Raw genomic sequence first — 55638 nt, 5'->3', positions numbered from 1 at the left:
ACGCAGCGCCTGGGTCTCGGTGCTGCTGCCCTACGCCTTCATGGTGGTGCTGGGCGCCGGGCTGATGGCACTCACCCTGCTGGTCAGCCTGCTCAGCTCCCTCAATACGCTCTGGCTGGCGCTCTTCGATCGGGAGCTGCCGCTGTCGGGCGCCTCGGAGCCGGTGCTCAACCTGGCCAGCTTTATCGGGGTCTTCCTTCTGTTCAGCGCCATCTACAAGGTGCTGCCGGTGGTGCGGGTGGCGCTGCGCCGGGCGGTGATCGGTGGGCTGGTGGCCGCCCTGCTGTGGGAGGGGGTGCGGCTGCTGCTGGTCTACTACTTCGCCAATATCTCCTTCGTCAACGCCGTCTACGGCTCCCTGGCGACCCTGATCGTGGTTCTGCTGAGCCTGGAGGTGGGCGCCATCATCCTGCTGCTGGGGGCCCAGGTGATCGCCGAGCTGGAGCACAACGCCCGCCAGGGGCTGCCCTGGCACATCGACCCGCGACGCCAGGCGATCACCCACATCGACTGAGCGCCGTCGCCCTCCGCGAAAGGGCTCGCCCCCTCCCGGGCGGCTGGCCCTCAGAAGGTGGAGAGCCCGGTGGCCTCCATGATGCGGTAGCGCAGGCCCTGCCAGACGGTGGCGTCATCAAAGGCCGCAAAGGGCTCGCTGGTGGTGCGCTCGGGAGAGCTCGCCCAGCGCCGCTCGAAGAAGGCAGTGGCCTGCTCGAGGGCAGGGGTGTCGGGAGGGCCCAGGAGCCGGACGCTGCTTTCCAGGTTGAGGTCATCCAGGTTGCGCCGGGTAAAGTTGGCCGAGCCGAGGATCAGCTCAGTCTCGCCGCCGTCTGCCGGGCGGCGCAGCAGCAGCTTGCTGTGGCACTGCTCCCCCCGGGTGGCGCACCAGCGCACCGCGATGCCAGCGGCGACGAGTTCGCGTCCCACCGGCCGGTTGGGAATGCCGCCCTTCTCCAGGCCGAAGGCATCCCGGTTGGGGTCGAGCAGGGCGCGTACCCGTACGCCGCGCCGGCTGGCCGCCTGAAGCGCCTCGATCACGCCACGATGGGCGAGGTAGAAGACCACCAGGTCCAGGCGATCCCCCTCCTGGCAGGCCTCGATCGCCGCCAGCAGCGCCTTGCGAATGGCCGCCTCGGTCAAGAGCTGCAGGCGCAGGTTGCCTGCTACCGGGGCCGGGGCGGGCGGCATCGGCCCGGGCAAGTTGATGCCCGACCAGCTCGCCACCGCCCGCTCCGAGGCCAGCAGGTCGAGGGCCGCCTCTCCGCTGAAGCGCAGCGCCACGTTGCCGTGCAGGCTGCTGGCGTCATGGGGGTTCGCCGAGGTCACCAGGCCGGCCCACCCCTCGCCCTCGTCCACCACCAGGGTCTTGCGATGGTTGGCATTGAAGTTGAGCATCGCCAGATAGCTGCGCAGCGTCACCCGGCCCGGTCCCAGGGCGTTGGGTAGCCAGCCCCGCCCGGGGCGATTGCCCAACCAGCGCGGGCCCAGGTGCCAGAGCCCCGACCAGAGCGGGTTGGAGGCGCGCAGGCGGTTGAGGTCGGTCAGCACCACGACGATCCCCGCCCGTCGCAGGGCCTCCAGATGGTCGAGCTCGAGCCCGCCGTAGAGGGTATTGAGGGGGTCGGTGATCACCACCGCCTCCAGTTCGGGGTAGCGGCGCTTCTGTGCCACCAGGGCGGCACTCAGCTCCGCCGATAGCGGACGCAGGCCGCCACCCCCGACGCCGGCGGTGAAGTCGTTGAAGAGAAACACGTCGAGTACCACCAGGCGCCGGGCCTGGTCGATCATCGCCAGCATCTCGTCGAAGATGGCCTGATCGAGATGGCGCCTCCCCCGTGCATCGAACCAGGTTTCGTCGCTCAGGAAGCGAACCTCGTCGACGGCCCTCACCGGCCAGGCCTCGCCCACGCGCCTCGGCAGCGGCTTGCAGCGCTGCCAGGCCCCCATGGCAACCCAGCCCGTCAGCAGCAGTGCCATCAGCCAAGGCCACATGCGTCACCCCTCCCCCTGTCCCTTGCCGGCACTCCGCTGCCTTCATGGTGCGGCGCCGACACCCGCGCCTGACGACATCCACCAGATATCGGCACGCCATTGGACCAAAGTTTACGTTTACGTAAAGACCGGCTGGCGACACCTCAGTGTCAACAACCTTGGCGTCATATCCCGCCCATTTCGCGACTCTTTGGCCTCTTTTCGCCACAAGAGCAAAATATTGTCGACAGTCACGCGATCGCCAGCCGGCCCGGGCTCGTTACAAGGTCGAATGTTCCTGGCCCGCTACGCCAAGTAAAAACGCCACAGCCAATAACAACAATAGATAAGCGAGGAATGTCCATGAACAACCAGAACCGCTAGAGGTTATCGACGTGCTACTGAAACGTAAGTATGGTGAGGAACAACCCTACTGGCCGGTGGGACCCTTCAAGGTTCGCCTCCCCTTCATCCACTTCCCCTGGGCCATCCCGGAAACCATCCAGGCCCTGGTGATGTTCGTCATCTCCCTGGGCATGATTCCGCTGCTGGAGCAGTACCTCGGCATACCCTACGAGGTAGCGCTGGCCTTTGTCGTGGTCTGTGGCATCGGCTTCATCCTCCCGCCGCTGCTCGGCATCCCCTTCATCGCCGGCTGGATCACGCCCGCGATCCCGGTGGTGCTGCTGTTTATCGGCGACTTCGAACCTGGCCCCGAGGCGCTCAAGGCGATGGTCGCCCTGCAGCTCATGGTCACCGCCATCTTCCTGTTCATGGCCGTCACTCGCCTCGGCACCAAGCTGGTCAACAACGTTCCCGACTCCATCAAGGCAGGGATCCTGCTGGGCGCCGGCATCGCCGCCATCAGCGGCGAGATCAGCGCCGGCGGCCGGCTCTACAACACCCCCATCTCGCTCGGCATCGGCGGCCTGATCACTCTCTACGTGCTCTTCTCGCTCTCCTTCCGGGACCTGGCCGAGAAGTATCGCTGGGCGCGTAACATCGTTGCCTACGGCATGGTGCCGGGCATGCTGATCACCATGGCCATCGGCTGGAGCGTGGGCGAGTACCCGCTGCCCGAGGTCGAGTGGGGCATCGCCATTCCCGACTTCGCCGGCATCTGGGCCTACCTGCCCTTCTCCATCGGCGCCCCGGGCATCGAGCTGATGATCGCCGCCATCCCCACCGCGATCATCGCCTACATCATCGCCTTCGGCGATATCATCGTGGGTCAGACCCTGCTCAAGCGCGTCGACCACCTGCGTCCCGACGAGAAGATCGAGGTCAACGTCGACCGCGTGCACCTGATCACCGGCCTGCGCAACCTGATGCACTCCCTGCTGGCGCCCTATCCGGGCCTGGCTGGCCCGCTCTTCACCGGCGCCATGGCCACCGTCACCGAGCGCTACCGCTATGGCCGCAAGGCCATGGAGAGCATCTACTCCGGCACCTCGGTGTTCTGGATCGTCGGCTTCTTCGCCCTCTTCCTGCTGCCGCTGGTCACCGCCTTCCGCCCGGTGCTGCCCATCGCCCTCTCCATCACCCTGCTGATCACCGGCTACCTCTGCATCGCGGTGGCCGTGGAGCAGATCCACAACGCCACCGCCATGGGCGTGGCAGGGATCATGGGTGTGGTACTCGCCACCCACGGCGCCGCCTGGGGCCTGGGCATCGGCCTGATCCTCTACTTCCTGATCGAGCATCGCGCCCGCAGCGTGCGCGACGCCGAGCATGAAGAGCCGATCCATGTGGAGGATGACATGGTGGTGGAGCAGGACGACGGCCGCGACGCCGAGCCCGCCACCCGCTGAGCCAGCGCCCCACGGGGCGGCACAAGGCCAAGGTCAGAAGGGCCGCCCGGTGGGCGGCCCTTCTGCGTGGGCGGCTGCTTACGCCTCGGGAGGCAGGTGGCCCAGGAAACGAGTGGGATCATCGCTGATCGCGCTGTTCACTCCCCAGCCCCACTGGTGGGCGAAGGCCGCCGGGTCGTTGGCCGTGTAGCAGAGCAGCGGGTAGCCGGCCGCCCGCACGGCACGCGCAGTGCGCTCGGTGAGGCGCGTCCAGTCGGCGTGGACGCTGAACGCCTCGAGGGCCTCGCAGCGGTGCTGCCAGTCGCTGGTCACCCCCTCGAACAGCACGCCCAGGGCCAGCCGCTTCGCCGGCGCCATATCACGGGCGGCGTCCAGCGCCCCGGCGTGGAAGGAGGAGACGATCAGCCGCTCCGGTGGCAGCGCCTCCATGGCAGCAGGGACCGCCTCCTCCACCAGCGCGGCGGCGCTGCGGCCGCGGTTGACCTTGAGCTCCAGGTTGAGCCCGAGCCCCAGGCCATCGACCAGCGCCAGCATCTCCGAGAGGGTCGCCATGCGCTCGCCTCGGTACTCGTCGCCGAACCAGGCGCCCACGTCAAGTCGACGGGCACCGGGCAGGTCCAGATCGGCGAGCCTCGCCCGCCCGTCGGAGCAGCGCTTGACCGTGGCGTCGTGCCAGATCACCGGCGTGCCGTCTCCCAGCAGCTGGACATCCAGCTCGACCCAAGTACAGCCCGCCGCCTGGGCGGCGCGCACCGCGGCCAGGGTGTTCTCGGGGGCCCTGGCGGATAGGCCGCGATGGGCAAGCAGGCGTGGCAGGGTAATCTCCGGATGGCGCATGGCGTCTCGACTCCTTGAGGATCATGGCCGCCAGCATAGCGGGATGCGGGGGACCGTGACAGGGCCCCGAGGCGCTGGAGTATGCTAGGCTTCGCGCCAGCCAATCTAGAGAGTGGAGAGCACGATGAAGGTGGTGAGTCTCGAGCCCGGCGCCCGGCAAGATGCCTGGCTGGCGCGGCTATGTGCGGCGGTCCATGGCACCCAGGCAGGGCTGGCGCCGCTGGTGGCCTTCAGCGGTATCCGCCACCTGCTGTTTCCCGTCGAGGCGGCGCGCCTCTGGGCGCTGGAGGATGACAAGGGGCGGCCCCTGGCGCTGGCGCTGCTGGTCATGGACGAGAGCGGCGAGGGCATGGCCGTGACCCTCGCCGCTACCCTCGGCGAGAGTCGCGAGCCCCTGCGCCGGCTGCTCCACGACCTGGCCCTGAAGGCGCCGCTCTGCATCCCCCCAAACGAGAACCTGGATGAGGCCTTCCTGGGGGAGTGCGGCATCACTCGCTGGGTGGAGAACGACCGGGGCGAGCGGGTCGGCCTCGCCTTCCAGCACCCCGCCGCGCTCTCCGGCCGGCTGACGCCACCGCTCGCCTTCGATGAGCAGGCGGTGCTGCGCCGCTTCAAGCAGGAGCGGGCCTTCTTCGAGGCGGAGCGGCAGGCCTTCGTCGACGGGCTCGGGACCGGCTGAACCCGCCGAGGGAGCCAGCGACTTGACCGGCCGGACGTTCGGCGTTTGGATGGCTCTCTGTCCCCACGGCTTTCCACTCCCATGACAAGGACCTGACACCATGGCCAAGCGTATCCAGTTTGCCCGCACCGGCGGCTCCGAGGTGCTCGAACTCGTCGATGTCTCCCCCGCCGAGCCCGGCCCCGGCGAGGTGCGAATCGCCAACCGCGCCATCGGCCTCAACTTCATCGACATCTACTTCCGCACCGGCCTCTACCCCGCCCCGTCGCTGCCCTCCGGGCTCGGCACCGAGGGCGCCGGCGTGATCGAGGCGGTGGGTGAAGGCATCAGCCACCTCGCCCCCGGCGACCGCGTCGCCTACGCCCAGGGGCCGCTGGGCGCCTATGCCGAGCTGCACACCCTGCCCGCCGACAAGGTGGTCAAGCTGCCCGAATCCATCGACTTCGAGACCGCCGCGGCCAGCATGCTCAAGGGGCTGACGGTGCAGTACCTGATGCGCCAGACCTTTGCGCTCAAGGGCGACGAGACCATCCTGTGGCACGCCGCCGCCGGCGGCGTGGGCTCCATCGCCTGCCAGTGGGCCCGGGCGCTCGGCGTCAGGCTGATCGGCACCGTCAGCTCCCCGGAGAAGGCGGCCCTTGCCGAGCAGAACGGCGCCTGGGCCACTATCGACTACACCAGGGAGAACGTGGTCGAGCGGGTGCGCGAACTCACCGACGGCGCCATGTGCGACGTGGTCTACGACTCGGTGGGCAAGGACACCTGGGAGACCTCCCTCGACTGCCTCAAGCCGCGCTCGCTGATGGTCAGCTTCGGCAACGCCTCCGGCGCGGTCGACGGGGTCAACCTGGGCATCCTCAACCAGAAGGGGTCGCAGTTCGTCACCCGTCCCAGCCTCAACGGCTATGCCGACACCCCCGAGCGGCTGCAGATGATGGCCGATGAGCTCTTTGCCATGCTCGAAAGCGGCAAGCTCAAGGTCGATATCTCCCACCGCTACCCGCTGGCCGAGGCCGGCCAGGCCCAGGACGCCCTGCAGGGCCGCCAGACCACCGGCTCCACCATCCTGCTGCCCTGATCCCCCCTGCCCCCCAAGCAGAACGCCCGGCCACTGGCCGGGCGTTCTGCTTGGGGCGACGCCGACATTCAGCGCTGACGCTGCAGCCGTCGCTGGCGAAGGACACGCCGCAGCAGCAGGGCCAGCCCGGTCACGCCCAGCACGGCGAAGGCGCCCGCCAGCAGCAGCAGCGGGCTGCCGGTATGGGCATGGACATCGGGGGCGCCGTGGCCCGGGTGAGCCAGTGCCGAGCCGGCCCCAAGCATCAGGCCGGTGGCCGCGGCAGCCGCAGCGGCGCGCTTCGAGAGAGACATCGAGAGTAAGGTCATGGTGGCGATCTCCTTGCCGGTGTGTCGAGTCGGTACGGGGGAGTGGGTCAGGCGATAGCGGCGGCCTGTGGCCGGCGCTCCGGCAGCATGCCGCGCTCGAGGATGAACTGGATGATGGTCTCGAGGCCCACGCCGTCATAGAGGTTGGTGAAGACGAAGGGGCGCTCGCCGCGCATCGTCTTCGAGTCGCGCTCCATCACCTCGAGGGACGCATGCACCTGCTCGGCGATATCGATCTTGTTGATGATCAAGAGGTCCGACTTGGTGATGCCGGGGCCGCCCTTGCGGGGGATCTTGTCGCCGGCGGAGACGTCGATCACGTAGAGGGTGAGGTCGGAGAGCTCGGGGCTGAAGGTGGCCGAGAGGTTGTCGCCGCCGGACTCCACTAGCACCAGCTCGAGGCCCGGGTGGCGCCCCTGGAGCTCGTCGATGGCGGCGAGGTTCATGGAGGCGTCCTCGCGGATGGCGGTGTGGGGGCAGCCGCCGGTCTCCACGCCGAGGATGCGATCCGCGGCGAGTGCCTCGTGGCGCAGCAGGAAGTCGGCGTCCTCTCGGGTGTAGATGTCGTTGGTGACCACGGCGATATCGTAGTGGTCGCGCAGGGCCAGGCAGAGCTGCTTGAGCAGCGCCGTCTTGCCGGAGCCCACCGGGCCACCGACGCCAACGCGTAAACAATGGGTCATGTCGTGTCTCCTCTTTTACTCTTTCGTCGTTATCCTGTCGGCTCGGGCGACTCACTGGACTCACCACGCCACGCGACCGAAACCCTGGCACCCCGGCCGGACTCCCGCGGTCGGAAAGACGGCACATCCCTGTACCGACTTTCCTAAATCTTCATCCCTGAAGATTTCCCGCGTCGCTTCGTCCGGTGTACCAGCGGCCGCGCGAGGTGGATTCGCCAGTAATCGCCCTGCCGTCCTGTCTTGGCGCTAACTTCTGAAAAGTCGCGAATACTGGGTCTCGTGCAGGGCGCTGGCCAGGGCCAGGCCGGGCAGCGCCGGGCCGAGTTCGTCATCGGGCAGGGCCAGGGCCTCGTCCACCGCGGCGACCAGGGCCGGACGCAGGCGCTCGACGATTCGCTGGGCGGCGGTGTGGCCCAGGGGCAGCGCCTTGCAGGCCACCGCCAGCTGGTTCTCCAGCCAGGCCCAGGCGAAGCCGAGCAGCGCCTGGCGCACCGCAATGCCGCGCACCCGGGCCGCCCAGGCAAACAGCGTCACATAGCCCGCCCCTTCCGGGAGCTCTGGCCCATGACTTGAAACATCAGGGGGCAGCAGCGCCAGGCTGCCCAGCAGGCGCTTGAGCGAGGCCCCGAGCCGCGCATCCTCGGCGGCGAGCTCCGCGGTCTCGCGGTTGGCGGCAAGCCAGGCGTCCCACTCGGCCACCGCCTCGCCGTCACCCTCCGACCAGGCGGCATGCAGGCGCGAAAGCGCCGGCAGGTCGCAGCGGGTCAGGCCATCCTCGAGTACTCCTTCGAGCCAGTCGCCGAGGCTCGCCTCGTCGCTTACCCAGCCCAGCTCGAAGGCGCTCTCCAGCCCCTGGGAGAAGGCGAAGGCGCCGATGGGCAGCGCCGGGCTGACCCACTGCAGCAGCCCGAGCAGGGCCAGATCGTCATCCGACGCCTTCTCCATCGGAGCCTCCGGCTCAGTGGGCATGGGGGTGGCCATGCTCGTGCCCATGGTCGTGGTCGTGCCCGTGCGAGTGGCTGTGTGAGTGGCCGTGCCCGCCCAGCTGCTGGTAGGCGCCGGGCTCCGGGTCGAAGGGGGCCCGGTGGTGCTCGAGCGTGGCGCCGAGCAGCGCTGCCAGCTCCTCCAGCACATGGTCCAGCGGAAAGCGTACGTATCCCCCCTTCTCGTCCTCGCCCAGCGCCAGCTGCACATGGCGGTTGCCCAGGTGGTAGGCGAGCCGCGCCAGGGGCAGGCCGGCGGCGATGCGGGCGGTGACCACCGGCTCGTCGGCGGCGCGGATGCGCACCACCTCGCCGCCCTCGGCGCGCAGCCCCTCGCCGTCGCGCAGCACCGGGCCGCGGTCGAGGAAGAGCCCGAGGTCGCGGCCGGCGTCGCTTTCCGCCTTGAGGCGGCCGCGAATACGCAGCTCATAGGGCAGCGTCAGGGTATCGGTGGCCTGGTCCGCCGCGATGGGGCCCAGGCGTTCGGTCAGTCTCAGCATCTCGGACTCCTAGAACAGGTGGTAGCGCTGGGCCAGCGGCAGCTCGGTGGCGGGCTCGCAGGTCAGAAGCTCCCCGTCGCAGCGCACCTCGTAGGTCTGGGGGTCTACCGTCAGCTCGGGGCAGGCGTCGTTGAGTTTCATATCCCCCTTGCGGACGCCGCGCACGTTACGGCACGCCACCAGCCGGCTCGCCAGGCCCAGCCACTCCTGGATCCCCGCGTCCAGGGCCGCCTGGCTGACGAAGCTGACCCGGGTCAGGCTTGCCGCCCGCCCCAGGGCGCCGAACATCGGCCGGTAGTGGACCGGCTGGGGCGTAGGGATTGAGGCGTTGGGGTCGCCCATGGGCGCCATGGCGATCATGCCGCCCTTGAGAATCAGTGCCGGCTTGACGCCGAAGAAGGCCGGGCTCCAGAGCACCAGGTCGGCCAGCTTGCCCACCTCGACGGAGCCCACCTCGTGGCTGATGCCGTGGGTGATCGCCGGGTTGATGGTGTACTTGGCGATATAGCGCCGGGCGCGGAAGTTGTCGGCACCAAGCGCCTCGTCCTCGGGCAAGAGGCCTCGCTGCACCTTCATCTTGTGAGCGGTCTGCCAGGTGCGGCACACCACCTCCCCCACCCGGCCCATGGCCTGGGAGTCGGAGGCGATCATCGAGATCACGCCGAGATCCTGAAGGATGTCCTCGGCGGCGATGGTCTCGCGGCGGATGCGCGAGTCGGCGAAGGCCACGTCCTCGGGGATGTTGGGGTCCAGGTGATGGCACACCATCAGCATGTCGAGGTGCTCGTCGATGGTATTGACCGTATAGGGCCGGGTCGGGTTGGTGGAGGACGGCAGCACGTAGGGCTTCGAGCAGGCGGTGAGAATGTCCGGCGCGTGGCCGCCCCCGGCCCCCTCGGTGTGGTAGGTGTGGATGCCGCGCTCCTTGAACGCCGCCAGGGTGTCCTCCACGAAGCCCGACTCGTTGAGGGTGTCGGTATGGATGGCGATCTGCACATCGTACTGCTCGGCTACCGACAGGCAGGTGTCGATGGATGCCGGCGTGGTACCCCAGTCCTCGTGGAGCTTGAGCCCCATGGCACCGGCCTCGATCTGCGCCGCCAGGGCCTCGGGCAGGCTGGCGTTGCCCTTGCCCAGAAGGCCAATATTCATGGGCAGCTCATCCACCGCCTGGAGCATGCGGGCGATATGCCACTCGCCGGGGGTGCAGGTGGTGGCCTTGGAGCCGGTGGCGGGTCCGGTGCCGCCGCCAAGCATGGTGGTGATGCCGCTGGCCAGCGCCTCCTCCACCTGCTGGGGGCAGATAAAGTGGATATGGGCGTCGATGCCGCCGGCGGTGAGGATCATGCCTTCGCCGGCAATCACCTCGGTGCCGGGGCCGATCACGATCTCCACGCCCGGCTGGGTATCGGGATTGCCCGCCTTGCCGATGGCGGCGATGCGGCCATTTTGCAGCCCCACATCCGCCTTGACGATGCCCCACCAGTCGAGGATCAGGGCGTTGGTGATCACGGTGTCCATCACGCTGTCGTCATGGCGCTGGCTCTGGCCCATGCCGTCGCGGATCACCTTGCCGCCGCCGAACTTCACCTCCTCGCCGTAGTGGGTGGCGTCGCGCTCCACCTCGATCCACAGCTCGGTGTCGCCAAGGCGCACCCGGTCGCCCACCGTGGGGCCGTACATATCGGCGTAGGCCTGTCTCGAGATCTTCATGATTTGCCTCCTTCCAGCGCACCCATGACCTCGCCGAGGAAGCCGTAGATATGGCGCGTGCCTGCAAAGGGAATCAGGGTCACCTCCCGGGTCTGGCCCGGCTCGAAGCGGATCGCGGTGCCGGCGGCCACGTCGAGGCGATGGCCGCGGGTCTTGTCGCGGTCGAAGACCAGCGCCGGGTTGGCCTCGGCGAAGTGGTAGTGGGAGCCGATCTGTATCGGCCGGTCGCCGGTGTTGGCCACCTCGACGGTGATCCGTTCGCGCCCCTCGCAGAGCGCGATCTCGCCGTCCTGCAATCGATATTCACCGGGAATCATGGGGAGCTCCTCAGACAATCGGACTATGAACGGTGACCAGCTTGGTGCCGTCCGGGAAGGTGGCCTCCACCTGCACCTCGTGGACCATCTCGGCCACGCCTTCCATGACGTCGTCGCGGCCGAGGATCTCGCGGCCGGCGCTCATCAGGTCGGCCACGCTGCGGCCATCCCGAGCGCCCTCCATGATCTCGAAGCTGATCAGCGCCACCGCCTCGGGATAGTTGAGCTTCAGGCCGCGGGCGCGGCGGCGCTCGGCCAGCTGAGCGGCCAGAAAGAGCATCAGCTTGTCCTTGTCGCGGGGTGTCAGTTCCATGGCGTCGTCTCGTCGGTGAAGGGAATCAGGTCAGCCAGATGCGCGGGATCTGGGCCTCGAGGCCCAGCAGCCGTGGGCGCAGTACTCGCCAGGCGGCCTCGCAGAGCGCCCAGGCCTCGCGGCGCTCATCGCCCAGGTAGCGCAGCAGCAGCACGCCGTGGCGCAGGGTCACCGCCCAGCGGGGCGAGGCGGGAAGCGCGTCGCGCAGCGCCTCGATGGCCTCGGGCGCCTCAACCAGGCCCACCGCCCAGAGGGTCGCCTGGACGCTGGCGCCCCCCTGCCCCCAGCGCCCCGTGAAGCGCGGGTGGGCGGGGTCCAGCGGCTGGCGCTCCAGCCACAGGGGCCTGCCGTCACGGGTGAGGCGAAAGCGCTGTTCGAGGCGCCCCGAGCGATAGGGCAGCGCACTTGCCGGGCGCCCCAGGGCCAGCACCTCCCAGCCCAGGCAGCGGGCGGTGCCCGAAAGGTCGATCCGGGTGCTCTGCTCCCCCCGGGAGCCGTCGAAGGCGATGGTCTCCTGGGGCAGCCACTCCAGGGTGCCGCCATCGTCGACCTCCAGGTGGGTGGCCTGACACCAGGCCACCCCGTGGCTGTCGGCGCGATAGAGCTTGTTGGCCGCCGGCGTGGTGAGCAGCGCCTGGGCGCCCGCCTCGACCCGCGCCGAGATGGTCAGGGCATCGCCGCTGACCAGCCCCCCCGGCGGATGGAGCAGGTAGAGGTGGCAGACGCCCGCAGGCCCCTCCGGATAGAAGGGGCGCTGCACCCGCAGCGGCCCGCAATGGCGCGCCCGGGTCAGCCGCGTCGCCCCGTCCCGCTCGGCGAAACGCAGCTCAAGCGTCGCCTCCCAGCGCCGCTCGGCATCGAAGCGGTGGCCGGATGCCGGCGGCGGGGGGGAAAGGGAGGGCTCGAAGGCGGTCATGGGCGGCTCGTGCGGTGGCATTTCTGACCAGTCTTCAGCAAGGCGCGTACCAGAATGGAGAGAGGGATATATTTCCCTTATCATTCATATGGTTGAAATGAATTCCGGGACCAGGAAGGCGGCCCCTCGCCCCCTCGCGGTGCATCAGGAGAGGCCGCCGCGCACCTTTCGGGTGCAGGCGCACGACCGGGCAGTCCATAAGGGTGCAGGACGCCCCCCCGTGAACCACGGGAGGCGCCTCGATGCTCGGCGTTTCACGCCTAGACCGTCAGGTGCTCCCTGATCAGCGCATCGGAGAGCTCGTCGATGGGCCCCTTGGCCACCGGCCGGCCGCGGTCCATGATCACGAAGCGGTCGGCGTACTTGCGGGCGAAGGGCAGCTTCTGCTCCACCAGCAGCACGGTGAGGCCGTCCTCCGCGATCAGCCGGCGGATCACCTCGCCGATCAGGGTGACGATATTGGGCTGGATGCCCTCCCCCGGCTCGTCGAGGATCAGCAGCCGCGGCTCGAGCACCAGCGCCCGGCCGATGGCCAGCTGCTGCTGCTGGCCCCCGGAGAGATCGCCGCCGCGGCGGTGCCTCATCTCCTGAAGCACCGGGAAGAGCTCATAGATGCGCTCGGGAATCGTCCTGCGGCCGTCGCCCCGGGCGGCGAGCCCGGTGCGCAGGTTCTCCTCCACGCTGAGCAGCGGGAAGATCTGGCGGCCTTGGGGCACATAGCCGATGCCGAGCCGCGAACGCTCCTCGACGCGCCGCCGGGTCAGCTCCACGTCGTCAGCGTAGCGGAGGCTGCCGGAGGCCACTGTTACCTCGCCCATGATCGCCTTCATCAGGGTGGTCTTGCCCACCCCGTTGCGGCCCATCACGCAGGTGCACTCCCCTGCGGGCACCTCGAGGTCGAGATCCCAGAGGGTATGGCTCTCGCCGTAGTACTGGTTGAGCTTGTCGATCCTGAGCATCACGCCATCTCCTCGTCGGCCTCGGCCCCCAGGTAGACCTCGATCACCCTGGGGTCGCTGGCCACCTGGTCCATGGTCCCCTCGGCCAGCACGCTGCCCTGGTGAAGCACCGTCACCTGGCGGGCGATGGAGCGCACGAAGCCCATGTCGTGCTCCACCACCACCACCGACTGCTTGCCGGCAAGGCCGGTCAAGAGCTCCGCGGTGCGCTCCATCTCCTGCTCGGTCATGCCGGCCACCGGCTCGTCCACCAGCAGCAGGCGCGGGCGCTGCATCAGCAGCATGCCGATCTCCAGCCACTGCTTCTGGCCGTGGGAGAGGATGCCCGCCGGCCGGTCGCGCAGCGCGGTGAGGCCGATGGTGGCCAGCCCCTCCTCGATGCGGTCGCGCACCTCGCCACTCATGCGGGCGGTGAGGGTCGGCAGGATGCGCTTATCGGCGGCCATGGCCAGCTCCAGGTTCTCGAACACGCTGAGCGCCTCGAAGACCGTGGGCTTCTGGAACTTGCGGCCGATGCCGAGACTGGCGATCTCCGGCTCGTTCATCGTCAGCAGGTCGTGGCGGCTGCCGAACCACACCGAGCCGGTGTCGGGGCGGGTCTTGCCGGTGATGATATCCATCATGGTGGTCTTGCCGGCGCCGTTGGGGCCAATGATGCAGCGCAGCTCGCCGTCGTCGATGGTCAGGTTGAGGTTGTCGATGGCCTTGAAGCCGTCGAAGCTCACCGTGACGTCCTCCAGGTAGAGGATCGGGCCGTGGCGCACGTCCACCGGCGAGGCGGTCGGCACCAGGAAGTCGAAGACGCGATCGCGGTCGGCCAGGGATCTCAGGAAGCTCATGGGGTCACCTCCGAGCCGGTGGCGCTGTTTTCATTGCCGGACGCGCCGGCGTCATCGCCCGTTCGGCGACGCTTCAGGCGATAGGCGAGGATCCCCGCCACGCCCTTGGGCAGGAAGACCGTGACCAGCACGAAGAGCCCGCCGAGGGCGAAGAGCCAGGCGTCGGGCATGGCGCCGGTGAAATAGGTCTTGGCGTAGTTGACCAGTATCGCCCCGATCACCGCCCCGTAGAGGGTCGCCCGGCCGCCCAGCGCCACCCAGAGCACGATCTCGATGGAGAAGAGCGGCGAGAACTCGCTGGGGTTGATGATCCCCACCTGGGGCACGTAGAGGGCGCCGGCAAGCCCCGCCAGCATCGCCGAGACCACGAAGACGAAGAGCTGGAAGCGCTCCACCCGGTAGCCGAGAAAGCGCGTGCGCGCCTCGGCGTCACGGGTGGCCACGCAGACCCGGCCGAGCTTGCTTCCCACGATGGCTCGGCACACGACGTAGCCCAGGGCCAGCGCCACGCCGCTGGCCAGGAAGAGCCCGAGGCGCGTCTCGTTGCTTCTCAGGTTGAAGCCCAGAATCTCTCGGAAATCGGTCAGGCCGTCGCTGCCGCCGAAGCCCATCTCGTTGCGGAAGAAGGCCAGCATCAGGGCGAAGGTGAGCGCCTGGGTGATGATCGAAAGATAGACCCCGGTGACTCGAGAGCGGAAGGCGAGGAAGCCGAACACCAGCGCCAGGGCGCCGGGCACCAGCAGCACCATCAGGAAGGCGAACCAGGCCATGTCGAAGCCGAGCCAGTACCAGGGCAGGTTCTCCCAGCTCAGGAACACCATGAAGTCCGGCAGCACGGGATCACCATACACCCCGCGGTCGCCGATCTGGCGCATCAGGTACATGCCCATGGCGTAGCCGCCCAGCGCGAAGAAGGCGCCGTGACCCAGGCTCAGGATGCCCAGATAGCCCCACACCAGGTCCACGGCGACGGCCAGCAGCGCATAGCTCAGGTACTTGCCAAAGAGGTTGACGGTATAGGCGTTGACGTAAAGCGGGTGGCCCTGGGGCACGGCCAGGTGCAGCAGCGTCACCAGGGTCATGGCCGCCAGCAGCACGGCCAGGAAGAGCTGCGTCGAGCGCTCGGCGAAGGGGCGCGTCAGCCAGAAGTGTGTGGAATGCATCGGTTAGCCCTCCGCCGCCCGGCCCTTCTGCGGGAAGAGTCCGCGGGGGCGCTTCTGAATGAACAGGATGATGAAGACGAGCACGATGATCTTGGCCAGCACGGCGCCCGCCCAGGGTTCCAGCACCTGGTTGATCACCCCCAGCGACAGGCCCGCCACCAGGGTGCCCCAGAGGTTTCCGACGCCGCCGAACACCACCACCATGAAGGAGTCGATGATGTAGCTCTGGCCCAGGTTGGGCCCCACGTTGGTGAGCTGGGAGAGCGCCACCCCGGCGAGCCCCGCCACCCCGGAGCCCAGGGCGAAGGTGAGGATATCGACCCGGGTGGCGCGGATGCCCATGGAGCGCGCCATGGCGCGGTTCTGGGTCACCGCCCGCACCTCGAGCCCGAGCCGGGTCCGGCGCATGATCAGCACCAGAGCGGCGAACACCGCCAGGGCGAAGGCGATCACCACCAGGCGGTTGAGGGTCAGCGAGAGGGCGTCGTTGACGGCGATGGAGCCGCTCATCCACTCCGGGGAGACCACGGTGCGGTTCTGGGGCGAGATCAGGGTACGCACCAGCTGTTGCAGGATCAGGCTGATGCCGAAGGTGGCCAGCAGGGTCTCCAGCGGCCGCCCCTTGAGGAACTGGATCACCCCGCGCTCGATGGCGATGCCGGCCAGCGCCGCCACCAGGAAGCCGGCGGGCACCGACAGCACCAGGGCCAGGCCCGGCTGGCCGGGCAGCAGCTGCTGCATCATCCAGGTGGTGTAGGCGCCGAGCATGATCAGCTCGCCGTGGGCCATGTTGATCACCCCCATCACCCCGAAGGTGATGGCCAGGCCGATGGCCGCCAGCACCAGTACCGAGCCGAGCGAGAGCCCGAAGTAGAGGGTCTCGGCGGCGCGGTTGACCTTGAGCATCTGCTCGATCTGGTTCAAGGCACTGCGGGCGGCGTCGGCCAGCATCGGGTCGTCGCCGTTGGCCGCCTGATTGAGAGCGACGCGGACCCGGGAGTGCAGGCTGCCCTCGAGGTCGGCCACGGCGGCCACCTCGCCCTGCTCCAGGCGGTGGATGGCGAGCGCCTGGGTCAGGCGGCGTCGTACCCGGGCGTCCTCCTCGCCCTCGATCACCTCGGCCAGGGGGCCGGCCAGGTCGGCGTCCACCTCGCCCAGCAGCCGCTCGGCGGAGGCGCGGCGCAGCGCGAGGTCCGCCGAGTAGAGATCTACCACGGCGATGGCGCTGCGCAGCTGGTTGCGCAGGGCGTTGTTGATGCCGATGCGGTCGAGATCGCGGCGGGACATCTCGCCCAGCGCCTCGCCGGTGAGGGCATCCTCCACCCGCCAGTCGCGGCCGCGGTTGTCCAGCACCACCACGAAGCGGCCATCGTCGGCGCGCTGCAGGCGCCCGTCGAGCAGGGCCTGGAGCCAGCCTCGGGCGCGCTCGTCGTCGCTGGCCACAATGGCCTCGATGGCGCGGCCCTTGGCGGGGAAGCTGTCGACGTCCAGGGCGTCGAGCAGCTCGATGGCTGCGGAATCGTCGGCCGCGGGCTGGGCCTGGGCGCCCAGCGGCACGGCCAGCAGCACCAGCAGCCAGAGAAAAAGGAGACGCCTCATGGGTTCATCCTTTGCAATAGGGAATCACGAAGTAGGTAAAGCGGGCGTGCGCCCCCGCCATGGAGCGGCGGGGGCAGGGTCGGACAGGGGCGTTACTCGGCGAGGGCGGCCTCGGCCTCCTCGGCGGCGGTGCTGCCGCCGCAGCGGCCGGTGGCCACGTTGAAGTTGCCGCAGCGCATGGGCGCCTGCCAGTCGGCCATCAGGTCACGGGAGCCGGGCAGGAAGTCGGACCAGGCGTCGCCGACCACGGTGGAGGGGGTCTGCCAGACGATGTCGAACTGGCCGTTGTCCTGGACCTCGCCGATCAGCACCGGCTTGGTGATGTGGTGGTTGGGCATCATCGCCGCGTAGCTGCCGGAGAGGTTCGGCACCACCACGCCGATGATGGCGTCCTTGATGGCGTCGGGGTCGGTGGTGCCGGCCTTGCGCACCGCCTCGGCCCACATGTTGAAGCCGATGTAGTGGGCCTCCATGGGGTCGTTGGTGACCGCCTCCTCGTCGCCGGTCCACTCGATCCAGGCGTCGATGAAGTCGTAGTTGGCGTCGGTGTCGACGCTCATGAAGTAGTTCCAGGCGGCCAGGTGGCCCACCAGGGGGGCGGTGTCGATGCCGGTGAGCTCCTGCTCTCCCACCGAGAAGGCGATGACCGGGATGTCGCCAGCGTCCACCCCCTGGTTGCCCAGCTCCCGGTAGAAGGGCACGTTGGCATCGCCGTTGATGGTGGAGACCACCGCGGTGGGCTTGCCCTCGCTGCCGAAACGGCGCACCTCGGCGACGATGTTCTGCCAGTCGCTGTGCCCGAAGGGGGTGTAATTGACCATGATGTCCTCGTCGGCGATGCCGTGCTCCTCCTTGAGGAAGGCTTCGAGGATGCGGTTGGTGGTGCGCGGATAGACGTAGTCGGTGCCGAGCAGCGCGAAGCGCTCGATGCCCATCTCGTTGATCAGGTACTCCACCGCGGGGATGGCCTGCTGGTTGGGCGCGGCGCCGGTGTAGAAGACGTTCTCGGAGGACTCCTCCCCCTCGTACTGCACCGGATAGAAGAGCAGGCCGTTGAGCTCCTCGAACACCGGCAGCACCGCCTTGCGCGACACCGAGGTCCAGTTGCCGAAGACCACGTCCACCTCATGCTGGGCGAGCAGCTCCCGGGCGCGCTCGGCGAACAGCGGCCAGTTGGAGGCCGGGTCCACCACCACCGCCTCTAGCTGGCGGCCGAGCAGCCCCCCCTGCTCGTTCTGCTTGGCGATCAGCATCTCCACGGTGTCCTTGAGCACCGTCTCGCTGATCGCCATGGTGCCGGAGAGCGAGTGCAGGATGCCCACCTTGATGGGGTCGTCGTCGGCCAGGGCCTGGCCGCCGGCGCCCAGCAGGGAGGCGGTCAGCAGCGCGGCGGTCAGGGGACGAAGCGGCAGCGACTTGCGATGGGAAGGGGTCACGAGAATCTCCTTGCTCCCCGAAGGGGGTCGTTGTGGTGGGACAAGGAGACATTGCAAGGGGTGCGCCACAGCGGGCCATTCGCGATAAAGACGTTCCAAGACAATCAGTTGGCACCAGTTGGTGCGGCGCAGCAGCGTGCTTGACGCACCGCCTCGGTGCAACCGAGGGCGCCGCCATGCACCGTTCGGTGCGTCGTGCCCGCCCCCTTGCGCCAGGTCAGTGCGCGGCGGACGTGCCGCGCGCCGAGAGCCCAGGTACAACGACGCGGGGGCGCCGGCATGGCCGGCGCCCCCGCGAACGGCGGCCAGGCGGAGGGGTCAGCGGGCCCTGAACTTGCGCAGCAGCGGCAGGGTCAGAGAGAGCGCGGCCACCACCAGCAGCGCCAGGGAGATCGGCTTGTCGATGAAGATCGACCAGTCGCCTCCGGAGATCTGCAGCGCCCGGCGCATGGACTCCTCCATGATGCTGCCGAGGATCAACGCCAGGATCAGCGGTGCGGCCGGGAAGCCGAACAGGCGCATGCCGAGCCCCAGCAGGCCGAAGCCGAGCAGCAGCAGCAGGTCGAAGACGCTGAAGCTCATGCCGTAGACCCCGACCATGCAGAAGATCAGGATCAGCGCCAATAGCAGCGGCCGCGGCAGGTCAAGGATCTTGGCGATCAGCGGGATCAGCGGCAGGTTGAGCACCAGCAGGAAGATATTGCCCAGGTACATGCTGGCCACCACGCCCCAGAAGACGTCGGGGCGGTCCACCAGCATCGCAGGCCCGGGGGAGACCCCCATCACCAGCAGGGCGCCGAGCAGCACCGCGGTGGAGCCGGAACCGGGCACGCCGAGGGTCAAGAGCGGCACGAAGGAGCCGGTGCAGGCGGCATTGTTGGCCGACTCCGGCGCCGCCACCCCCTTGATGTTGCCCTTGCCGAAGGTGTCGCCGTCCTTGGCCAGACGCTTCTCCATGCTGTAGCCGAGGAAGGAGCCGATGGTGGCGCCGGCCCCGGGCAGCACCCCGGTGAAGAAGCCGAGTATGGAGCTGCGCCCGATGGGCGGCGCGATCTGCCTGACCTCCTGCTTCGTGAGCCTGAGCGAGCCGATGGCGTTGCGCGGCTGCTCCTTGCCGCCGCCGCCCCTGAGCAGCATGTAGAAGACCTCGGCCAGGGCGAAGATCCCCAGCGCCACTACCAGGAAGTCGATACCGTCGAGCAGATGAACGGTGCCGAAGGTGAAGCGCTCGGTGCCGGTCTGCAGGTCGATGCCCATGATGGAGATCATCACCCCCACCACGGCGGCGATAAGCCCCTTGACCAGCGACTTGTCGGAGAGCGAGACCACTGCGGTAAGCCCCAGCACCATCAGCGAGAAGTACTCGGCGGGACCGAAGCTGACCGCCACCCGGCCGAGAAGCGGTGCCACCAGCATCAGGAAGATGATGGAGATGGTGCCGCCGATGAAGGAGGCGTAGGCAGCGATGGCCAGGGCCTTGCCGGCCTGGCCCTGCTTGGCGAGCGGGTAGCCGTCGAAGGAGGTGGCCACGGTGCCCGCCACGCCGGGCGCGTTGAGCAGGATCGAGGAGGTGGAGCCGCCGAAGATGGCGCCGTAATAGACCCCGGCCATCAGGATCAGCCCCGAGGAGGGCTCCATGCCGAAGGTGAGCGGGATCATCAGCGCCAGGGCGCTGATCGGCCCGAGCCCCGGCAGCATGCCGATCACCGTGCCGGCGAAGACCCCCGCGAAGACGTAGAAGATGTTGATCGGGTCCAGCGCGATGCTGAAGCCATAGATCAGGTTATTAAAGGCATCCATGGAATCACTCTCTCGCCGGTCAGAACGGCAGCAGGCCGGTGGGCAGGTAGACGCCCATCACCCGGGTCAGGGTCAGGTAGAGGGTCAGCACCACGCCCAGCGAGGTCGCCAGGTTGACGGCGTGGCGACGATAGCCGTAGTAGCAGCCGAGGCCGAAGCAGAGTGCCGTGGAGGCCAGCACAAAGCCCACCGGCACCAGCAGCAGCGCATAGGCGGCAAGGGCGATGGCGGTCACCACCACCCGCGACCAGGGGCGCAGCAGCAGCGTCTCACTGGACTCGGCCGAGTCGCCGTCGGGCTGGGGCTCGCCGGCGGCGGGCGCCTCGAAGAAGAGCAGCACTGCCAGGCCCAGCAGGGTGAATCCGAGCACCTTGGGAAAGAGGTCGGAGTCGATGGGGCGCGGCAGGGGGAACTGGGGGATCTGCCAGGCCATGGCCAGGTAGCCCACCGAGAACAGCGCCAGCAGCAGCGCGATGATCTGGTTGGAGTTGAGTCGCGTCATAGGAACCTGCCCGACGGCACCGCAGTGCCGACACATGGGGACGGGCCCGCCCGGGAGCCAGGCTCCCGGGCAAGCGGTGAGACAGAGGGGTGGAGGGGTCAGCCGCCGAGCAGGCCGAGGTCACCGAGGATGGTACTGAACTGCTCCTTCTGCTCGTCCAGGAAGGCGCCGAACGCCTCACTGTCCTGGTAGGCATCGATCCAGCCCAGCTGGTCGCGAGCTGCTTCCCAGCCATCGGTCTCGAGCATCTCGGCGAACAGCGCCTCGTAGTAGGCCACCGCCTCCTCGGGCATGTCCGGAGTGCCCATCACGCCGCGCCAGATGTCGAAGGTGTAATCGATTCCCTGCTCCTGATAGGTGGGGATATCCGCCAGCACGCCGCCCAGCCGCTCGGGAGAGGAGACACCGAGAGGGCGCAGGCCACTGCCCTCGCCCAGCTGGCCGGAGGCCTCGCCCGCACCGGTGATCACCGCTGCCACGTGACCGCCCATCAGGTTGGTCATGGCCTCACCGCCACCGGAGAAGGGGATGTAGTTGACGCTGGCGGCATCGAGGCCGGCCGCGGCGGCCACCCCGGCCATGGAGATATGGTCCATGGAGCCCGGCGCGCTGCCGCCGCCGATGCTCAGGCTGGGGTTCTCGGCAATCGCCTCGAAGAGCTCGTTGAGGTCCTCGTAGGGTGCGTCGGCCTTGACCAGGATGATGGAGTAGTCGGTGATCAGCCGCGCGACGGGAGTGAAGTCGGTGTGGTCAAAGCGCGAGGTGCCGGCCAGGGGCACCAGGATGATCGGCGGACTGGTGGCAAACAGCTTATGGGGGTTGCCGGTGTCGCGGGCGATCTGCGCCCAGGCCACGGCCCCGCCGCCTCCCGGCACGTTGATGGCACCGAAGCTGCGCTCGGCCAGCCCCTCCTCCTGGATCACCCGCGAGACGGTGCGCACCAGGGTGTCCCAGCCGCCGCCGGGGTTGGCCGGGGCGATGAACTCGATGTTGCGGGTCGGTGTCCAGTCGTCGGCCTGGGCGGCGGCACTGAAGCCGGTCAGGGCGGCCAGCGGCAGGACGATGGCGGTGAGGCTCTTGGCGGTAAACCTGGCAGTCATGGCGATTTCCTCTAGGCGGGTTCGTTGTTATGGCACTACGGGGCGAACGTTAGAGGAGCGGCGCCAGGGATCACAACCTTGTGAACATAATGAAGAAAAAGTGCGTTGTGGGCATTGTGTCCATTCTGCTCACGGCCGGGCGACTACCCCTCCTGGCACCAGGCGGCAGCGTCGCCGACCCGCCGATAGCGGCGCTCCGGCCTGCCCACATCACCATAGCCCAGCTCCGCCTCCACCACCTGCACCGAGACCAGAAACTCCAGATAGCGCCGCGCTGTGGAGCGGCTCGCGCCCATGGCCCGCGCCACCTGCATGGCGGCCATGGGCGTCGGTGAGGCGTCCAGCGCCTCCACCACCGCCCGCAGGGTCAGGCGGTCGATGCCCTTGGGCAGCTGGCGCCGGCCCCTGTCCGGCATCTCCGGTCCGCGGCCGAGCACCCGGTCGAGCTCCTCCTGGCTCATCTCCTCCCGGGCGGCCAGGGCCTCGCGCTCGCGGCGAAAGCGCGCCAGCATCTGGGCCATGCGCGAGGCCTCGGCGGGCTTGATCAGGTAGTCGAAGACGCCGCCGCGCAGCGCCTCGCCGATGGTCTCCACCTCCCGGGCGGCGGTGACCATGACCACGTCGACATGGCGGTAGTCGCGGCGCAGCAGCCACAGCAGCTCGAGCCCCTCGACATCGGGCAGGTAGGCGTCGAGCAGCACCAGATCGACCGCCTCCCCACCATCGGTGAGCAGGGTGCGGGCCTCCGCCCCGGAGCGCGCCATGCCCACCACTCGGAAGCCCTCGCTCTGCTCGATGAAGGCGCGGTGGATCTCGGCGATGCGAAAGTCGTCCTCGATGATCAGGACGCTATAGCCCTGATGATCGAGGTCCTGGCCCTGGACCGACTGGGGGTCGTTCGACATCTCTCCTCCTCTGACGGTAGTTGCGGTTGGGGAGACGGGGCTCGCTCAGGCCGTGGCCGGGTCGCGGCACAGCGAACGGTCCAGCACCACCGTGAAGCAGGCCCCGCCCAGTTCGCTCTCCTCCAGGGTGATGGCACCGCCGTGCTCGGCACACAGGCGAGCGACCAGGGCCAGGCCGATGCCGCGGTGGCGGCCTGGCTTGGTGGAGTAGCCCTCCTCGAAGATATGCGCCACCTGCTCCGACGGCACACCGGGGCCGTTGTCCTCCACCTCGATCAGCAGCTGCTCGCCCAGGTCGGTAAAGAAGAGCCTGACCCGCGGCAGCTCGCCACGGGCTCCATTGCCATCCGGACCGGCGCCCTGCCGGGCGGCATCGCAGGCGTTGTCGATGAGATTTCCGAGCACCGTCATCAGCACCTCCTGGCCGGCGGCGGTCATCGGCAGCGAGAAGGAGCTCTGGTCGTCGATCTCCAGCACCACGCCGATCTCGCGGGCCCGGGTCAGCTTGCCGAGCAGGGTGCCGCTGATCACCGGGTCGGCCACGTGGCCCATCAGGAAGCTCATCTGCGCCTGGGCCCGCTCGCTCTCCTGGTGGATCAGCGCCAGGGCCTCCTGGATGCGATCGAGCTGCAGCAGCCCGGAGAGGGTGTAGAGCTTGTTGGAGAACTCGTGGGCCTGGGCACGCAGCATGTCCACGTCGCGGCTGGCGGCGGTCAGGGCATCGGAGAGCTCGACGATCTCGCGGCGGCTGCGGAAGGTGGCCACGGCCCCCTCGATCTCGCCGGCGTGGCGCACCGGCACCCGATTGACCACCACCGGGTGGTCGCCGAGCCACATCTGCTGGTCGAACTGCCGCTCGCCGCGCTCGAGCACCTCCAGCAGCCGCGAGTTGGGCACCAGCTCCTGGATCGGCCGCCCCAGCACCTCCCGGGCCTCGGGCAGCCCCAGGAAGCGCCGCGCCTGCTGGTTGACCAGGGTGATCTCGCCCTCGCGGTTGACGGCCAGGATCCCCTCGTGGATCGACTGCAGGATCGCCTCCTTCTCCATGGCGAGCCGGGCGATCTCGTGGGGCTCGAGGCCCAGGATCACCCGCTTGAGGTGGTGGGAGAGCCCGTAGGCGCCGGCGAAGCCCAGGGCGATCATGGCCGCCACCAGCCACCAGCCGAGGCTGGTGTGTCGCCCCACGTCCAGGGCCACCCGGTCGAGCATGAATCCCACCGAGACGATGCCGATGATGTTGCCTTCGGCGTCGAACACAGGGGTCTTGCCGCGCATCGCCTCGCCGAGCGAGCCCTCGGCCTCGGAGACGTAGGACTCGCCGCCAATCAGCGCCCGGTCGTTGTCGCCCCCGACCATGGGCAGGCCGATGCGGTCCGGCAGCGGGTGGGAGTAGCGGATGCCCTCGGCGTTGCCCACCACCACATAGCGGGCCCCGGTGTCGCGGCGGATGCGCTCGGCGATGGGCTGGATGGTGACACTGGGGTCGGGCTCGTCGAAGGCCGCGACCAGCTCGGGAATGGCGGCCACGCTCTGGGCCACCGCCAGGGCACGCTGGCCCATCTGGTCGCTGATGATCTCGGCCTTGCGGTGATTGAGGTAGGCGCCCTGGGCCAGCAGCATGGCGGCGAGCAGCACCCCCACCAGCAGCATTACCTGCAGGCGGAAGCTGCGCATCAGGCGGTGGCGCCGCGGGCGCTGGTGGCGCAGTCGCCTCACCTCGGCGAGGGCATCATTGGGACGAGCCGTCATGATGGGCTCCCGACGATCGTGGAGCCCTCATTGTCGCACGCGACGACCACGCCGTCTTCGCCAGCGGCCCGCCTCAGCCGCGGCTGCCGGTCTCCCAGCCGCCGGCCCCGGCATGGGCGGGGTCGAACCAGGCCAGCGTGCCGTGCAGCCCGACCACCCCACCGACGATGATCAGGGTGGGCGGCCGGGGCGACACCTGGGCCAGTCGCGCCGGCAGGTCGGTGAGGGTCGCGCGATGCACCCGCTGGCGGGCCGTGGTGCCCTGCTCGATCAACGCCACCGGCGTCGTCGGCGCCAGGCCGTGGGCCACCAGCTGACGGCAGATCTCGGGCAGGCCGTGCAGCCCCATATAGAAGACCAGGGTCTGGCCGGGGCGGGCCAGGCAGGGCCAGTCGAGATCGGCGCTATCATCCTTGAGATGCCCGGTCACGAAGCGCACCGACTGGGCGTGGTCTCGATGGGTCAGCGGGATGCCGGCATAAGCGGCACAGCCCGAGGCCGCAGTGATGCCGGGAATGACCTCGAAGTGGACCCCGGCCTCCGCCAGGACCTCCAGCTCCTCGCCCCCCCGGCCGAAGATGAAGGGATCTCCCCCCTTCAGTCGCACGACCCGCTTCCCGGCCCGGGCCCAGTCGACCAGGGCCTGATTGATGGCCTCCTGGGGCAGGCTGTGGTCGGAGCGCGCCTTGCCCACGTAGAGGCGGCGGGCATCGGGATTGGCCAGGGCGAGGATCTCGCGACTGACCAGGCGGTCGTGCAGCAGCACCTCGGCCTCCCCCAGGCGCCTGAGTGCCCTGAGGGTCAGCAGCTCCGGGTCACCGGGGCCCGCCCCCACCAGGCTGACGCTGCCGGGCGGAAACTCGCTGGGGGCGATGGCGGATAAGAGAGGATCCTGCCGCATATTCCAATACCATTAAAATAAAGACGCTTTATATGCCTAAAGGTAATGAAATTGCCACCCGGATGCTACGACCGATCCGCTCCGAGCTTATAACGGGACGCCCCAACGCAGCGCGGCCCCGCCCCCTCGGGGCGAGGCCGCCTCTGACATGGGCGCTCGCTTCGTTCAGCCCATCAGGGCACGGCGCAGCCGGGGGCTTGCCAGCTCGCCCACCAGGGTAATCAGCACCAGGGCGCCCAGCAGCCACGGCCAGTGGAGGCCGAACTCGATCCGTGCGATGCCCAGGGCGTCGGCGAAGATCACCAGGATCCCCAGGGGCGCCAGGTAGCGGACGGCGAAGAGCCAGAGGGCATACCAGCCCGGAGGCACCCCCAGCTCCTCCCTCATCGGCTCACTCTTGAGTACGAAGCCCGCCAGCAGCGCCACGCCCAGGCCGCCCAAGGGCATCATCCAGCGTGCGGTCAGGTAGTCGAGCCAGTCGAAGACGGTGCGCCCCACCAGGGTCCAGTCGGCCCCGACGTTGAAGGAGAGCATGGCCAGGGTGCTGATCAGCCACAGCACGATGCCGGTGCCCCAGGCCGCCGTGCGCCGCGAGACTCCCTTGCTGTCGGAAAGCCAGGAGACGGTGGCCTCCACCATGGAGATGGAGGAGGTAAGCGCCGCCATGGAGAGCATCATGAAGAAGAGGATGCCGAACAGGGTGCCCAGGGGCATGGCCTGGAAGGCCAGAGGCAGGCTCATGAAGATCAGCCCCGGCCCCTCCCCCGGACTCATGCCGTTGGCGAAAATGATCGGGAAGATGGCCAGTCCCGCCATCAGCGCCACCACGGTATCCGCCGCCGCCACGCTCAGGGTCGTGCGGGCGATGGAGGCTCGGGCCGGCAGGTAGCTGCCATAGGTGAGGATGGCACCGGAGGCGAGCGACAGGGTAAAGAAGGCGTGGCCCAGGGCCGCCAGCATGCCCTCGCTGGAGAGGCTCCCGGCATTGAAGGAGAAGAGGAAGCGCCACGCCTCGCCGAAGCCCCCCGAGAAGGCGCCGTAGGCGATCAGGATCGCCAGCATCACCACCATGCCGGGCATCATCCAGGTGACGCAGCGCTCGATGCCCGCCTGCACTCCCTTGCCGACGATCAGCATGGTGGCGACCACCACCAGGGTGCTCCAGAACCCCAGGTTCAGCGGGTTTTCGTTGTTGGCCACGAAGATGCCGACCATGTCATCACCGGTGGCGCCGGCAAAGGCGCCGGTGAGCATCTTCCAGAGATAGGAGAAGGACCAACCAGCCACCACCGCATAGAAGCAGAGGATCATGAAGCCGCAGAGCATCGCCAGCCAGCCCAGCAGCGACCAGGCCGAGCCGCTCCCCGACTCCTTCACCACCCGGCGCAGGGCGTCCACGGGGCTGCCGCGACCGCGACGCCCGAAGGCGATCTCGGTCATCATCACCGGGATGCCGACCGCCAGGATGCAGGCCAGGTAGACCAGCACGAAGGCGCCGCCGCCATACTCGCCGGTGATATAGGGAAACTTCCAGATATTGCCGAGGCCCACCGCGGATCCGGTAGCCGCCAGCACAAAGCCCCAGCGGCCTAGCCACTGGGCACGAGGTTGGGTATCGGTCGTCATTTCAGCGCCCATTGCAGTATCAGCCGAGCCGCCCGCCGAGGTGGCGGCGACAAAATGCGCTATTCTGCCGGATTTTTCCCTGTCTGGCAGGTTTGGCTATGCTCAGGAGTGTTAACGCGCTCCCCGGCCCGGACGGACAGCATGAACAGTAACGCGCCCACACACCTCACCGCCCTTCCCGACTCTCGCGCCAGGCGAGCTATCGAGCGCCTGCTGGAGGGCTCCGGCATCACCCTCAACGGTCCGGCACCCCGAGACCTCAGGGTCTACCACCCCGACCTCTTCGAGCGCGTGCTCCGCCAGGGCACCCTGGGCCTGGGGGAGGCCTATATGGATGGCTGGTGGGAGTGCGAAAGGCTAGACCAGCTGGCCTGTCGGCTCCTGCAGCACGGCCTGGGGGAGCGCGTACACCCTCCCTCCGAGCGGCTGATGTACCGTCTCCAGGCAGGCTTCTTCAACCTGCAGAGCCGGGCTCGCGCCTACCGGGTCGGCGAGGTCCACTATGATCTGGGCAACGACCTCTTCCAGCGTATGCTCGACCCCACCCTGTGCTACTCCTGCGGCTACTGGAAGGAGGCCGATACCCTGCATGAGGCCCAGCTCGCCAAGCTGGAGCTGGCCTGCCGCAAGCTCGAGCTCGAGCCCGGCATGCGCGTGCTGGATATCGGCTGCGGCTGGGGGAGCTTCGCCGAGCATGCCGCTCGCCACCACGGCGTCGAAGTCACCGGCATCACCATCTCGAAGGAGCAGGCCGAGCTGGCGCGGCAGCGCTGCGCGGGGCTGCCGGTCGCCATCGAGCTGATGGACTATCGCGACCTGGAGGGGTGCTTCGACCGCATCGTTTCCATCGGCATGTTCGAGCACGTGGGGCATCGCAACTATCCCGTCTACTTCCGGACGGTCGAACGGCTGCTGGACGCCGAGGGTCTGTTCCTGCTGCATACCATCGGCTCCAACAGCTCGGAGATCACCGCCGACCCCTGGATCAACCGCTACATCTTTCCCAACGGCGTGCTGCCCTCGGCGATGCATATCGCCCGGGCCAGCGAACCCTACTTGCTGCTGGAGGACTGGCAGAACTTTGGCCCCGACTATGACCGCACCCTGATGGCCTGGCTCGGGAACTTCGATGCCCGCTGGGGCGAGATTGCCGACCGCTACAACGAACGCACCCGCCGCATGTTCCGCTACTACCTGTCGGTCTGTGCCGGGGCCTTTCGCGCTCGCCACCTGCAGCTCTGGCAGGTGCTCTTCTCTCGGGGCCGCGAGCAGCGCTATGACGCGCCGCGCTGAGCGCGAGACCTCCAGTAGAGCAGCGACAGGCTCGGTCGGCTACACTGGACGGCCAGCCAGTCCTGACTCCGGAGCCCCCGATGATCCAGCAGACCCTTCAAGAGGTCTTCGGCTACGCCGACTTTCGCCCCGGCCAGCGCCCGGTGATCGAAGCGGTGACGGCCGGCCGCTCGGCGGCGGCCATCTTCCCCACCGGCTCGGGGAAGTCGCTCTGCTACCAGCTGCCCGCCCTGCACCTGCCCCACCTCACCCTGGTGATCTCGCCGCTGCTGGCGCTGATGCAGGACCAGCTCGCCTTCCTCGAGCGCCACGGCATCCGGGCCGCCAGCATCGACTCCGCCCAGAGCCGGGAGGAGGCCGCCGCGGTGATGGCCGGGGTCGAACGCGGCGAGATCCGCATCCTGATGATCTCGGTGGAGCGCCTCAAGAACGAGCGCTTCCGGGCCTTCATTCGCCGGGTGCCGATCTCCCTGATGGTGGTGGACGAGGCCCACTGCATCTCCGAGTGGGGGCACAACTTCCGCCCCGACTACCTCAAGCTTCCCGACTACCAGCGTGAATTCGGTATTCCCCAGGCGCTGCTGCTGACCGCCACGGCCACCCCCAGGGTCATCGACGATATGCGCAGCCGCTTCGGGATCGCCGCCGATGACATCACCGCCACCGGCTTCTATCGCGAGAACCTCGACCTCAGCGTGGCCCCGGTGGCCGCCGACGCCCGCCCCCGGGCCCTGGCCGCCTGGCTGAAGCAGCGCCAGGCCCAGGCGCCCTCTCCCACCATCGTCTACGTCACCCTCCAGCAGACCGCCGAGCGTCTGGCCGCCTACCTGAGCAAGGCCGGGCTCTCCGCCACCGCCTACCATGCCGGGCTCGAGGCCGAGAAACGCGAGGCGATCCAACGAGCCTTCATGACCGGACAGAGCGACTGCATCGTCGCGACCATCGCCTTCGGCATGGGCATCGACAAGGCCGATATCCGCGCCGTGGTGCACTTCGACCTGCCCAAGTCCATCGAGAACTACAGCCAGGAGATCGGCCGGGCGGGGCGCGACGGCAGGCCTTCCGAGTGCCTGATGCTGGCCGGGCGCGATACCCTGGGGGTGCTGGAGACCTTCGTCTACGGCGACACCCCGGAGCGCCACGGCATCCGCCGGGTGATCGACGAGCTGCGCGCCGCCGGGGCGCACTGGGAGCTGACCCTCAACGCTCTCTCCCAGCATGCCAACATCCGCCCGCTACCGCTCAAGACCCTGCTGGTCCAGCTGGAACTGCGTGGCATCCTCAAGCCCCGCCACGCCTATTTCGCCGACTACCGCTTCAAGCTGCTCCTCGACCCCGAGGCCCTGGTGGCCCGCTTCCAGGGCGAGCGCCAGGCCTTCGTCCAGGCCATTCTCGACGCCGCCAGGAAGGCGCGCACCTGGCACGAACTGGACTTCGCCACCCTGGAGGCGCTGGGTCGGGAGCGCGGCCTCGACACCTCCCGCCGCCGCGTGATCACCGCCCTGGACTACTTCGTCGACAAGGGCTGGATCGAGCTTCAGAGCCGCCAGCTCACCGAGGTCTACGAGGTCATGGCGACCGACATCGACCCAGAGGCGCTGACCGGCGAGCTCCACGACTACTTTCGCGACAAGGAGGCCGCCGAGATCGCCCGGCTGCACGCCATGCTCGAGCTCTTCGAGAGCGAGCGCTGCCTGAGCCGGCGCCTGGCCGAGTGGTTCGGCGACGACCGCGCGCCCGAACGCTGCGGCCACTGCTCCGCCTGCCGGGGCCAGCCCGCCCGGCTGCCCCGGGGACCCGAGCCCGCCCCGCTGGGGGAGCGCGCCCCTGGCGAGCTGCTCGGCGAGCTCCTTGGCCACCTGAGCGACCAGGGCGAGGGCCACCCCCCCACGCCGGACCTGCTGGCCCGGTTCCTGTGCGGGATCACCACCCCGCTCCTCACCCGGCTCAAGGCCAGACAGCTGCCGGGCTTCGGTGCCCTGGAGGGCTACTCCTATGCCGAGGTGCGCGACTGGCTGATCCGGAGCGGCGCCGGGGCCTGAGCCGGGGTCACCCAAGCCGGCCGCGGCGCTGCAGCCGGCGCGTCAGAAAATGAACGGGGAGGTAGATCAGCAGAGGCCAGAGGCCCATCAGGGCGACCAGGTAGAGCAGCGGATCCATCAGCGTCTGAGGCTCGCTGCCGAAGGGCCCATGCACCCAGTTGATGTTGCGCTTGGGGTCGGTGAGCAGGTAGCTAGCCGGTATCACCAGCCAGGTCAGGCCGGTCTGCCAGGAGAGGGCCCGTCGATCATAGCCCAGCCGCCACACCGCCAGCCCCGCCACCGGTGGCAGGATCAGGTGATAGAGCGAGAGCAGCCGGGTCAGCAGCGGCTGGCCGCCATCGAACATGTACTCGGTGCCGCCGATGGGATGCAGCCCGATGAGCCAGGCCGTTCCGACATCCAGGGCCCAGAGCGTCCCGACCAGGGCCACCGCCAGCCACTGCATGGAGAGCAGCAGGCGGCTCTCCCGCCACAGCCCGACCAGCAGCAGGAAGTTGGCCAGGTTGCAGAGCCAGAAGTAGTTCTGGGGACCCAGCAGCACCCAGAAGGTGGGCGCCCAGCCCAGGATCCAGAGCGTGAAGGCCAGCTTGAGCCAGAGAGGCACTCCCCTGCCGGGATGCCGGGCCGAAGGTGGCGTGGCGTCTGTCATGGCGGTCCCCTGTCTCTATCGACTCCCCTGTGTCTTCCTGCCCCCCAGTCTAGCCAGCCGAACGACGGGGTGCCTCCGCATGCCGCACAGGCTGGGATACCCCTTGACGTCGAGGCCCAACTGCACAACCTTTCGGGGTGAACTCCCTGCCGAGGTGACTCCATGGAAAAGCTTTCCCGTCAGCCCTGCGAGGCGTGCCGCAAGGGCGCCCCCACCGTCAGCGACGCCGAGATCGCGCTGTTCAAGCCCGAGGTTCCCGAGTGGAAGATCATCGAGCGCGATGGCATCATGCAGCTGGAGCGGGCCTTCACCTTCCCCGACTTCCAGCAGGCCCTGGCCTTCACCAACCGCGTCGGCGAACTCGCCGAAACGGCCGGTCACCACCCGGCCCTGCTGACCGAATGGGGGAAGGTCACCGTGACCTGGTGGTCGCACAAGATCAAGGGCCTGCACAGGAACGATTTCATTCTTGCCGCCAGAACCGACGAGGTAGCGAAATAAATGTTCGAACATATTGAGCGGGTCCCCGGGGATGCCATCCTCGGCCTGATCGAGGCCTTCAAGAAGGACACCAACCCCCAGAAGGTCGACCTCGGCGTCGGCGTCTACAAGGATGCCCAGGGCAACACGCCGGTGATGCGCGCGGTCAAGGAGGCCGAGGCCCTGCTGCTCAAGAACGAGACCACCAAGACCTACATCGGCTCCCACGGGGCGCCGGCGTATGGCGAGGTGGTGCTGCCCATGGTGCTGGGCGAAGGCTCCCCGGTGCTGGAAGCCGGCCGCGCCAGCGCCACCCAGTCCCCCGGCGGCACCGGCGCCCTGCGCCTGGCGGCGGACTTCATTGCCAAGCAGCTGCCGGGCAAGGGCATCTGGGTCTCCGATCCCACCTGGCCCAACCACCACGGCATCTTCACCGCCGCGGGCATCGCGCTGCACAAGTACCCCTACGTGGACGCCGAGAACCGCCTCGACTTCGACGGCATGCTCGCCGCCCTGAAGCAGATCCCCGAGGGCGATGTGGTGGTGCTGCACGCCTGCTGCCACAACCCCACCGGCTTCGACCTCTCCCGTGAGCAGTGGCAGACCGTGCTCGAGGTGCTGCGCGAGCGCAACCTGCTGCCGCTGGTGGACTTCGCCTACCAGGGCTTCGGCGAGGGCCTGGAGGAGGACGCCTATGCGGTGCGCCTGCTGGCCGAGAGTCTCGACGAGGTGATCATCACCAGCTCCTGCTCCAAGAACTTCGGCATCTACTGCGAGCGTACCGGCTGTTTGATCATGGTGGCGAAGAGCGCCGAGCAGATGGAGAACGTTCGCTCCCAGATCGCCATCGTGGCCCGGGAGAACTACTCCAACCCGCCGGCCCACGGCGGCGCCATCGTCAGCGAGATCCTGCACTCCGCCGAGCTCGCCGCCATCTGGCGCGAGGAGCTCACCGAGATGCGCGACCGCATCAACACCCTGCGTCGCGACTTCGTTGAGGCCTTGAAGCCCTACGGCCTGGACCAGAAGTATGCGCATATCGCCGAACAGCGCGGCATGTTCAGCTACACCGGCCTGACGCCGGAGCAGGTCGACCGCCTGCGCGACGAGTTCGGCATCTATATGGTGCGCTCCGGCCGCGCCAACGTGGCGGGCTTCTCCCACGAGAACCTGCCCTACCTGGCCAAGGCCGTCGCCGCGGTCAACTGAGCGAGGCGCCAGCCTTGTTCCCAGACGCCCGGGCCCTGCCCGGGCGTCGCCGTTTGGGGTAGAGTTCGCTCCTCCATCCCGCGCCCCAACAGCAAGAGGCTCCCCATGGCGACACCCCTCGGCAGCTCCCCCGTGCACTATCCCTGGTACAAGAAGGAGGACACCGACGCCTTCTTCGCGCTGTTCCAGAACAACATCGCCAACTTCGTCATCATCGCCATCACCATGCTCGGCATGGGCTTCCCGGCCTCCATCGTCTTCGGCCAGGTGCTGCCCGGCGCGGCCGTGGCGGTGATGGTGGGCAACTTCTACTACGCCTGGAGCGCGGCGCGCCTGGCCAGGAAGGAGAACCGCACCGACGTTACCGCCCTCTCCTACGGCATCTCCACCCCGGTGATGTTCGTCTTCCTGTTCGGGGTGCTGCTGCCCGCCAAGCAGCTCACCGGCGACGCCGAACTGGCCTGGAAGGTCGCGGTGGCCGCCTGCTTCATCAGCGGCACCATCGAGGCGGCCATCAGCCTGATCGGCCGCTGGGTCCAGTACCATCTGCCGCGGGCGGCGATGCTCGGCGCGGTGGCCGGGGTGGCGCTGACCTTCATCGCCGGCGAAATGCTGTTCAAGACCCTGGAGATGCCGGTGATCGGCCTGCTGGTGCTGGCGATCATCATCGTCGGCCTGGTGGCCCGGGTGGCCATGCCCTTCCGCCTGCCCACCTCGCTGTTCGCCATCGTGGTGGGGACCGCCATGGCCTACCTGATCGGCGATGCCGGGGGCGAGCGCTTCAGCGACGCCTTCACCCACCTGGGCTTCTACCCGCTGCTGCCCAACCTGGCCTGGTTCGAGGGCCTGGGGCTGCTCTTTACCGGCATGCTGGCCGTGCTCACCGTGGTGCTGCCGATCACCCTCTACAACGCCATCGAGACCATGAACAACGTGGAGGCCATGGAGGCCGCCGGCGACAGGTATGACGTTCGCGAGTGCCAGGCCGTGGACGGCGCCGGCACCATGATCGGCGCCCTGTTCGGCGGGGTCTTCCCCACCACCGTCTACATCGCCACCGTGGGCGCCAAGTGGATGGGCGCCGGGCGCGGCTACAGCCTGCTCAACGGTGCGGTCTACGGCCTGGCCACCATGTTCGGCCTGATCGCGGCACTCGCCGCCATCATCCCGGTCTCGGTGGTGGCACCGATCCTGGTCTTCGTGGGCATGTCGATGATCGCCACGGCCTTCCAGAGCAACGACACCCGCTACTATCCGGCGGTGGCACTGGCCATGCTGCCCTACTTCGCCAACTACGTGATGACCCGCTTCGGCCGCGCCGCCGAGGAGACGGTTACCGGCATCTCCACCGGCATCGTGCCCCTGGGCCAGGGCGCCATGTTCATGGCGATCCTGATCGGCGCCATGACGGTCTCGGTGATCGACCACCAGTTCCGCCGTGCCGCGGCCTTCGCCGCGATCGCCGCCGGCTTCTCCTTCGTGGGGCTGATGCATGCCCCGGCCCTCGCCCTTAACGCCGCCCCGGACTATGTGGTGGGCTACCTGGTGATGGGGGCGCTGTTCCTCTACTTCGCCTGGCAGCAGCAGCGCCTGGCCGCGGGGCCCTCGGGGCGCTCCTGAGCCCTGACCCCGAACGCAGCGCGCCCCGCCGAATGGCGGGGCGCGCTGCGTTTATCGGGCGTTCGCCGTGCCGCTATTTCCAGAAGTCGCGGATCGAGGCGATCCCCTGGGCGCCCACGGCCCGGGCGTGGTTGGCGTCATGACGCGTCATGCCCCCCAGGGCAAAGACCGGCATGGCGGCGCGCTCCACCAGCTCCTGGAAGTCGTGCCAGCCCATGGGCGCCACCTCGGGGTGGGAGGGCGTGGTGCGCAGCGGCGAGAGGGTCACGAAGTCACAGCCCAGCTTGCCGGCCTGAACCAGCTGCTCTCGGTCATGGGTCGAGGCGGAGAGCCACTTGCCCTCGGCGATGGGGCGCCGCTCGAGGCGCATCAGGCGTTCGCTGGTCAGGTGGATACCGTCGGCATCGACGCGCTCCAGCAGTTCGGGCTCGGCGTTGAGCAGCAGGCGGGCGCCGTGCTGACGACACAGGCCCAGGGATGCCTCGGCCCGGGCCAGGAAGGCCGCCTCGTCGAGCTCCTTGGCGCGCAGCTGCACCAGGCGCACGCCGTCCTCCACCAGAGCACGCTCGAGACGCTGCTGGAAGAGGCCCTCATCCTCCTCCTCACCGGTGATCAGGTACTCGGTGGGCAGCGCCACGGCCCGCAGGATCGGCAGGTTGGCCGCCGGGAAGGGATAGTTGACCAGTTCCGCCATGGGCACCCAGCGCACCGCCTGCCCTTCGCGACCGAAGGGCTCGCCGGAGAAGTCGTGGACCTGCCAGACGTCGAGCAGGATATGCTTGTCGGGGTACTCGTGGTGGATACGGATCAGCGGCTGGGCCCGCTGTATCTCCACCCCCAGCTCCTCGAGCAGCTCGCGCTTGAGCCCCCCGAGGCCCGTCTCGTAGGGCGCCAGCTTGCCGCCGGGAAACTCCCAGAGGCCACCGTGGTCGACGTTGCTCGGCCGGCGGGCGATCAGCACCTCCCCGCCGTCGGCGCTGATGATGGCGGCGGCCGCCACGTGCACCCTTCTCTTCACCATTGCGTTCATTTACCTTTCCAACTGGTCCGCGCCGGGGGCGCGAAATTCTGTGTCTGGCGGTTGCCCCACCGCAGCGGCTCAGCTGCGATAGTCGGCGTTGATGCTCACATACTCATGGGAGAGGTCGGTGGTCCATACCGTCGCGCTCTCCTCGCCGCGCCCCAGCTCGATGCGGATGGGGATCTCCTCCCTGGCCATCACCGCGCTGCCGGCCTCCTCGGTATAGCCGGAGGCACGGCCTCCGGCCTCCACCAGGCGCACCTCGCCGAGATCGATGGCGACCCTCGAGACATCGAAGTCCGCCACCGGCGCACGGCCCACGGCGGCCAGGATGCGCCCCCAGTTGGCATCGGAGGCGTAGAGCGCGGTCTTGACCAGCGGCGAGTGGGCCACGGTAAAGGCCACGTCCAGGGCCTCCCGCCGGGTCCGGGCACCGCCCACCTGGAGGGTGACGAACTTGGTCGCCCCCTCGCCGTCGCGGATGATCGCCTGGGCCAGCTCGGTCATCACCCGCTGCAGGCCGTTGCGAAACACCGCAACGGCCTCGTCGCTCTCGATCCGGGCGCCGCGCTGGGTGCTGATCAGCACGCAGGCGTCGTTGGTGGAGGTGTCGCCGTCCACGGTGATGCAGTTGAAGGAGCGCTCCACCGTCTCACGCAGCAGCTCGTCGAGCAGCGCCTGGTCGAGGGAGGCGTCGGTGGCCACGAAGGCCAGCATGGTCGCCATATTGGGCTTGATCATGCCAGAGCCCTTGGCGATGCCGTTGATGGTCACCGTCTCCTCGCCCAGCGCCAGGGTCACGCTGGCCCCCTTGGGGCGGGTATCGGTGGTGAGGATCCCCTCGGCGGCCTGATGCCAGGCCTGGCTCCCCTCCTCCAGGGCGGCCAGCGCCGCCGGCAGCCCCGCCAGCAGCGTCTCCATGGGCAGCGTCTCGCCGATCACCCCGGTGGAGAAGGGCAGCACGGCCTCGCCGGCCACGCCGGCCAGCCGAGCCAGCTCGGCGCAGGTGGCCCGCGCATCGCGCAGGCCCACCTCGCCGGTGCCGGCATTGGCGTTGCCGGTATTGATCACCAGATAGCGCGCGGCCTCGCCGCTGGCCAGGTGCTCCCGGGCCACGGTGACCGGGGCGGCACAGAAGGCGTTGCGGGTGAAGGCGCCCGCGACGCGGGCGCCTTCCGGCGCTTCGATCACCACCAGGTCGCGGCGGTTGGCCTTCTTGATACCCGCCATGGCGCTGCCCAGGCGCACGCCGGGAATGGCCGGCATCTCGGGAAAGCTTGCTTCACCCACTGCCATCGTCTTCTCTCCTGTCAGGTTGGCGGCGGCGCCGATCAGCTCAGCTTGCCACAGCACTGCTTGTACTTCTTGCCGGAGCCGCAGGTACAGGGGTCGTTGCGCCCTACCTTGGGGCCCTCGCGGCGCAGCGGGCGGCCGTCGGCACCGGGCGGCAGCGGCGCCTCGGCGTCCGCGGTGCCGGCGGCGGGCGCCTCCGGCGCATCGTGGCGGCTGGCCGCCGACGCCTTCTCGCGCTCCAGGGCCGCGCGGCGCTGCTGCTCCAGCTCCTCGACCTCCTCGGGGCGGCGTACCTGCACGTGGCTCAGAATGCGGGTCACGTCGCTCTTGATATTGGCCAGCAGGGTCTGGAACAGCTCGAAGGATTCGCGCTTGTACTCCTGCTTGGGATTCTTCTGGGCGTAGCCGCGCAGATGGATCCCGCGACGCAGGTGGTCCATGGACTGCAGGTGCTCCTTCCAGCGGGTGTCGAGCACCTGGAGCATCACCTGCTTCTCGAAGCGACGCATCAGCGCCTCGCCGGCCTGCTCCACCTTGGCCTCGTAGGCCTCGCGGTGCAGGGCGTGCAGGCGCTCGCGCAGCTGCTCCTCGTGGAAGCGCTCGTCCTCCTCGGCCCACTGCACCACCGGGACCTCGAGATTGAACTCGGTCCTGAGGTGGTCCTGGAGCCCGGCGAGGTCCCACTGCTCGGGCAGGCTCTGGGGGGGCACAAAATCGCTGATAGCGAGTTCCAGGACCTCTTCCCGGATGCCGGCCACCGCCTGGGCCACCTCCTCGGCGGCGAGGATCTCGTTGCGCTGCTCGTAGATCACCCGACGCTGATCGTTGGCCACATCGTCGTATTCGAGGAGCTGCTTGCGGATATCGAAGTTGCGGCTCTCCACCTTCTTCTGGGCGCGCTCCACGGCGTTGGAGACCATCTTGTGCTCGATCGCCTCGCCGCGCTCCAGGCCCAGGGCCTTCATCATGCGCTGCACCCGGTCGGAGCCGAACAGGCGCATCAGGCTGTCCTCCAGGGAGAGGAAGAAACGCGTGGAGCCCGGATCGCCCTGACGGCCGGCACGGCCGCGCAGCTGGTTGTCGATGCGCCGCGACTCGTGGCGCTCGGAGCCGATCACGTGCAGGCCGCCGGCGGCCAGCACGGCATCGTGGCGCGCCTGCCACTCGGCCTTGAGCCGCTCGAGCTGCTCGGGGCTCGGGTCCTGCAGCTTGGCCGCCTCGGCCTCCCAGTTGCCGCCGAGCATGATGTCGGTGCCGCGACCGGCCATGTTGGTGGCGATGGTCACGGCGCCGGGGCGACCCGCCTGGGCGATGATCTCCGCCTCGCTCTGGTGCTGCTTGGCGTTGAGCACATTGAAGGCGATTCCCGCCTGCTTCATCAGCCCGGCCAGGTACTCGGAGGTCTCGATGGAGGCGGTACCCACCAGCACCGGACGGCCGGCCTCGGTCTCCGCCTGCACGTCCTTGATGATCGCCTCGAACTTCTCCTCGGCGGTCAGATAGACCAGGTCGTTGAGGTCGCGGCGAATCAGCGGCTTGTTGGTGGGAATCACCACCACGTCGAGGCCGTAGATCTGGCGGAACTCGAAAGCCTCGGTGTCGGCGGTCCCGGTCATGCCGGCCAGCTTGTCGTAGAGGCGGAAGTAGTTCTGGAAGGTGGTGGAGGCCAGCGTCTGGCTCTCCCGCTGCACGGGCACCCCCTCCTTGGCCTCCACCGCCTGGTGCAGCCCCTCGGACCAGCGCCGGCCGGGCATGGTGCGCCCGGTGTGCTCGTCGACGATCACCACCTGGCCCTCGGCGACGATATAGTCCACGTCGCGATGGTAGAGGTGGCGGGCGCGCAGCGCCGAATGCATATGCTGCAGCAGGTTAAGGTTCTGGGCGGCGTAGAGGGAGTCCTCCTCCCCCAGCAGGCCCTCGCTGCGCATCAGCGCCTCGACCTTGTGGTGGCCGGTCTCGGTGACCTCCACCTGCTTGTGCTTCTCGTCGAGCAGGAAGTCGCCGCTGGCCGGGTCCTCGGGGTCCTCGCAGGCCGTAAGCTCCTTGGCCAGGCGGTCGACCACCTGGTAGAGCTCGGTGTTCTCGTCCACGGCGCCGGAGATGATCAGCGGCGTTCTCGCCTCGTCGATCAGGATGGAGTCCACCTCGTCGACGATGGCGAAATGGAGCCCGCGCTGCACCTTATCCTCCAGCGAGAAGGCCATGTTGTCGCGCAGGTAGTCGAAGCCGAACTCGTTGTTGGTGCCGTAGGTGATATCGCACTCATAGGCCGCCCGCTTCTCCTCGCTGCTCTGGCCGGCGCGGATCACGCCGACGGAGAGACCGAGGAATTCGTAGAGGGGGCGCATCCATTCGGCGTCGCGGCTGGCCAGGTAGTCGTTCACCGTGACCACGTGCACGCCCTTGCCGGGGAGGGCGTTGAGATAGACGGCCAGGGTCGCCACCAGGGTCTTGCCCTCGCCGGTCTTCATCTCGGCGATGCGGCCGCTGTTGAGGGTCATGCCGCCGATCATCTGCACGTCGAAGTGGCGCATGCCCATGACCCGCTTGCCGGCCTCGCGCACGGTGGCGAAGGCCTCGCCCAGCAGGTCGTCGAGGCGCTCACCGGCCTCAAGGCGCCCACGGAGCTCCTCGGTGCGGGCCCTGAGGGCGGCATCGTCCAGGGCTTCCAGCGCAGGTTCCAGGGCGGTGATGCGCTCGACGAGGCGACTCATGCGCTTGACTTCACGGTCGTTCTTGGAGCCGACGACCTTGCGTAACAGGGAATTGATCATGAAAGGGGTCCAGTCTCTGCGTGTGACAGGTTACCGGCCGCCGCTGGCGGTCGGAGAAGCGTTCAAATTGCCCACGCAGCGGGCGGACCTCGGCGGGTCAGGACGTCATGGGCGGCGGTCAGACGACGCGCGCCCGGCGACGGCCAGCGCAGCCCGCAGGGCCGCGGCATCGCGATAAGCCGCGGCGGCAGCGGCCAGGCACGGCGCGCCCGGCGGCGGGCCTGCAGGCGCGAACTGGCCCGGATCAGCGCCGGCGCCAGGATACACACCTGCACCAGACGCTCGGCCTGGCGCAGCGGCTCCCCCTGCACCAGCCCCGCCGGCAGCAGGCACCCCACCAGCAGGCCGGCCAGCCACCAGCGCGGCGTTCGCCGCCGGCTCATGGCGGCGGACGCCTTCGCATCATCATGCTGGGTGCGGGGGGGCATGCTGTCGATGGACTCCCGAGCGTGCTAGGCTTCCGGGCATCAGTGCCCGGCGCAGAGACATGTGAATGAGGTTCCCCGGCGTAACGCCACAAGGCCCCGAGAAACAAGCCCATGAGTATAAAGGCTAAGCGCTTCCGCGCCCAGCCCATGACCCGCCTGCTGGACGGCCGCGGCGAGCTCGGCTCGCTGATGCGCACCGCGCGGCTGATCGAGCGGGCCCAGCAGCACCTGCGCGACCAGCTGCCCGGCGAGGTCGCCGAGCATCTCTTCGTGGGCGGCTTTCGTGATGGACGCCTGACGCTGATCACCGACCGCGCCATCTGGCTGACCCGGCTGCGCTACGAGCAGCCTCGCCTGCTCGAGCTGCTGCACCAGCTCCCCGGCTTCGAGGCGGTAACCGGATTCACCCTCAAGGTACGCCCGGTGCGGCCGGTCAAGGCGCCGCTGCGCCAGGTGCGCCACCTGCCCGCCCAGGCGGCCGACGAGCTGACCAGCTGCGCCGAGGATACCCGGGACCCCCGCCTCAAGGCGGCACTGCAGCGTCTGGCCGCCCACGCAGAGCGCAACCCCTAAGAAGCCGCCCGGGCTCGCCCGAAGATGGCAGACAGCAGAGTCAGCCCAGCCAACGAGAGACGCCCTCGCAGCGCTGCTGCGGGGGCGTCTCTGTTGAAGCTTGTAGCTTGAGGCTCCGGGCATGGCCCGGGAGGGTCAGGCCATGGCCGGGGCCGCGTAGGAGATAGGCGCCGCGGCGGCCTCCTCCTCGAAGGTGACAATCTCGTAGGCGTCGGGCTGGGCCATCAGGGCGCGACAGAGCTGGTTGTTGAGGGCATGGCCCGACTTCACCCCGTGGAACTCACCGATCAGGCTGTGGCCAAGCTGGTAGAGGTCGCCGATGGCATCGAGCACCTTGTGCTTGACGAACTCGTCGTCGTAGCGCAGGCCGCCCTCGTTGACGATGCGGTAGTCGTCCACCACGATGGCGTTGTCGAGGCTGCCGCCCAGGGCCAGGTTGTTGGAGCGCAGGTACTCCAGGTCGCGCATGAAGCCGAAGGTGCGCGCCCGGGAGACCTCCTTGACGAAGGAGGTGGTGGAGAAATCCACCATGGCGGTCTGGGTCTGCCCCTCGAAGACCGGATGGTCGAAGTCGATGGCGAAGGCGACCTTGAAGCCCTGATGGGGGCGGAAGGTGGCTTCCTTGTCGCCGTCCCGCACCGTGATCTCCCGCTTGATGCGGATGAACTTCTTGGGCGCATTCTGCTCGCTGATGCCGGCGGACTGGATCAGGAAGACGAAGGGGCCCGCGCTGCCGTCCATGATCGGCACCTCGGCGGCGCTGAGGTCGACATAGGCGTTATCGATACCGAGGCCGGCCAGGGCCGACATCAGATGCTCGACCGTGGCCACCTTGGCGCCGCCGGCGGAGAGCGCCGTGCAGAGGGTAGTGTCGGTGACGTTATCGGCCTGGGCGGGGATCTGCACCTCGGGATCCAGATCGGTGCGCACGAAGACGATACCGGTATCCACGGGCGCCGGACGCAGGGTCATGTAGACCTTCTTGCCGGAGTGCAGGCCGACGCCGGTGGCGCGGATGACGTTCTTCAGGGTGCGTTGTCTGATCATGGGCTGTGGCCAGGCTGTTATCGGGTTATCAAACACTGTTCACTATAACACCGAACGGGCGTTTCAACAAAGAAACCTCGCCCGGCACGGCCAATGGGCTCGATAGTGCGTCTCAATCGGCCTGGCGGCGCAGGAAGGCCGGAATATCCAGGTAGTCGTCGAGCTCCTGGGAGCGACGCTTCTCGCTGCGCGGCCTGGCGGCCTCCTCCGGCTCGGCGGCGGCACGGGTGGCCTGCTGACGCGCCACGGCCGGCTGCTGCGACATGCGACGATAGTCGGAGGCGCTCTCGGCACGCTTGGCCGGCTCTCGCGTCGCGGCCTTGGTCTGCTGACGACCGTCGAGGCCTGCCGCCACCACGGTGACGCGCAGCTCGTCGCTCATCTCCATGTCGATGGAGGTACCCACCACGATGGTGGCGTCCTGGGAGGCGAACTCCTGGACGGTGGCACCCACATCGTTGAACTCGCCGATGGAGAGGTCCGGGCCGGCAGTGATGTTGACCAGGATGCCCCGGGCGCCGTGGAGGTCGACGTCCTCGAGCAGCGGGCTGCGGATGGCCTTCTCGGCGGCTTCCCGGGCGCGATTCTCGCCCACGGCACTGCCGGAGCCCATCATCGCCATGCCCATCTCGGACATCACGGTGCGCACGTCGGCGAAGTCGACGTTGATGATGCCGGGGCTGGTGATCAGCTCGGCAATGCCCTGGACGGCGCCCAGCAGCACGTCATTAGCGGCGCTGAAGGCGGTCAGCAGGCTGGCACTCTTGCCAAGCACCGAGAGCAGCTTCTCGTTGGGGATGGTGATCAGGGAGTCGACGTGCTCGGAGAGCTCACGCATGCCCTCCTCGGCGGCACGCATGCGCTTGGGGCCCTCGAAGGGGAAGGGACGGGTCACCACCGCCACGGTGAGGATGCCGAGCTCCTTGGCCACCTGGGCCACCACCGGAGCGCCGCCGGTGCCGGTGCCACCGCCCATGCCGGCGGTGATGAACACCATGTCGGCACCGTTGAGCAGCTCGGCAATGCGCTCGCGGTCCTCCATGGCGGCCTGACGCCCCACCTCGGGGTTGGCGCCGGCGCCGAGCCCCTTGGTGATCTCGTTGCCGAGCTGGAGCACGGTCTTGGCCGAGACTCGCTTGAGCGCCTGGGCATCGGTGTTGGCGCAGATGAACTCCACGCCCTCGATGTTGCTCTCGACCATGTGGTTGACGGCGTTGCCGCCGCCGCCGCCGACGCCGATCACCTTGATGACCGCGCTGCTTGAGGGTGCGCTATCTACCAGTTCAAACATTTGCCCCGTCTCCTGGATCGCCGCGGCGACCCTGTCAGAAATTTCCTTTCAACCAGCCCTTGAGCCTTGCCAGCGCCGGTATGCCTTCCCTGAAGCCGCGCCGGCCGGCGTCTTCGCGCCGCGCCTGGACCGGCATCACGCTGCCCTGTGCCTGTCGACCGTGACCCTGCCGGGTCTCCTGCAGAGCGTAATGTAGCAAACCGACCCCGGTCGAATAAATCGGGTTGCGCACCACATCGGCCAGGCCGCGCACGTTCTGCGGGCAAGCGATGCGCACCGGCATGTGGAAGATCTCCTCGGCCAGCTCCACGACCCCTTCCATCCGGGCGGTGCCGCCGGTCAAGACCACGCCAGCCGCCACCAGGTCCTCGTAGCCGCTGCGGCGCAGCTCGTCACGCACCAGGGTGAAGAGCTCCTCGTAGCGGGGCTCCACCACCTCGGCCAGCGCCTGGCGAGAGAGGTCCCGGGCCGGCCGGTCGCCGACGCTGGGTACCTTGATCAGCTCGTCGCTGGCGGCCAGCTGGGTCAGGGCGCAGGCGTACTTGACCTTGATCTCCTCGGCGTGCTGGGTCGGCGTGCGCAGGGCCATGGCGATATCGTTGGTGACCTGGTCACCGGCGATGGGGATCACGGAGGTATGGCGAATCGCCCCCTCGGTGAAGACGGCGATATCGGTGGTGCCGCCGCCGATGTCCACCATGCAGACCCCCAGCTCGCGTTCGTCCTCGGTGAGCACCGCCATGCTGGAGGCGAGCTGCTCGAGGATGATGGCGTCGACCTCGAGGCCGCAGCGGCGCACGCACTTCTCGATGTTCTGCACGGCGTTGAGCGCCGCCGTCACCAGGTGCACACGCGCCTCCAGGCGCACCCCGGACATGCCCAGCGGCTCGCGAATGCCGCCCTGGGTATCGATGGCGAACTCCTGGGGCAGCACATGGAGCACACGCTGCCCCTCGGAGATCGCCCGGGCGCGGGCCGAATCGATGACCCGGTCGATATCGGAGGGGGTCACTTCCCGCTCCTTGATCGCCACCACGCCATCGGAGTTCATGGAGCTGATGTGGCTGCCGGCCACGCCGACATAGACGGAGTGAATATCGCAGCCGGCCATCAGCTCGGCCTCCTCCACGGCGCGCTGGATCGACTGCACCGTGGATTCGATATTAATCACCACGCCCTTCTTCATGCCGCGGGAGGGGTGCGAGCCGATACCGGCGATCTCGATGCCGCCATCGTCGGTGGGCTGCCCCACGATCGCCACGACCTTGGACGTTCCGATATCCAGCCCGACTACCATATTGGACGCGTTGGAAGGACCTGCCATGAGTCGGGAACTCTCCTCGAACCTGGCCCGCCAGGGGCCATGCATCATGAAAAATGAACCTGGGGTCAATTATAGGGACAACTCGAGTTGATCCTCCACCCCGGAGCGAAAATCACCTTTCACGATACGGCGATTTTGCCGCAAAAGAAACAGGCGCATGCCCTTGGGCATGCGCCTTTGCTCGGAAAAAGGTCTCAGCCCTCCTCCGCTGGATCCTCCTCTCCCGGCTCGGTCTCGCCATGCCAGGCAACGGCTACCCCGTTGGGGTATCGCAGATCGATGTAGCGGATGTGCGACGCCTGGGAGCCGAGCTGACGCTGCCAGGCCGCCGCCAGCCGTGCCAGCCTCGCCTCGCGATCGCTGCGCCCCAGCATCACCCAGACGCCGTCGTCGAGCTGGAAGCGCCAGGCGCCGCGGGGCTCGAGCCGAAGCTGGGAGAGCTCCAGGCCCATGGCCCCGAAGCGCGTGGCCAGTCGCTCGTGGTAGGCCAGCACCTCGGCACCGCTGCCGAGGGGACCGGCGAGGTCCGGCAGGTCGCCGGGCGGCGACACCGCTCCGAAGGCGAAGGGCTCCCCTTGGGGATTGAGCAGATAGTCGTCGTTCCAGCGCGCCACCGGCACCTGCTCCGTCAGCTCGAAGGTCAGCGCATTGGGCCACTCCCGGGTGACCCGCGCCTCGGCGATCCACTCGATCGCCAGCGCCTCCTCGCGCAGCTCGGCCACGTTGACCGAGAGCCAGGAACGACCGCGGATCAGCGGCGCCAGCTCGTCGCGCAAGTAGTCGGCATTGACGTGGGTGAACTCGCCGCCGATGGAGACCCGCTCGATGGGGCGGTCGAGCCACAGCCACAGGGCTCGACCGCCGGCGCCGAACAGCACCAGCAGCAGCAGGACACCCAGCCAGCCCCCCCGTCGCGTCATGCCGGGCGCGCCTCCAGGGTGGCCGCCAGGATGCGCAGCACCAGGGCCTCGAAGTCGATACCGGCGTGGGCCGCGGCCTGGGGCACCAGGCTGTGGTCGGTCATGCCCGGCGAGGTGTTGATCTCGATCAGCCAGAAACGCCCCTCGCGATCACGCATCACATCGACCCGGCCCCACCCCTCGGCGCCCACCGCCTCGAAGGCGCGGTGACAGAGCTCGCCCAGCTCGGCCTCCTCGGCGTCGCCGAGCCCGCAGGGCAGGTGATAGCGGGTGGTATCGGAGAGGTACTTGGCCTCGTAGTCGTAGAAGCCCCCGGGCACCTCGACGCGGATCGCAGGCAGCACCGCGTCGCCGAGCAGCGACACGGTATATTCCTCACCTTCGACGAAGCGTTCGGCCATCACCCTGGCATCGAAACGAGCCGCCTCATGGTAGGCCGCCGCCAGCGCCTCGGCGCTGTGGACGATGCTGATCCCCAGGGTCGACCCCTCGTGGACCGGCTTGACGATCAACGGCAGGCCGAGGCGCGCCACCACCGCCGCCCAGTCGGCGCCGGCCTCGAGCATCACCGATTCCGGCGTGGGCAGGCCGAGTGCCTGCCACACCAGCTTGGTCCGCTGCTTGTCCATGCCCAGGGCCGAGGCGAGCACGCCGCTGCCGGTGTAGGGGATGCCGAGCAGCTCCAGGGCCCCCTGAAGGGTGCCATCCTCGCCGCCGCGGCCATGCAGGGCGATGAAGACGCGGTCCGGCGCCAGGGCCTCGAGCCCCACCAGCCCCCCCTCGGCGGGGTCATAGCCGATGGCATCCACGCCTGCCTGCTGGAGGGCGGCCAGCACCGCCGCCCCGCTCTTCAGGGAGACCTCGCGCTCGGCGGAGCTGCCGCCGTAGATCACGGCCACGCGGCCCAGATCGTTCACCAGGCTCATAGGGTCACCTCGTCGAGCATCAGGGCCGCATCGGCCAGCGCCTGGGAGATCCCGCCCACGTCGCCGGCGCCCTGGGTGATCAGGATATCGCCCGGGCGCAGCACCCGGGCCAGCAGGCCGGCAAGCTCACTCTTCTCCTGCACGAAGATAGGGTCCACCTCGCCGCGCTGGCGGATGGAGCCGGCCAGGGTGCGCCCCTCGGCGCCGGGGATCGTCGCCTCCCCGGCGCTGTAGACGTCCAGCAGCAGCAGGGTATCGACGCCGGAGAGCACCCGCACGAAGTCCTCATAGAGATCCCGGGTGCGCGAATAGCGATGGGGCTGGTAGAGCATCACCAGGCGCCGCTCCGGCCAGCCGGCGCGCACCGCCCGGATCACCATCTCCACTTCGCGGGGATGGTGGCCGTAGTCGTCCACTAGCATCACCTCGCCCTCGCCGCTCGGCGCCGGGAAGTGGCCCTGGACCTGGAAGCGTCGCCCCACTCCCTGGAAGCCGGCCAGGCCACGCAGGATGGCGTCATCGTCGACGCCGGCATCGCTGGCCACGGCGATGGCCGCCAGGGCGTTCAGGGCGTTGTGGCGACCGGGCATGGCCAGGCGCACCGGCAGCGGCGCCAGGCCGCCCGGACGGTGGGCAGTGAAGCGGATCTCGCCGCCCTCCTGGGCGAAATCGGTGATGCGGTAGTCGGCGTCCTCGCTGAAGCCGTAGGTGATGAACTGGCGGTGCACTCGGTCGAGCAGGCCACGCACATTGTCATCGTCGATACAGAGGATCGCCAGCCCATAGAACGGCAGGTTGTGCAGGAACTCGAGGAAGGTGGTCTTGAGTTTCTCGAAGTCGCCGCCGTAGGTGGCCATATGGTCGGCATCGATATTGGTGACGATGGAGACCATGGGCTGCAGGTGCAGGAAGGAGGCGTCCGACTCATCGGCCTCGGCCACCAGGTAGTCGCCCTCCCCCAGCCGGGCGTTGGTGCCGGCGCTGGTCAGTCGCCCGCCGATCACGAAGGTGGGGTCGAGCCCCCCCTCGCCGAGCAGGGTCGCGGTCAGGCTGGTGGTGGTGGTCTTGCCGTGGGTGCCGGCCACGGCGATGCCGTGGCGGAAGCGCATCAGCTCGGCGAGCATTTCGGCGCGGCGCACCACCGGCACGCGGTGTTCCCTCGCCCAGGCGATCTCCGGATTGGACTCATCCACCGCGGTGGAGACCACCACCACGTCGGCGCCGGCCACATGCTCGGCGGCGTGACCGATGGCCACCGTGATACCGCACTGGCGCAGCCGCGCCACCACCGCCGATGCCTTCAGGTCGCTGCCGCTGACGGCATAGCCCTGGTTGGACAGGACCTCGGCGATGCCGCACATGCCGGCGCCGCCGATGCCCACGAAGTGAATCTGCCGAATCCGGCGCATGCCCAGCCCCCGCTCGGGAGGGGTGGACTGGCCGGGAACCGGCCGTGAGGTGCTATCGCTCAAAACCTGTCTCCATGCAGCCGGCCACCAGGCGCTCGACGGCGTCGAGGTGCGCACAGGCACGCGCCCGCGCGGCCATGGTGGCGAGAGTGTCGGGGTCCAGCAGCGCCGCCAGCCGCTCGGCCAGCGTCGCCGCATCGAGTTCTGTCTGGGGCAGCAGCTCGGCGGCGCCCTCCTCCACCAGCGCCCGAGCGTTGGCAGTCTGGTGGTCGTCCACCGCAAAGGGAAAGGGCACGAAGAGCGCCGGCCTCGCCGCGGCGGCGAGTTCCGCCACGGTCAGGGCGCCGGCCCGGCAGACCACCAGGTCGGCCCAGCCGTAGGCCTCTGCCATGTCATCGATAAAGGGGGTCACCTCGGCTGGCACGCCATGGTCGGCATAGGCCTGGCGGGTGGCAGCGTCCTTGTCGCGCCCGGCCTGGTGGCGCACCTCGGGACGCGCCTCGGGGGACAGCAGCGCGAGCGCCTCGGGCAGGCGCTCGTTGAGCGCCTGGGCGCCCAGGGAGCCCCCCACCACCAGCAGCCGCAGGCGCCGGCCACGCATCGCCGCGGCCGTGTGCGGCGCCTCGCCAAGCGCGGCGATCTCGGCGCGCACCGGGTTGCCGATCACCTCGCCGCGGCTGCCGAAGGCCTGGGGAAAGGCCGCGTAGACGCGGCGCGCCAGCCGTGACAGCGCCCGGTTGGTGAGCCCCGCCACGGCGTTCTGCTCGTGGATCACCAGCGGGCGGCGCCCCAGCCAGGCGGCCAGGCCGCCGGGGCCGCTGGCGAAGCCGCCGAGCCCCACCACCAGCTGGGGGTCGAACTCGCGGATCACCCGCCGCGCCTGCCAGACCGCCCGGGTCAGGTTGAGCGGCGCCAGCAGCCAGCCGGCGGCACCGTTACCGCGCAGGCCGGACACCGCGATGCGATGGAGGGGAAGGCCCGCCTCGGGCACCAGGCGGTTCTCGATGCCGCGAGGGCTGCCCAGCCAGGCCACCTCCACCCCCTCGGCGGCGAGGCCGCGGGCCAGGGAGAGGGCCGGAATGACGTGGCCGCCGGTGCCTCCGGCCATGATCAGGACGCGGCGTCCCGGTCGCTTGCTCACTTGGCGACTCCTTCGGGTTGAGGGTTTGGCCGCCCCGGTGCGCCACTGGAGCGCGGCGCCGCGGGGCTTGCCCGGCGCACCGCCTGACGGGTCTCGATATCGGCACGCAGCAGCAGCGCCATCATCACGGCGCTGACCAGCAGGCTCGAGCCGCCATAGCTGAGCAGCGGCAGGGTCAGCCCCTTGGTGGGCAGCATGCCGCTGCTCACCGCAATATTGATGAAGGCCTGGGCGCCGATCACCAGGGCGATCCCGTAGCTGAGATAGGCGGCAAAGGGGAGCCGGGCCAGCTCGGCCCGGCGCCCCACCGCCATGGCCCGCCACACCAGCAGGGCGAAGAGCCCGATGACGCCCACCGCCCCGAACAGACCCAGCTCCTCGGCAAGCACCGCAAAGACGAAGTCGGTGTGGGCCTCGGGCAGGTAGAAGAGCTTCTGCACGCTGTTGCCGAGCCCCATGCCCAGCCAGCTGCCCCGGCCGAAGGCGATCAGCGCCTGGGTCAGCTGGTAGCCGCTGGCAAACTGGTCCGCCCAGGGATCGGCGAAGCTGGTGATGCGCGCCAGGCGGTAGGGCTCGGCAATGGCCACATAGAAGCCCAGCAGCCCCACAGCCCCCAGGAGCACCACGAAGCGGCCCCAGGGAGCACCGGCCATCAGCAGCATGCCCATGACGCAGGCGATCATCACCACCGCCGCGCCGTAGTCGGGGGCGCGAATCAGCAGCAGCGCCATGATGCCCACCACCAGCAGCGGACGCAGGAAGGCGCCCAGCTCGCGGCGCACCTGGGGCAGGAAGCGCTCCAGGTAGCCGGCCACGTAGACGATCAGGCAGAACTTGGCCACCTCGGAGGCCTGGAGGTTGAAGGGCACCCCCGGGATCGAGATCCAGCGCTTGCTGCCGTTGATCTCGCGCCCCACCAGCAGCACCAGGATCAGCAGGCCGATGCCCAGCAGCAGCAGCAGGGGACCGTTGACCTTCCACCAGGCCAGGGGCACGCGCAGGGCGAAGGCGGCCGCCCCCAGCGCCACCACCAGGAAGATGGCGTGGCGGATGCTGAAGTACCAGGGGTTACCGGTAAGGCTCGCGGCCACTTCCGACGACGCCGAGGTCACCATCACCCAGCCGATCAGCATCAGCGACAGGGCGGCTACCACCAGCCAGCCGTCGAAGGGCTGGTCCCGGGTGGAGAGCCGCTCGCGGAGCCGGGAGAGCCGAGAGGGCCGCTTCATGTCGCCTCCTGCCCCAGATGGCGGCGCACCCAGCGCCGAAACACCTCGCCGCGCTCCTGGTAGTTGGCGAACTGGTCCAGGCTGGCGCAGGCCGGGGAGAGCAGCACGCAGTCGCCGGGCTCGGCGATCTCGGCGGCCCGGGCCATGGCCTGGGAGAGCTCCTCCACCTCGGTGATCGGCAGCCGCCCGCGCAGAGTCCGCGCCAGGCGCTCGGCGTCGAGGCCGAAGAGGATCGCCTCACGACCATAGCGGGCCAGGGGCTCGGCCAGGGGAGTGAAGTCGGCGCCCTTGCCGACGCCGCCGGCCAGCAGGATCAGGCGGCCCGCCAGGGTCGGGCCGAGGCCGGCGATGGCGGCCAGGGTGGCCCCCACGTTGGTGCCCTTGGAGTCGTTAATCCAGCGCACCCCGCCCACCTCGGCCACCAGCTCACCGCGGTGGGGGAGCCCCGGGAAGCGACGCAGCACCCGGCACATCGATTCCATGGGCAGGCCCAGCCGACGCCCCATGGCCAGCGCCGCCAGGGCATTGGCCTGGTTGTGACGGCCGGCCAGGCGCACCTCGGCGGCGGGCATCAGCGGGGTGTCGCCGTGCATCAGCCAGTCGGCGTCCCGGTGGCGGCCGATGCCCCACTCCCCCGCTTCGGGGGCCCGGGTGGTGAAGCTGTCCTGGAAGGGCAGTCGCTCTTCCGGCCAGGTGTTGGGATCCTCGGCGTTGACCACGGCGTGGCGGGCGCCGCGGAAGATGGCCCCCTTGGCCTCCCGATAGCCGGCCATGTTGCCATGGCGGTCCAGGTGGTCCTCGGAGAGGTTGAGGAAGGCCACGCTCTCGGCACCCAGACGCGGCGTGGTCTCGAGCTGGAAGCTGGAGAGCTCCAGCACGTAGAAGTCGGCGTCGGGCTCGTCGGCGAGCAGGTCCAGGGCCGGGGTCCCCAGGTTGCCGCCCACCGCCACGCGACGACCGGCCTCGACGGCCATCTCGCCCACCAGGGTGGTCACGGTAGACTTGGCGTTGGAGCCGGTAATCGCCGCGATGGGCGCCCGGGCGGCGCGAACGAACAGTGCGATCTCGCCGATCACCAGCGGCTCGCCGGTCGCCTCGCGAAGGCGCCCGGCCAGGGCGTCCAGGCCCGGGGTGCGCGGGTCGACGCCCGGACTCACCACCACCTCCTCCACCTCGGAGAGGTCGAGGGCGGTCAGCGGACCGCAGTGGATCGCCACTCCCGGATGGGCGGCGTGGAAATCATCCATGCCCGGCGGTACGGCGCGGGTATCGGCCACCATGTAGGCCACCCTCTGCCGCTCGAGGTGTCGGCAGATGGCGCGCCCGGAAATGCCGAGCCCGACCACCAGGGTGACGCCTTTCGGCACCTTGACCATATCCTGCTCCTTGCTCGCGTGGGGCCCTCGCTCAGCGCACCTTGAGGGTCGCCAGGCCGATCAGTACCAGGACCACGGTGATGATCCAGAAACGCACGATGACCCGCGGCTCCGGCCAGCCCTTGAGCTCGTAGTGGTGGTGCAGCGGTGCCATGCGGAAGATACGGCGCCCGGTGAGCTTGTAGGAGCCCACCTGGAGGATCACCGAGACGGTCTCCATGACGAAGATCCCGCCCATGATGAAGAGCACGATCTCCTGGCGCACGATCACCGCCACCACGCCCAGGGCCGCCCCCAGGGCCAGGGCCCCCACGTCGCCCATGAAGACCTGGGCCGGGTAGGTGTTGAACCACAGAAAGCCCAGACCCGCACCGGCGATGGTGGCGCAGAAGACCGCCAGCTCGCCGGAACCGGGGATGAAGGGGATCTGCAGGTAGTTGGCGAAGACGGCGTTGCCGCTGGCGTAGGCGAAGACCGCCAGGCCCATGGCCACCAGGACGGTCGGCATGATGGCGAGGCCGTCCAGGCCATCGGTGAGGTTCACCGCGTTGGAGCTGCCCACGATCACGAAGTAGGTCAGCACGATAAAGAAGACCCCCATGGGCAGCACCACGTCCTTGAACAGCGGCACGATCAGGCTGGTCTCCACCGGCGAAGCGGCGGTGGCATAGAGCAGCACGGCGGCGGCCAGGCCGATCACCGACTGCCAGAGGTACTTCCAGCGCGCCGGCAGGCCCCGGGGATTCTTCTCCACCACCTTGCGGTAGTCGTCCACCCAGCCGATGGCACCGAAGCCCAGGGTGACCCCCAGCACGATCCAGACGTAGTGGTTGCCGAGATCCCCCCACAGCAGGGTGCTGACGGCGATGGCCATCAGGATCATGGCCCCGCCCATGGTGGGCGTGCCCGCCTTGGAGAGATGGGTCTGGGGTCCGTCATCGCGCACCGCCTGGCCGATCTGGCGCTCGACCAGCCGGCGGATCATCACCGGCCCCAGCCACAGGCAGAGCACCAGGGCCGTGAGCGTCCCCAGGATCATGCGCAGGGTCAGGTAGTTGAAGACATTGAAGGCGCTGAAGCGTTGCGCCAGTAACTCAGCCAGATAGAGCAGCATGTATTGCGTTCACCTTGATCGATCCCGACGCAGCACCGCCACCACCTGCTCCATGGCGGCACTGCGCGACCCCTTGACCAGCACGCTGGCCCCGGGCGGAAGATGGTTGAGGGCGTGGCGCGACAGCGCCTCGCGCTCGTCGAAGTGGCACCCGCCTGCCCCGAAGGCGCGGGAAGCGGCCCGGGCCGCCTCACCGCAGGTGCCGAGGAAGTCGATCCCCAGTTCCCGTGCGTAGTCTCCGATCTCGGCATGCAGCCGCTCGGACGCCTCCCCCAGTTCACCCATGGCACCCAGCAGGCACCAGCGCGGGCCGGGCAGCGTGGCGAGCAGTTCGAGGGCCGCCCTCACCGCACCGGGGTTGGAATTATAGGTATCATCCAGCAGCCGCGAGCCGTTGACGCCGGCCACGATGGCGAGCCGGCCCGGCATGGGCGCGACGCCGGAGAGGCCCGCCACGATCCGCTCGGGGGCGAGCCCCATGGCCAGGGCGGCCGCCGCGGCCGCCAGGGCATTGACCACGTTATGGCGCCCCAGCAGGTCGAGCCGCACCCGCCCGAGCTCGACGCCGTCCGCGACAAGCGTGAAAGCATAGCGCCCCAGGTCATCGCAGGCCAGCGCCCGGGCGGTGACCCGGGCCCGGGGGTCGAGGCCGAAGTCGCGTACCTCCCGGGGCGCGGCGAGCCGTGCCCAGATGGCAAAGTAGGCGTCATCGCGGTTGAGCACCGCGACGCCGTCGGCCGGCAGACCGGCCAGTATCTCGCCCTTGGCCTGGGCAATCTGCCCCATGCCGCCGAACTCTCCCACGTGGGCGGCGGTGACGTTGGTGATCACCGCCACCCCGGGCTCGGCCAGCACGCTGGTCCAGGCGATCTCGCCCAGGTGGTTGGCACCCAGCTCCACCACCGCCTGGCGGTGCTCGGGGGAGAGCTCGAGCAGCGTCAGCGGGGCGCCGAAGTCGTTGTTGAGGTTGCCCCGGGTGGCCAGGGTCGGCCCCATCTGCCCCAGCAGCGCAGCCAGCAGCTCCTTGACCGTGGTCTTGCCGCTGTTGCCGGTGACCGCCGCCAGGGGGCCACCCCAGGCGCGGCGCCGGGCCCGGCCCAGCAGCCCCAGCGCCAGGCGGGTGTCGGCCACCTCGAGCAGCGCCAGGCCCTCCGGGCGAGCCCTGCCAACCATGGCGCCGGCCTCGACCAGCGCCGCCACGGCGCCGCCCTCCCGGGCCTTGCCGAGGAAGTCGTGGGCGTCGAAGCGTTCGCCGCGCAGAGCCACGAAGAGGCTGCCCGGCGCCAGCTGCCGGGTATCGGTGACGATCGCTCCCACCTGCAGGTCGTGGGTCGGCGCCGCCAGGCCAAGGGCCTCGGCCACCTCGGCCAGACGGGTCAATCCACAGCGGCTCATGCGCCCTCCTCCCCGTCTCGGCCTGCCCGGGCGGCCAGGGCGCGCTCGGCCTCGGCCAGGTCGGAGAAGGGGTGGCGAACCCCGGCCACCTCCTGGTAGGCCTCGTGGCCCTTGCCGGCGATCAGCACCACATCCTCGGCGTCGGCATCAGCCAGCACCCGGGCGATCGCCGCTCCGCGCCCAGCGATCTCCAGCGCCTGGCGGCGCGCACCGCCGGAGAGCCCGGCGAGCACCGCCGCGCGAATCGCCGCCGGCTCCTCGCCGCGTGGATTGTCGTCGGTGACCACCAGGCGGTCGGCGTGGCGCTCGGCGGCGGCGGCCATCAGGGCACGCTTGCCGGGGTCGCGGTCGCCGCCGCAGCCGAACAGGCACCAGAGGCGGCCATCCATCGGGCGGTGGTCGCGCAGGGCGGCCAGGGCATTGTCCAGGGCGTCGGGGGTGTGGGCATAGTCGATGACCACGGTGGGCGCGCCGGGACGCACCAGCGCCTCCATGCGCCCGGGCACCGGGGCAAGCCCGGCGGCCGCCTCGAAGAGCTCGCCGATGCCGTGGCCCAGGCCATGGAGGGTGGCGATGGCCAGCAGCAGGTTGTCCAGATTGAAGCGACCGAGCAGCGAGGTCTCCAGCACCCGCTCTCCCTCGGGAGTGGCCACCAGGGCGCGCTGCCCCGCGGCGTGGGGGTGCCAGTCGACGACCCGGAAGGTCACCGCCTCGCCCTGCCCGGTGGCCAGCACCCGCACCCGTCCCTCTTGACCACCGGGGAGGCCAGCCAGCATCAGCCGGGCCAGGGAGTCATCGGCGTTGACCACGGCAAGCCGGAGCTCCTCACGGCGAAAGAGCCTGGCCTTGGCCGCCGCGTAGGCCGCCATGCTGCCGTGGTAGTCGAGATGGTCCCGGGTCAGGTTGGTGAAGACCGCCGCGGCGAGCCGGCAGCCATCCAGGCGCCCCTGCTCCAGCGCGTGGGAGGAGACCTCCATGGCCACCCGCTGCACGCCCTCGCCGGCCAGCTCGCCCAGCGCCGCCTGCAGCGCCAGGGGTCCCGGCGTGGTCAGCCCAGCGTCGTGCAGGGCGCCAAGCCGCCCGTGGCCCAGGGTCCCCACCAGCCCCGCCGGCACCCCCAGGGCCTCGCTCAGCTCGGCAACGTAGTGGGTCACCGAGCTTTTGCCGTTGGTGCCGGTGACCCCGATCAGCGCAAGGGACTCGGGCACGGCGAAGAGCTCTCGGCCCAGCTCGCCGAGGCGCTGGCGCAGGCCGGGCAGCATGACGACCCGCGGATCCTCGGGGGCGGCGTGCCCGTCGCCGGCATGGCAGAGCACGGCGCAGGCTCCCGCCGCCAGCGCCGCCGCAATGAAGTCGCGGCCGTCGGCAGAAACGCCAGGCACCGCCACGAAGACCGAATCCGGGGCCGCCTGGCGACTGTCGGTACAGAGCCGCAGGGCAGCGTCACCCAGGGCGGGCAGCGGACCGGCGTCGGGCCAGAGTCGCGCCAGGACGTCACGGAGGTGGCGACCGGTCAGCTCCATAAGGCACCTCGGGCGGGGCAGGGGCGGGATGGGGCGGTAGCGAACATGGCGGTACCTCAGCGGCTGCGCTGGTCGGGCGGCACGTCGAGCAGGCGCAGGGCGCTGCCCACGACGCGGGAGAAGACGGGGGCGGCCACGGCGCCGCCGAAATAGCTGTCGCCGCGGGGGTGGTCGATCATCACCACGGTGACGATGCGCGGGTCGGAGACCGGGGCAATGCCGGCGAAGAGGCTGCGATAGGCATCGCGCACATACCCCCCGGCCCCGGTCTTGCGCACCGTGCCGGACTTGCCGGCCACCCGGTAGCCCGGCACCATGGCGCGCCGCGCCCCGGTGGTCGGCTGCACCGACTCCTCCATGATGCGCAGCAGGTCATGGGCCACCCCCCGGTCGATCACCGGCTCCCCCGGCGGCGGCTCGGGAAGCTTGAGCAGCGATGGCGGCAGGCGCTCGCCGCCGTTGGCGATGGCGGTGTAGGCGCTGGCCAGCTGCAGGGCGGACGTGGAGAGGCCGTAGCCGTAGGAGAGCGCGGCCCACTGGCTGCGCGACCAGCGTACCGGCGCCGGCAGGGTACCGGTGGACTCGCCGGGAAAGCCGGTCTCGGGGCTCTGGCCGAGGCCCAGGCGCCGATAGAGATCCGGCACCAGAGGGTCGTCGAGCTCCAGCACCAGCCGGGACATGCCGATATTGGAGGACTTCTCGAGAATGCCGGCGAGATCCAGCTTGCCGTAGTTGCGGATGTCGCGAATGGTGAAGCGGTCGATGCGCATCCAGCCCGGCGAGGTGTCCACCACCACATCCCGGGGAAATTCCCCGCTCTCCATGATCGCCGCCATGGCCAGCGGCTTCATCACCGAGCCGGGCTCGAAGACGTCG

General features: G+C 69.1%; 50 protein-coding genes (2 of these 50 only partly in view). 10 read left to right on the top strand and 40 right to left on the bottom strand.

Annotated elements, in window-relative coordinates; translation table 11 throughout:
* A protein-coding gene (locus ACRYRV_RS13970) for a YihY/virulence factor BrkB family protein (RefSeq protein WP_444984733.1) crosses the window boundary here: on the top strand, positions 1-514 show its 3' portion. 425 nt of this gene lie to the left of the window's left edge; only the last 514 of its 939 coding nucleotides appear in the window; its start codon lies off the left edge, out of view; it ends in the stop codon at positions 512-514.
* Positions 515-564: 50 nt separating this feature from the next.
* Here ACRYRV_RS13970 and ACRYRV_RS13965 read toward each other — a convergent pair whose 3' ends face one another.
* Positions 565-1989, bottom strand: a complete 1425-nt coding sequence (locus ACRYRV_RS13965) for a phospholipase D family protein (RefSeq protein ID WP_444984734.1) — start codon at positions 1987-1989, stop codon at positions 565-567.
* 374 nt (positions 1990-2363) lie between these two features.
* Here ACRYRV_RS13965 and ACRYRV_RS13960 point away from each other — a divergent pair, with 374 nt between their 5' ends.
* Positions 2364-3779: a xanthine/uracil/vitamin C permease gene (locus ACRYRV_RS13960; RefSeq protein ID WP_253443636.1), complete on the top strand. Its 1416-nt coding sequence runs from the start codon at positions 2364-2366 to the stop codon at positions 3777-3779.
* A gap of 78 nt (positions 3780-3857) precedes the next feature.
* On the opposite strand, the gene ACRYRV_RS13955 is transcribed toward ACRYRV_RS13960, so the two are convergent.
* Positions 3858-4616 carry a glycerophosphodiester phosphodiesterase family protein gene (locus ACRYRV_RS13955; protein WP_253443638.1) on the bottom strand — a complete coding sequence of 253 codons (759 nt, stop codon included), beginning with the start codon at positions 4614-4616 and terminating at the stop codon, positions 3858-3860.
* A 124-nt stretch (positions 4617-4740) separates the two neighbouring features.
* Here ACRYRV_RS13955 and ACRYRV_RS13950 point away from each other — a divergent pair, with 124 nt between their 5' ends.
* Both ACRYRV_RS13950 and ACRYRV_RS13945 read left to right on the top strand, forming a co-directional pair.
* Positions 4741-5295: a hypothetical protein gene (locus tag ACRYRV_RS13950; RefSeq protein ID WP_444984735.1), complete on the top strand. Its 555-nt coding sequence runs from the start codon at positions 4741-4743 to the stop codon at positions 5293-5295.
* 100 nt (positions 5296-5395) lie between these two features.
* Positions 5396-6373 (top strand): NADPH:quinone reductase, encoded by a 978-nt coding sequence (locus ACRYRV_RS13945; protein ID WP_444984736.1) that lies wholly within the window; start codon positions 5396-5398, stop codon positions 6371-6373.
* Between the two features lie 68 nt (positions 6374-6441).
* On the opposite strand, the gene ACRYRV_RS13940 is transcribed toward ACRYRV_RS13945, so the two are convergent.
* The 20 genes from ACRYRV_RS13940 to ACRYRV_RS13845 form a co-directional block, all read right to left on the bottom strand.
* Entirely contained in the window at positions 6442-6681 is a 240-nt protein-coding gene (locus ACRYRV_RS13940; protein ID WP_253443642.1) for a hypothetical protein, read from the bottom strand.
* 47 nt (positions 6682-6728) lie between these two features.
* A complete protein-coding gene (gene ureG, locus ACRYRV_RS13935; protein WP_444984737.1) occupies positions 6729-7364 on the bottom strand; it encodes an urease accessory protein UreG in 636 nt (211 codons plus the stop codon).
* Between the two features lie 246 nt (positions 7365-7610).
* The gene (locus ACRYRV_RS13930) at positions 7611-8333 is read right to left on the bottom strand and encodes an urease accessory protein UreF (protein ID WP_444984738.1); all 723 of its coding nucleotides are present in this window, start codon (positions 8331-8333) and stop codon (positions 7611-7613) included.
* Positions 8323-8847 carry an urease accessory protein UreE gene (gene ureE, locus ACRYRV_RS13925; RefSeq protein WP_444984739.1) on the bottom strand — a complete coding sequence of 175 codons (525 nt, stop codon included), beginning with the start codon at positions 8845-8847 and terminating at the stop codon, positions 8323-8325. The genes ACRYRV_RS13930 and ureE overlap by 11 nt, the downstream gene beginning before the upstream one ends.
* Before the next feature lie 9 nt (positions 8848-8856).
* Positions 8857-10560, bottom strand: coding sequence for an urease subunit alpha (ureC, locus tag ACRYRV_RS13920; RefSeq protein WP_444984740.1), 1704 nt, complete (start codon positions 10558-10560; stop codon positions 8857-8859).
* Positions 10557-10877 (bottom strand): urease subunit beta, encoded by a 321-nt coding sequence (locus tag ACRYRV_RS13915; protein WP_444984741.1) that lies wholly within the window; start codon positions 10875-10877, stop codon positions 10557-10559. The genes ureC and ACRYRV_RS13915 overlap by 4 nt, the downstream gene beginning before the upstream one ends.
* A 10-nt stretch (positions 10878-10887) precedes the next feature.
* Positions 10888-11190 carry an urease subunit gamma gene (locus ACRYRV_RS13910; RefSeq protein WP_444984742.1) on the bottom strand — a complete coding sequence of 101 codons (303 nt, stop codon included), beginning with the start codon at positions 11188-11190 and terminating at the stop codon, positions 10888-10890.
* Between the two features lie 25 nt (positions 11191-11215).
* Positions 11216-12106, bottom strand: a complete 891-nt coding sequence (locus ACRYRV_RS13905) for an urease accessory protein UreD (RefSeq protein ID WP_444984743.1) — start codon at positions 12104-12106, stop codon at positions 11216-11218.
* A 260-nt stretch (positions 12107-12366) separates the two neighbouring features.
* Entirely contained in the window at positions 12367-13065 is a 699-nt protein-coding gene (gene urtE, locus ACRYRV_RS13900; RefSeq protein WP_253443655.1) for an urea ABC transporter ATP-binding subunit UrtE, read from the bottom strand.
* The gene (urtD, locus tag ACRYRV_RS13895; RefSeq protein WP_253443657.1) at positions 13065-13904 is read right to left on the bottom strand and encodes an urea ABC transporter ATP-binding protein UrtD; all 840 of its coding nucleotides are present in this window, start codon (positions 13902-13904) and stop codon (positions 13065-13067) included. The genes urtE and urtD overlap by 1 nt, the downstream gene beginning before the upstream one ends.
* Positions 13901-15067, bottom strand: a complete 1167-nt coding sequence (gene urtC, locus ACRYRV_RS13890; RefSeq protein WP_444984744.1) for an urea ABC transporter permease subunit UrtC — start codon at positions 15065-15067, stop codon at positions 13901-13903. The genes urtD and urtC overlap by 4 nt, the downstream gene beginning before the upstream one ends.
* A gap of 3 nt (positions 15068-15070) precedes the next feature.
* A complete protein-coding gene (gene urtB, locus ACRYRV_RS13885) occupies positions 15071-16666 on the bottom strand; it encodes an urea ABC transporter permease subunit UrtB (RefSeq protein WP_444984745.1) in 1596 nt (531 codons plus the stop codon).
* Between the two features lie 92 nt (positions 16667-16758).
* Positions 16759-18102: an urea ABC transporter substrate-binding protein gene (gene urtA, locus ACRYRV_RS13880; RefSeq protein WP_444984746.1), complete on the bottom strand. Its 1344-nt coding sequence runs from the start codon at positions 18100-18102 to the stop codon at positions 16759-16761.
* A 318-nt stretch (positions 18103-18420) separates the two neighbouring features.
* Positions 18421-19902, bottom strand: a complete 1482-nt coding sequence (locus ACRYRV_RS13875) for a tripartite tricarboxylate transporter permease (RefSeq protein ID WP_253443666.1) — start codon at positions 19900-19902, stop codon at positions 18421-18423.
* A 19-nt stretch (positions 19903-19921) separates the two neighbouring features.
* Positions 19922-20404 carry a tripartite tricarboxylate transporter TctB family protein gene (locus ACRYRV_RS13870; RefSeq protein ID WP_253443669.1) on the bottom strand — a complete coding sequence of 161 codons (483 nt, stop codon included), beginning with the start codon at positions 20402-20404 and terminating at the stop codon, positions 19922-19924.
* Positions 20405-20502: 98 nt separating this feature from the next.
* On the bottom strand, positions 20503-21504 hold the full coding sequence (locus ACRYRV_RS13865; protein WP_253443672.1) for a Bug family tripartite tricarboxylate transporter substrate binding protein: 1002 nt from the start codon (positions 21502-21504) through the stop codon (positions 20503-20505).
* A gap of 143 nt (positions 21505-21647) precedes the next feature.
* Complete coding sequence (locus ACRYRV_RS13860) at positions 21648-22409, bottom strand: response regulator (protein ID WP_253443675.1); 762 nt, start codon at positions 22407-22409, stop codon at positions 21648-21650.
* Between the two features lie 45 nt (positions 22410-22454).
* A complete protein-coding gene (locus ACRYRV_RS13855; protein ID WP_253443678.1) occupies positions 22455-24158 on the bottom strand; it encodes an ATP-binding protein in 1704 nt (567 codons plus the stop codon).
* A 73-nt stretch (positions 24159-24231) separates the two neighbouring features.
* A complete protein-coding gene (cobA, locus tag ACRYRV_RS13850; RefSeq protein WP_444984747.1) occupies positions 24232-25059 on the bottom strand; it encodes a uroporphyrinogen-III C-methyltransferase in 828 nt (275 codons plus the stop codon).
* A gap of 165 nt (positions 25060-25224) precedes the next feature.
* Positions 25225-26685 carry a sodium-dependent transporter gene (locus tag ACRYRV_RS13845; protein ID WP_309635607.1) on the bottom strand — a complete coding sequence of 487 codons (1461 nt, stop codon included), beginning with the start codon at positions 26683-26685 and terminating at the stop codon, positions 25225-25227.
* A gap of 141 nt (positions 26686-26826) precedes the next feature.
* Here ACRYRV_RS13845 and cfa point away from each other — a divergent pair, with 141 nt between their 5' ends.
* Together cfa and ACRYRV_RS13835 are read left to right on the top strand one after the other, a co-directional pair.
* A complete protein-coding gene (gene cfa, locus ACRYRV_RS13840; RefSeq protein ID WP_253443698.1) occupies positions 26827-27978 on the top strand; it encodes a cyclopropane fatty acyl phospholipid synthase in 1152 nt (383 codons plus the stop codon).
* Between the two features lie 80 nt (positions 27979-28058).
* Positions 28059-30020, top strand: coding sequence for a RecQ family ATP-dependent DNA helicase (locus tag ACRYRV_RS13835; RefSeq protein WP_444984748.1), 1962 nt, complete (start codon positions 28059-28061; stop codon positions 30018-30020).
* Positions 30021-30027: 7 nt separating this feature from the next.
* On the opposite strand, the gene ACRYRV_RS13830 is transcribed toward ACRYRV_RS13835, so the two are convergent.
* The gene (locus ACRYRV_RS13830; protein WP_444984749.1) at positions 30028-30669 is read right to left on the bottom strand and encodes a hypothetical protein; all 642 of its coding nucleotides are present in this window, start codon (positions 30667-30669) and stop codon (positions 30028-30030) included.
* Positions 30670-30831: 162 nt separating this feature from the next.
* Here ACRYRV_RS13830 and ACRYRV_RS13825 point away from each other — a divergent pair, with 162 nt between their 5' ends.
* From ACRYRV_RS13825 to ACRYRV_RS13815, 3 genes are all read left to right on the top strand, one after another.
* Positions 30832-31170: a 4a-hydroxytetrahydrobiopterin dehydratase gene (locus ACRYRV_RS13825; RefSeq protein ID WP_253443707.1), complete on the top strand. Its 339-nt coding sequence runs from the start codon at positions 30832-30834 to the stop codon at positions 31168-31170.
* Positions 31171-32358, top strand: coding sequence for an amino acid aminotransferase (locus ACRYRV_RS13820; RefSeq protein ID WP_444984750.1), 1188 nt, complete (start codon positions 31171-31173; stop codon positions 32356-32358).
* Between the two features lie 105 nt (positions 32359-32463).
* Positions 32464-33978, top strand: a complete 1515-nt coding sequence (locus ACRYRV_RS13815; protein WP_444984751.1) for an NCS2 family permease — start codon at positions 32464-32466, stop codon at positions 33976-33978.
* Between the two features lie 73 nt (positions 33979-34051).
* Here the strand turns inward: ACRYRV_RS13815 and ACRYRV_RS13810 are convergent, their stop codons facing one another.
* From ACRYRV_RS13810 to ACRYRV_RS13795, 4 genes are all read right to left on the bottom strand, one after another.
* Positions 34052-34999, bottom strand: a complete 948-nt coding sequence (locus ACRYRV_RS13810; RefSeq protein WP_444986270.1) for a Nudix family hydrolase — start codon at positions 34997-34999, stop codon at positions 34052-34054.
* 78 nt (positions 35000-35077) lie between these two features.
* A complete protein-coding gene (gene argJ / locus ACRYRV_RS13805; protein WP_444986272.1) occupies positions 35078-36295 on the bottom strand; it encodes a bifunctional glutamate N-acetyltransferase/amino-acid acetyltransferase ArgJ in 1218 nt (405 codons plus the stop codon).
* Positions 36296-36330: 35 nt separating this feature from the next.
* Entirely contained in the window at positions 36331-39066 is a 2736-nt protein-coding gene (secA, locus tag ACRYRV_RS13800) for a preprotein translocase subunit SecA (RefSeq protein WP_444984752.1), read from the bottom strand.
* 62 nt (positions 39067-39128) lie between these two features.
* Complete coding sequence (locus tag ACRYRV_RS13795) at positions 39129-39449, bottom strand: hypothetical protein (RefSeq protein WP_445005900.1); 321 nt, start codon at positions 39447-39449, stop codon at positions 39129-39131.
* 156 nt (positions 39450-39605) lie between these two features.
* On the opposite strand from ACRYRV_RS13795, the gene ACRYRV_RS13790 reads away from it, so the two are divergent.
* Positions 39606-40067 (top strand): DUF721 domain-containing protein, encoded by a 462-nt coding sequence (locus ACRYRV_RS13790; protein WP_309635600.1) that lies wholly within the window; start codon positions 39606-39608, stop codon positions 40065-40067.
* Between the two features lie 135 nt (positions 40068-40202).
* Here ACRYRV_RS13790 and lpxC read toward each other — a convergent pair whose 3' ends face one another.
* The 13 genes from lpxC to ACRYRV_RS13725 all read right to left on the bottom strand — a co-directional run.
* Complete coding sequence (lpxC, locus tag ACRYRV_RS13785) at positions 40203-41114, bottom strand: UDP-3-O-acyl-N-acetylglucosamine deacetylase (RefSeq protein WP_253443729.1); 912 nt, start codon at positions 41112-41114, stop codon at positions 40203-40205.
* Positions 41115-41226: 112 nt separating this feature from the next.
* The gene (gene ftsZ / locus ACRYRV_RS13780) at positions 41227-42405 is read right to left on the bottom strand and encodes a cell division protein FtsZ (protein ID WP_253443732.1); all 1179 of its coding nucleotides are present in this window, start codon (positions 42403-42405) and stop codon (positions 41227-41229) included.
* 34 nt (positions 42406-42439) lie between these two features.
* Positions 42440-43729: a cell division protein FtsA gene (gene ftsA / locus ACRYRV_RS13775; RefSeq protein WP_253443735.1), complete on the bottom strand. Its 1290-nt coding sequence runs from the start codon at positions 43727-43729 to the stop codon at positions 42440-42442.
* Between the two features lie 194 nt (positions 43730-43923).
* Positions 43924-44649 carry a cell division protein FtsQ/DivIB gene (locus tag ACRYRV_RS13770; protein WP_253443738.1) on the bottom strand — a complete coding sequence of 242 codons (726 nt, stop codon included), beginning with the start codon at positions 44647-44649 and terminating at the stop codon, positions 43924-43926.
* Entirely contained in the window at positions 44646-45575 is a 930-nt protein-coding gene (locus ACRYRV_RS13765) for a D-alanine--D-alanine ligase (protein WP_253443741.1), read from the bottom strand. Before ACRYRV_RS13765 ends, ACRYRV_RS13770 begins: the two co-directional genes overlap by 4 nt.
* The gene (gene murC / locus ACRYRV_RS13760; protein ID WP_253452177.1) at positions 45572-46984 is read right to left on the bottom strand and encodes a UDP-N-acetylmuramate--L-alanine ligase; all 1413 of its coding nucleotides are present in this window, start codon (positions 46982-46984) and stop codon (positions 45572-45574) included. Before murC ends, ACRYRV_RS13765 begins: the two co-directional genes overlap by 4 nt.
* A 52-nt stretch (positions 46985-47036) precedes the next feature.
* Positions 47037-48092, bottom strand: a complete 1056-nt coding sequence (gene murG, locus ACRYRV_RS13755; protein ID WP_444986274.1) for an undecaprenyldiphospho-muramoylpentapeptide beta-N-acetylglucosaminyltransferase — start codon at positions 48090-48092, stop codon at positions 47037-47039.
* Between the two features lie 29 nt (positions 48093-48121).
* On the bottom strand, positions 48122-49354 hold the full coding sequence (gene ftsW, locus ACRYRV_RS13750) for a putative lipid II flippase FtsW (protein WP_444984755.1): 1233 nt from the start codon (positions 49352-49354) through the stop codon (positions 48122-48124).
* Entirely contained in the window at positions 49351-50730 is a 1380-nt protein-coding gene (gene murD, locus ACRYRV_RS13745) for a UDP-N-acetylmuramoyl-L-alanine--D-glutamate ligase (protein ID WP_444984756.1), read from the bottom strand. Before murD ends, ftsW begins: the two co-directional genes overlap by 4 nt.
* Before the next feature lie 31 nt (positions 50731-50761).
* The gene (mraY, locus tag ACRYRV_RS13740) at positions 50762-51844 is read right to left on the bottom strand and encodes a phospho-N-acetylmuramoyl-pentapeptide-transferase (RefSeq protein WP_253443750.1); all 1083 of its coding nucleotides are present in this window, start codon (positions 51842-51844) and stop codon (positions 50762-50764) included.
* 9 nt (positions 51845-51853) lie between these two features.
* On the bottom strand, positions 51854-53239 hold the full coding sequence (locus tag ACRYRV_RS13735) for a UDP-N-acetylmuramoyl-tripeptide--D-alanyl-D-alanine ligase (RefSeq protein WP_444984757.1): 1386 nt from the start codon (positions 53237-53239) through the stop codon (positions 51854-51856).
* Entirely contained in the window at positions 53236-54762 is a 1527-nt protein-coding gene (locus ACRYRV_RS13730) for a UDP-N-acetylmuramoyl-L-alanyl-D-glutamate--2,6-diaminopimelate ligase (RefSeq protein WP_444984758.1), read from the bottom strand. Before ACRYRV_RS13730 ends, ACRYRV_RS13735 begins: the two co-directional genes overlap by 4 nt.
* A 56-nt stretch (positions 54763-54818) precedes the next feature.
* Positions 54819-55638, bottom strand: partial view of a peptidoglycan D,D-transpeptidase FtsI family protein gene (locus ACRYRV_RS13725; RefSeq protein WP_253443759.1) — the final stretch only. Its footprint extends 890 nt past the window's final position; 820 of the gene's 1710 nt are visible here — the last part of the coding sequence; the start codon falls outside the window, past its right edge; the stop codon is at positions 54819-54821.

This window comes from Halomonas mongoliensis, assembly GCF_052496345.1.
Note: the sequence above shows the minus strand (reverse complement) of the source record. Positions and strands in the feature narration are given on the sequence as shown.

Excerpts from the sequence above, each read along its gene's own strand:
- ACRYRV_RS13965 (WP_444984734.1), bottom strand. The coding sequence starts at position 1,989 with ATGTGGCCTTGGCTGATGGCACTGCTGCTGACGGGCTGGGTTGCCATG.
- ACRYRV_RS13955 (WP_253443638.1), bottom strand. The coding sequence starts at position 4,616 with ATGCGCCATCCGGAGATTACCCTGCCACGCCTGCTTGCCCATCGCGGC.
- ACRYRV_RS13950 (WP_444984735.1), top strand. The coding sequence starts at position 4,741 with ATGAAGGTGGTGAGTCTCGAGCCCGGCGCCCGGCAAGATGCCTGGCTG.
- ACRYRV_RS13945 (WP_444984736.1), top strand. The coding sequence starts at position 5,396 with ATGGCCAAGCGTATCCAGTTTGCCCGCACCGGCGGCTCCGAGGTGCTC.
- ACRYRV_RS13940 (WP_253443642.1), bottom strand. The coding sequence starts at position 6,681 with ATGACCTTACTCTCGATGTCTCTCTCGAAGCGCGCCGCTGCGGCTGCC.
- ureG (WP_444984737.1), bottom strand. The coding sequence starts at position 7,364 with ATGACCCATTGTTTACGCGTTGGCGTCGGTGGCCCGGTGGGCTCCGGC.
- ACRYRV_RS13930 (WP_444984738.1), bottom strand. The coding sequence starts at position 8,333 with ATGCCCACTGAGCCGGAGGCTCCGATGGAGAAGGCGTCGGATGACGAT.
- ureE (WP_444984739.1), bottom strand. The coding sequence starts at position 8,847 with ATGCTGAGACTGACCGAACGCCTGGGCCCCATCGCGGCGGACCAGGCC.
- ureC (WP_444984740.1), bottom strand. The coding sequence starts at position 10,560 with ATGAAGATCTCGAGACAGGCCTACGCCGATATGTACGGCCCCACGGTG.
- ACRYRV_RS13915 (WP_444984741.1), bottom strand. The coding sequence starts at position 10,877 with ATGATTCCCGGTGAATATCGATTGCAGGACGGCGAGATCGCGCTCTGC.
- ACRYRV_RS13910 (WP_444984742.1), bottom strand. The coding sequence starts at position 11,190 with ATGGAACTGACACCCCGCGACAAGGACAAGCTGATGCTCTTTCTGGCC.
- ACRYRV_RS13905 (WP_444984743.1), bottom strand. The coding sequence starts at position 12,106 with ATGACCGCCTTCGAGCCCTCCCTTTCCCCCCCGCCGCCGGCATCCGGC.
- urtE (WP_253443655.1), bottom strand. The coding sequence starts at position 13,065 with ATGCTCAGGATCGACAAGCTCAACCAGTACTACGGCGAGAGCCATACC.
- urtD (WP_253443657.1), bottom strand. The coding sequence starts at position 13,904 with ATGAGCTTCCTGAGATCCCTGGCCGACCGCGATCGCGTCTTCGACTTC.
- urtC (WP_444984744.1), bottom strand. The coding sequence starts at position 15,067 with ATGCATTCCACACACTTCTGGCTGACGCGCCCCTTCGCCGAGCGCTCG.
- urtB (WP_444984745.1), bottom strand. The coding sequence starts at position 16,666 with ATGAGGCGTCTCCTTTTTCTCTGGCTGCTGGTGCTGCTGGCCGTGCCG.
- ACRYRV_RS13875 (WP_253443666.1), bottom strand. The coding sequence starts at position 19,902 with ATGGATGCCTTTAATAACCTGATCTATGGCTTCAGCATCGCGCTGGAC.
- ACRYRV_RS13870 (WP_253443669.1), bottom strand. The coding sequence starts at position 20,404 with ATGACGCGACTCAACTCCAACCAGATCATCGCGCTGCTGCTGGCGCTG.
- ACRYRV_RS13865 (WP_253443672.1), bottom strand. The coding sequence starts at position 21,504 with ATGACTGCCAGGTTTACCGCCAAGAGCCTCACCGCCATCGTCCTGCCG.
- ACRYRV_RS13860 (WP_253443675.1), bottom strand. The coding sequence starts at position 22,409 with ATGTCGAACGACCCCCAGTCGGTCCAGGGCCAGGACCTCGATCATCAG.
- ACRYRV_RS13855 (WP_253443678.1), bottom strand. The coding sequence starts at position 24,158 with ATGACGGCTCGTCCCAATGATGCCCTCGCCGAGGTGAGGCGACTGCGC.
- cobA (WP_444984747.1), bottom strand. The coding sequence starts at position 25,059 with ATGCGGCAGGATCCTCTCTTATCCGCCATCGCCCCCAGCGAGTTTCCG.
- ACRYRV_RS13845 (WP_309635607.1), bottom strand. The coding sequence starts at position 26,685 with ATGACGACCGATACCCAACCTCGTGCCCAGTGGCTAGGCCGCTGGGGC.
- cfa (WP_253443698.1), top strand. The coding sequence starts at position 26,827 with ATGAACAGTAACGCGCCCACACACCTCACCGCCCTTCCCGACTCTCGC.
- ACRYRV_RS13835 (WP_444984748.1), top strand. The coding sequence starts at position 28,059 with ATGATCCAGCAGACCCTTCAAGAGGTCTTCGGCTACGCCGACTTTCGC.
- ACRYRV_RS13830 (WP_444984749.1), bottom strand. The coding sequence starts at position 30,669 with ATGACAGACGCCACGCCACCTTCGGCCCGGCATCCCGGCAGGGGAGTG.
- ACRYRV_RS13825 (WP_253443707.1), top strand. The coding sequence starts at position 30,832 with ATGGAAAAGCTTTCCCGTCAGCCCTGCGAGGCGTGCCGCAAGGGCGCC.
- ACRYRV_RS13820 (WP_444984750.1), top strand. The coding sequence starts at position 31,171 with ATGTTCGAACATATTGAGCGGGTCCCCGGGGATGCCATCCTCGGCCTG.
- ACRYRV_RS13815 (WP_444984751.1), top strand. The coding sequence starts at position 32,464 with ATGGCGACACCCCTCGGCAGCTCCCCCGTGCACTATCCCTGGTACAAG.
- ACRYRV_RS13810 (WP_444986270.1), bottom strand. The coding sequence starts at position 34,999 with ATGGTGAAGAGAAGGGTGCACGTGGCGGCCGCCGCCATCATCAGCGCC.
- argJ (WP_444986272.1), bottom strand. The coding sequence starts at position 36,295 with ATGGCAGTGGGTGAAGCAAGCTTTCCCGAGATGCCGGCCATTCCCGGC.
- secA (WP_444984752.1), bottom strand. The coding sequence starts at position 39,066 with ATGATCAATTCCCTGTTACGCAAGGTCGTCGGCTCCAAGAACGACCGT.
- ACRYRV_RS13795 (WP_445005900.1), bottom strand. The coding sequence starts at position 39,449 with ATGAGCCGGCGGCGAACGCCGCGCTGGTGGCTGGCCGGCCTGCTGGTG.
- ACRYRV_RS13790 (WP_309635600.1), top strand. The coding sequence starts at position 39,606 with ATGAGTATAAAGGCTAAGCGCTTCCGCGCCCAGCCCATGACCCGCCTG.
- lpxC (WP_253443729.1), bottom strand. The coding sequence starts at position 41,114 with ATGATCAGACAACGCACCCTGAAGAACGTCATCCGCGCCACCGGCGTC.
- ftsZ (WP_253443732.1), bottom strand. The coding sequence starts at position 42,405 with ATGTTTGAACTGGTAGATAGCGCACCCTCAAGCAGCGCGGTCATCAAG.
- ftsA (WP_253443735.1), bottom strand. The coding sequence starts at position 43,729 with ATGGCAGGTCCTTCCAACGCGTCCAATATGGTAGTCGGGCTGGATATC.
- ACRYRV_RS13770 (WP_253443738.1), bottom strand. The coding sequence starts at position 44,649 with ATGACGCGACGGGGGGGCTGGCTGGGTGTCCTGCTGCTGCTGGTGCTG.
- ACRYRV_RS13765 (WP_253443741.1), bottom strand. The coding sequence starts at position 45,575 with ATGAGCCTGGTGAACGATCTGGGCCGCGTGGCCGTGATCTACGGCGGC.
- murC (WP_253452177.1), bottom strand. The coding sequence starts at position 46,984 with ATGCGCCGGATTCGGCAGATTCACTTCGTGGGCATCGGCGGCGCCGGC.
- murG (WP_444986274.1), bottom strand. The coding sequence starts at position 48,092 with ATGGCCGGAGGCACCGGCGGCCACGTCATTCCGGCCCTCTCCCTGGCC.
- ftsW (WP_444984755.1), bottom strand. The coding sequence starts at position 49,354 with ATGAAGCGGCCCTCTCGGCTCTCCCGGCTCCGCGAGCGGCTCTCCACC.
- murD (WP_444984756.1), bottom strand. The coding sequence starts at position 50,730 with ATGGTCAAGGTGCCGAAAGGCGTCACCCTGGTGGTCGGGCTCGGCATT.
- mraY (WP_253443750.1), bottom strand. The coding sequence starts at position 51,844 with ATGCTGCTCTATCTGGCTGAGTTACTGGCGCAACGCTTCAGCGCCTTC.
- ACRYRV_RS13735 (WP_444984757.1), bottom strand. The coding sequence starts at position 53,239 with ATGAGCCGCTGTGGATTGACCCGTCTGGCCGAGGTGGCCGAGGCCCTT.
- ACRYRV_RS13730 (WP_444984758.1), bottom strand. The coding sequence starts at position 54,762 with ATGGAGCTGACCGGTCGCCACCTCCGTGACGTCCTGGCGCGACTCTGG.